Annotated in this window: 50 protein-coding genes and 1 riboswitch (1 of these 51 running past the window's edge); of the genes, 24 read left to right on the forward strand and 26 right to left on the reverse strand. The window is 40.2% G+C overall.

The features are described from left to right. Positions 1-122: 122 nt before the first annotated feature. The 3 genes from GQR54_RS13535 to GQR54_RS13545 all read right to left on the reverse strand — a co-directional run bounded on the left by GQR54_RS13535 (position 123) and on the right by GQR54_RS13545 (position 2,729). Entirely contained in the window at positions 123-851 is a 729-nt protein-coding gene (locus tag GQR54_RS13535; protein WP_024593452.1) for a CBM9 family sugar-binding protein, read from the reverse strand. 67 nt (positions 852-918) lie between these two features. Next, a complete protein-coding gene (locus GQR54_RS13540) occupies positions 919-1,998 on the reverse strand; it encodes an MBL fold metallo-hydrolase (RefSeq protein ID WP_166378265.1) in 1,080 nt (359 codons plus the stop codon). 74 nt (positions 1,999-2,072) lie between these two features. Then, positions 2,073-2,729 carry a DUF2959 domain-containing protein gene (locus GQR54_RS13545; RefSeq protein ID WP_007582161.1) on the reverse strand — a complete coding sequence of 219 codons (657 nt, stop codon included), beginning with the start codon at positions 2,727-2,729 and terminating at the stop codon, positions 2,073-2,075. Between the two features lie 87 nt (positions 2,730-2,816). Here GQR54_RS13545 and GQR54_RS13550 point away from each other — a divergent pair, with 87 nt between their 5' ends. Continuing rightward, positions 2,817-3,722: a virulence factor BrkB family protein gene (locus GQR54_RS13550; protein WP_024600023.1), complete on the forward strand. Its 906-nt coding sequence runs from the start codon at positions 2,817-2,819 to the stop codon at positions 3,720-3,722. Continuing rightward, positions 3,723-4,160, forward strand: coding sequence for a D-aminoacyl-tRNA deacylase (gene dtd / locus GQR54_RS13555; RefSeq protein WP_166378267.1), 438 nt, complete (start codon positions 3,723-3,725; stop codon positions 4,158-4,160). On the opposite strand, the gene GQR54_RS13560 is transcribed toward dtd, so the two are convergent. Next, entirely contained in the window at positions 4,149-4,862 is a 714-nt protein-coding gene (locus GQR54_RS13560; RefSeq protein WP_007376217.1) for a fused MFS/spermidine synthase, read from the reverse strand. The genes dtd and GQR54_RS13560 overlap by 12 nt on opposite strands. A 248-nt stretch (positions 4,863-5,110) precedes the next feature. Between GQR54_RS13560 and GQR54_RS13565 the strand changes: the two genes are divergently transcribed. Next, positions 5,111-6,004 (forward strand): bifunctional GNAT family N-acetyltransferase/hotdog fold thioesterase, encoded by an 894-nt coding sequence (locus tag GQR54_RS13565; RefSeq protein WP_024589539.1) that lies wholly within the window; start codon positions 5,111-5,113, stop codon positions 6,002-6,004. Positions 6,005-6,076: 72 nt separating this feature from the next. Here GQR54_RS13565 and GQR54_RS13570 read toward each other — a convergent pair whose 3' ends face one another. The 5 genes from GQR54_RS13570 to dapA all read right to left on the reverse strand — a co-directional run bounded on the left by GQR54_RS13570 (position 6,077) and on the right by dapA (position 11,291). Then, a complete protein-coding gene (locus GQR54_RS13570; protein WP_166378269.1) occupies positions 6,077-7,111 on the reverse strand; it encodes a phospholipase A in 1,035 nt (344 codons plus the stop codon). A gap of 207 nt (positions 7,112-7,318) precedes the next feature. Next, on the reverse strand, positions 7,319-8,440 hold the full coding sequence (locus GQR54_RS13575; RefSeq protein WP_166378271.1) for a succinylglutamate desuccinylase/aspartoacylase family protein: 1,122 nt from the start codon (positions 8,438-8,440) through the stop codon (positions 7,319-7,321). 5 nt (positions 8,441-8,445) lie between these two features. Beyond that, positions 8,446-9,651 carry a PLP-dependent decarboxylase gene (locus tag GQR54_RS13580; protein WP_166378273.1) on the reverse strand — a complete coding sequence of 402 codons (1,206 nt, stop codon included), beginning with the start codon at positions 9,649-9,651 and terminating at the stop codon, positions 8,446-8,448. Next, positions 9,651-10,391, reverse strand: coding sequence for a 2,3,4,5-tetrahydropyridine-2,6-dicarboxylate N-succinyltransferase (locus tag GQR54_RS13585; RefSeq protein WP_007376223.1), 741 nt, complete (start codon positions 10,389-10,391; stop codon positions 9,651-9,653). Before GQR54_RS13585 ends, GQR54_RS13580 begins: the two co-directional genes overlap by 1 nt. 15 nt (positions 10,392-10,406) lie before the next feature. Continuing rightward, on the reverse strand, positions 10,407-11,291 hold the full coding sequence (gene dapA, locus GQR54_RS13590) for a 4-hydroxy-tetrahydrodipicolinate synthase (RefSeq protein WP_166378275.1): 885 nt from the start codon (positions 11,289-11,291) through the stop codon (positions 10,407-10,409). 190 nt (positions 11,292-11,481) lie between these two features. Beyond that, positions 11,482-11,681: riboswitch (Lysine riboswitch) on the reverse strand. 188 nt (positions 11,682-11,869) lie between these two features. On the opposite strand from dapA, the gene GQR54_RS13595 reads away from it, so the two are divergent. The 6 genes from GQR54_RS13595 to GQR54_RS13620 all read left to right on the forward strand — a co-directional run bounded on the left by GQR54_RS13595 (position 11,870) and on the right by GQR54_RS13620 (position 20,402). Beyond that, entirely contained in the window at positions 11,870-12,565 is a 696-nt protein-coding gene (locus GQR54_RS13595) for a DNA-3-methyladenine glycosylase I (RefSeq protein WP_165725935.1), read from the forward strand. A gap of 11 nt (positions 12,566-12,576) precedes the next feature. Beyond that, on the forward strand, positions 12,577-13,986 hold the full coding sequence (locus GQR54_RS13600; protein ID WP_166378277.1) for a protein adenylyltransferase SelO family protein: 1,410 nt from the start codon (positions 12,577-12,579) through the stop codon (positions 13,984-13,986). 388 nt (positions 13,987-14,374) lie between these two features. Next, positions 14,375-15,433 carry an OmpA family protein gene (locus GQR54_RS13605; RefSeq protein ID WP_166378279.1) on the forward strand — a complete coding sequence of 353 codons (1,059 nt, stop codon included), beginning with the start codon at positions 14,375-14,377 and terminating at the stop codon, positions 15,431-15,433. 293 nt (positions 15,434-15,726) lie between these two features. Then, entirely contained in the window at positions 15,727-18,324 is a 2,598-nt protein-coding gene (gene acnB / locus GQR54_RS13610) for a bifunctional aconitate hydratase 2/2-methylisocitrate dehydratase (protein WP_007579986.1), read from the forward strand. A gap of 200 nt (positions 18,325-18,524) precedes the next feature. Continuing rightward, entirely contained in the window at positions 18,525-19,157 is a 633-nt protein-coding gene (locus tag GQR54_RS13615; protein WP_008167256.1) for a 2OG-Fe dioxygenase family protein, read from the forward strand. Between the two features lie 9 nt (positions 19,158-19,166). Further along, entirely contained in the window at positions 19,167-20,402 is a 1,236-nt protein-coding gene (locus GQR54_RS13620) for a cysteine desulfurase-like protein (RefSeq protein ID WP_166378281.1), read from the forward strand. 18 nt (positions 20,403-20,420) lie between these two features. Here GQR54_RS13620 and GQR54_RS13625 read toward each other — a convergent pair whose 3' ends face one another. After that, positions 20,421-21,125, reverse strand: a complete 705-nt coding sequence (locus GQR54_RS13625; RefSeq protein ID WP_166378283.1) for a 2OG-Fe(II) oxygenase — start codon at positions 21,123-21,125, stop codon at positions 20,421-20,423. Between the two features lie 33 nt (positions 21,126-21,158). Here GQR54_RS13625 and GQR54_RS13630 point away from each other — a divergent pair, with 33 nt between their 5' ends. After that, a complete protein-coding gene (locus GQR54_RS13630) occupies positions 21,159-21,557 on the forward strand; it encodes an acyl-CoA thioesterase (RefSeq protein WP_166378285.1) in 399 nt (132 codons plus the stop codon). 143 nt (positions 21,558-21,700) lie between these two features. Beyond that, positions 21,701-22,216 carry a sigma-70 family RNA polymerase sigma factor gene (locus GQR54_RS13635; RefSeq protein ID WP_166378287.1) on the forward strand — a complete coding sequence of 172 codons (516 nt, stop codon included), beginning with the start codon at positions 21,701-21,703 and terminating at the stop codon, positions 22,214-22,216. 79 nt (positions 22,217-22,295) lie between these two features. Here the strand turns inward: GQR54_RS13635 and GQR54_RS13640 are convergent, their stop codons facing one another. The 3 genes from GQR54_RS13640 to GQR54_RS13650 are packed head-to-tail and all read right to left on the reverse strand — an operon-like array spanning position 22,296 to position 27,087. After that, positions 22,296-23,180 carry a metallophosphoesterase gene (locus GQR54_RS13640; protein WP_166378289.1) on the reverse strand — a complete coding sequence of 295 codons (885 nt, stop codon included), beginning with the start codon at positions 23,178-23,180 and terminating at the stop codon, positions 22,296-22,298. Between the two features lie 59 nt (positions 23,181-23,239). Continuing rightward, positions 23,240-24,331, reverse strand: coding sequence for a hypothetical protein (locus tag GQR54_RS13645; RefSeq protein ID WP_166378291.1), 1,092 nt, complete (start codon positions 24,329-24,331; stop codon positions 23,240-23,242). Positions 24,332-24,390: 59 nt separating this feature from the next. After that, complete coding sequence (locus tag GQR54_RS13650) at positions 24,391-27,087, reverse strand: TonB-dependent receptor (RefSeq protein ID WP_166378293.1); 2,697 nt, start codon at positions 27,085-27,087, stop codon at positions 24,391-24,393. A gap of 433 nt (positions 27,088-27,520) precedes the next feature. Here GQR54_RS13650 and GQR54_RS13655 point away from each other — a divergent pair, with 433 nt between their 5' ends. From GQR54_RS13655 to GQR54_RS13680, 6 genes are all read left to right on the forward strand, one after another. Then, the gene (locus tag GQR54_RS13655; RefSeq protein WP_166378295.1) at positions 27,521-28,495 is read left to right on the forward strand and encodes an aldose epimerase family protein; all 975 of its coding nucleotides are present in this window, start codon (positions 27,521-27,523) and stop codon (positions 28,493-28,495) included. Between the two features lie 187 nt (positions 28,496-28,682). Then, positions 28,683-31,430 (forward strand): TonB-dependent receptor, encoded by a 2,748-nt coding sequence (locus tag GQR54_RS13660; RefSeq protein WP_166378297.1) that lies wholly within the window; start codon positions 28,683-28,685, stop codon positions 31,428-31,430. A gap of 194 nt (positions 31,431-31,624) precedes the next feature. Next, positions 31,625-33,151: a tryptophan halogenase family protein gene (locus GQR54_RS13665; RefSeq protein ID WP_166378299.1), complete on the forward strand. Its 1,527-nt coding sequence runs from the start codon at positions 31,625-31,627 to the stop codon at positions 33,149-33,151. A gap of 12 nt (positions 33,152-33,163) precedes the next feature. After that, on the forward strand, positions 33,164-33,925 hold the full coding sequence (locus GQR54_RS13670; RefSeq protein WP_166378301.1) for a SapC family protein: 762 nt from the start codon (positions 33,164-33,166) through the stop codon (positions 33,923-33,925). Positions 33,926-33,977: 52 nt separating this feature from the next. Further along, on the forward strand, positions 33,978-35,456 hold the full coding sequence (locus GQR54_RS13675) for an SLC5 family protein (RefSeq protein ID WP_007580003.1): 1,479 nt from the start codon (positions 33,978-33,980) through the stop codon (positions 35,454-35,456). A gap of 321 nt (positions 35,457-35,777) precedes the next feature. Then, positions 35,778-37,910 carry an alpha-galactosidase gene (locus tag GQR54_RS13680; protein ID WP_166378303.1) on the forward strand — a complete coding sequence of 711 codons (2,133 nt, stop codon included), beginning with the start codon at positions 35,778-35,780 and terminating at the stop codon, positions 37,908-37,910. Between the two features lie 160 nt (positions 37,911-38,070). On the opposite strand, the gene recG is transcribed toward GQR54_RS13680, so the two are convergent. Genes recG through asnC form a run of 3 tightly spaced genes read right to left on the reverse strand, consistent with a single transcriptional unit; the run spans position 38,071 to position 41,397 of the window. Further along, positions 38,071-40,152, reverse strand: coding sequence for an ATP-dependent DNA helicase RecG (recG, locus tag GQR54_RS13685; protein WP_166378305.1), 2,082 nt, complete (start codon positions 40,150-40,152; stop codon positions 38,071-38,073). Between the two features lie 58 nt (positions 40,153-40,210). After that, a complete protein-coding gene (gene trmH, locus GQR54_RS13690; RefSeq protein ID WP_166378307.1) occupies positions 40,211-40,897 on the reverse strand; it encodes a tRNA (guanosine(18)-2'-O)-methyltransferase TrmH in 687 nt (228 codons plus the stop codon). Positions 40,898-40,938: 41 nt separating this feature from the next. Beyond that, a complete protein-coding gene (asnC, locus tag GQR54_RS13695) occupies positions 40,939-41,397 on the reverse strand; it encodes a transcriptional regulator AsnC (RefSeq protein ID WP_002958822.1) in 459 nt (152 codons plus the stop codon). Positions 41,398-41,594: 197 nt separating this feature from the next. Here asnC and asnA point away from each other — a divergent pair, with 197 nt between their 5' ends. Continuing rightward, positions 41,595-42,590, forward strand: coding sequence for an aspartate--ammonia ligase (gene asnA, locus GQR54_RS13700; RefSeq protein ID WP_166378309.1), 996 nt, complete (start codon positions 41,595-41,597; stop codon positions 42,588-42,590). Between the two features lie 31 nt (positions 42,591-42,621). Here the strand turns inward: asnA and GQR54_RS13705 are convergent, their stop codons facing one another. From GQR54_RS13705 to gmk, 5 genes are all read right to left on the reverse strand, one after another. Then, positions 42,622-44,229 carry a FapA family protein gene (locus GQR54_RS13705; RefSeq protein WP_166378311.1) on the reverse strand — a complete coding sequence of 536 codons (1,608 nt, stop codon included), beginning with the start codon at positions 44,227-44,229 and terminating at the stop codon, positions 42,622-42,624. A gap of 150 nt (positions 44,230-44,379) precedes the next feature. Next, complete coding sequence (locus GQR54_RS13710; RefSeq protein ID WP_007580015.1) at positions 44,380-44,772, reverse strand: RidA family protein; 393 nt, start codon at positions 44,770-44,772, stop codon at positions 44,380-44,382. A gap of 12 nt (positions 44,773-44,784) precedes the next feature. Continuing rightward, positions 44,785-46,890, reverse strand: coding sequence for a bifunctional GTP diphosphokinase/guanosine-3',5'-bis pyrophosphate 3'-pyrophosphohydrolase (gene spoT, locus GQR54_RS13715; protein ID WP_166378313.1), 2,106 nt, complete (start codon positions 46,888-46,890; stop codon positions 44,785-44,787). A gap of 388 nt (positions 46,891-47,278) precedes the next feature. Then, positions 47,279-47,554, reverse strand: a complete 276-nt coding sequence (rpoZ, locus tag GQR54_RS13720; protein ID WP_007378835.1) for a DNA-directed RNA polymerase subunit omega — start codon at positions 47,552-47,554, stop codon at positions 47,279-47,281. A gap of 125 nt (positions 47,555-47,679) precedes the next feature. After that, positions 47,680-48,300, reverse strand: a complete 621-nt coding sequence (gene gmk / locus GQR54_RS13725; RefSeq protein ID WP_024593430.1) for a guanylate kinase — start codon at positions 48,298-48,300, stop codon at positions 47,680-47,682. 249 nt (positions 48,301-48,549) lie between these two features. Here gmk and GQR54_RS13730 point away from each other — a divergent pair, with 249 nt between their 5' ends. Then, entirely contained in the window at positions 48,550-50,025 is a 1,476-nt protein-coding gene (locus tag GQR54_RS13730) for an NAD(P)H-hydrate dehydratase (RefSeq protein ID WP_166378315.1), read from the forward strand. A 22-nt stretch (positions 50,026-50,047) separates the two neighbouring features. On the opposite strand, the gene GQR54_RS13735 is transcribed toward GQR54_RS13730, so the two are convergent. The 5 genes from GQR54_RS13735 to GQR54_RS13755 all read right to left on the reverse strand — a co-directional run bounded on the left by GQR54_RS13735 (position 50,048) and on the right by GQR54_RS13755 (position 54,040). Then, entirely contained in the window at positions 50,048-50,464 is a 417-nt protein-coding gene (locus tag GQR54_RS13735) for a VOC family protein (RefSeq protein WP_166378317.1), read from the reverse strand. A 399-nt stretch (positions 50,465-50,863) separates the two neighbouring features. Further along, the gene (gene rnk, locus GQR54_RS13740) at positions 50,864-51,277 is read right to left on the reverse strand and encodes a nucleoside diphosphate kinase regulator (RefSeq protein WP_024610813.1); all 414 of its coding nucleotides are present in this window, start codon (positions 51,275-51,277) and stop codon (positions 50,864-50,866) included. Between the two features lie 193 nt (positions 51,278-51,470). Continuing rightward, entirely contained in the window at positions 51,471-53,117 is a 1,647-nt protein-coding gene (gene groL, locus GQR54_RS13745; protein WP_007580030.1) for a chaperonin GroEL, read from the reverse strand. A gap of 48 nt (positions 53,118-53,165) precedes the next feature. Next, on the reverse strand, positions 53,166-53,453 hold the full coding sequence (locus tag GQR54_RS13750) for a co-chaperone GroES (protein ID WP_007580032.1): 288 nt from the start codon (positions 53,451-53,453) through the stop codon (positions 53,166-53,168). Positions 53,454-53,563: 110 nt separating this feature from the next. Then, complete coding sequence (locus GQR54_RS13755; protein WP_007580034.1) at positions 53,564-54,040, reverse strand: FxsA family protein; 477 nt, start codon at positions 54,038-54,040, stop codon at positions 53,564-53,566. A 178-nt stretch (positions 54,041-54,218) separates the two neighbouring features. Between GQR54_RS13755 and cutA the strand changes: the two genes are divergently transcribed. The 5 genes from cutA to accC all read left to right on the forward strand — a co-directional run. Then, positions 54,219-54,539 carry a divalent-cation tolerance protein CutA gene (cutA, locus tag GQR54_RS13760; protein WP_166378319.1) on the forward strand — a complete coding sequence of 107 codons (321 nt, stop codon included), beginning with the start codon at positions 54,219-54,221 and terminating at the stop codon, positions 54,537-54,539. After that, positions 54,539-56,374 (forward strand): protein-disulfide reductase DsbD, encoded by a 1,836-nt coding sequence (locus GQR54_RS13765; RefSeq protein WP_166378321.1) that lies wholly within the window; start codon positions 54,539-54,541, stop codon positions 56,372-56,374. Before cutA ends, GQR54_RS13765 begins: the two co-directional genes overlap by 1 nt. Before the next feature lie 227 nt (positions 56,375-56,601). After that, positions 56,602-57,054: a type II 3-dehydroquinate dehydratase gene (gene aroQ, locus GQR54_RS13770; RefSeq protein ID WP_166378323.1), complete on the forward strand. Its 453-nt coding sequence runs from the start codon at positions 56,602-56,604 to the stop codon at positions 57,052-57,054. 38 nt (positions 57,055-57,092) lie between these two features. Continuing rightward, positions 57,093-57,551, forward strand: a complete 459-nt coding sequence (gene accB / locus GQR54_RS13775) for an acetyl-CoA carboxylase biotin carboxyl carrier protein (RefSeq protein ID WP_166378325.1) — start codon at positions 57,093-57,095, stop codon at positions 57,549-57,551. Between the two features lie 26 nt (positions 57,552-57,577). Then, positions 57,578-57,671 carry the beginning of an acetyl-CoA carboxylase biotin carboxylase subunit gene (gene accC, locus GQR54_RS13780; protein WP_166378327.1) on the forward strand. Its footprint extends 1,247 nt past the window's final position, so the window shows 94 of its 1,341 coding nt (coding positions 1-94); it begins with the start codon at positions 57,578-57,580; its stop codon lies off the right edge, out of view.

The following is a 57,671-nucleotide window of genomic DNA, read 5'->3' on the forward strand; positions in this document are numbered from 1 at the left end:
CTGTTTTGGTGTTGTGAAGAATCAAACTGAATATCAGCCCCAAGCTATTTAAAGAAAGCTTGAGGCTGGTTAGAAGAGATGGTATCTACTTAATTATTTTGTTGGTGGTAGTTGGTAGTTACTTACTTTTTAGGGAGTAGGGTGATTTTGCCAAATACGTCAGCATCTATAAAACCACGGTTTCTGTCGCCATTTACTGGTTGTACTTCGTGTGAGCCCATAAAGTGCTCGCGCACGTCACTGCCGTCGTTATCGCAATACGCTAGCATAAATCCGATTACCTGCTTTTCGCTAAGTGTAATTGGGGTATTTTTAGCACCTTCTTTATAATCATTCGGGTAGAGTTTTATCGCTACTTCCCAGGTGATGTTAAAGGGCGCGGTGGTGTTGCGCTTCCAGTTGCTGACTAGGTGGTCGGTATACAAATGGGCTTTTTTATCAGGTCCGTAATCGGCGGCTTGGTTATCAAGGCCAATATGGTACGCCAAAGCGGTGTGATTAAATTGATGATTACCACCGGATGCATCGCTATCAATAAATACTTCAAGCGCGTCGTCATCCCAATATTTATAGGTTGGATCGGCGTGTGTATCTATTAAAACGTCATCCACAATATCGGCTTGTAGGTATAAATAGTTTTGATCCCACAGTAAGCGATAACGCCCTTTAAAGTCGGCATCGCTTGATGGCAGTGTGCCATCCATTAAATAAGGCATATCGTGCCAAGCGGCTTTATCCCACGCACTTTCTGATACGCCATCAATAGTAATTGGAGTTGATGTATGTTCAACATCAATAGCCATTGCAGGCGTGCTTAATAAAAAGCTTAAGGCGAGTGCTAATTTTTTCATTAATTTCTCAATTTTATTGTGTGCTTGTCTTAATGTAATAACAATCTTAAAACAGCTAAGTAAATAGTTACAGTGAAATACTTTCGCCTTCGTTTAAAATATACAGCGGTGTTTTAGCATCCATTTTTTTAACCATGTGTAATAAACGTAGCAAAGCAGAGTGGCTAGTATGGTCGCCCATTTTCCAACTTGAGTTACCATACCCCCACGGTATCATTACTTTACAGTTAAGCTCTTGTGCTGCGTTGAGCGCATCCTCTGGTGTAGTGTGAACGTAGCGGTAAAATTTGCCACTTTCTTTACTGTAGTAAGATGCGATTGGTATTAAGCACACATCTATATCGCCATATTTTTGCTGTATATCTTTAAAGTGTTTTGAGTAGCCCGTATCGCCTGCAAAAAATAAGGTACTGCCGTTTTGTTCAAGTAGCCAGCCATTCCATAAGTCTTTATTGTTATCTTCGTAAATAAAGGGCACCAATACTCGAGCGCTAAAATGATGAGCTGGCACGGCATTAATAACTAAGTCGTCAATGTTGGTTGTTGAGTACCATGGCATTTCGCTAATATTAAAACCGCCGGTGGGGAAGTTGTCGGCCATACCGAGTGGTGTTAAATAACGAGGTTTATTGCCAATGCTTTGTATGTCGGCTTTATTAAAGTGATCGTAATGAATATGTGAATACATTACCGCATCAATATTTTCCAGTTCTTGTTCACTAGGCCAAGCGCCTGCTTTACGATAAATACCACCGCCGAGTTTAAAGCCAAGTGCTACTGGAGAATCAAACTGATTTTTTACCGGATCAAACAGCACACTTTGACCATTTGGGGTGTTAATTACAAAACTAGCGTGGCCAAGCCAGCGTACGGTATAGCCGGTGCTAAGTTGTGGCTTAGTTTGCAGACCTTGGTACTGGCAGTTTTCGCTGCCGGTTTTGCATAGTAAGTCTGGGTGGGCTGGGTAGCAGTTTTCAGTACAGGTAGTGGGATATGTTTTTTCACCTGTGTATAAATTTTTATAACGACCGTTCTTATCATTAATAACAACAACTGAGTCGGGACTGGTAATACGATTAATATTATTAGGTGCACCGCAGGCCGTTAATATACATAAGAGCGTTGTTGCGATTAAAAAGCGTTTCATTGTAAATCCCTTTTAGCATTCCCTTTAACATAAAAAAGCCTGCAATTAAGCAGGCTTGTTAAAGTAACAAATAATTAGCCAGCGCTATTCATTTGTTCAATAAATTTGTTTGAATCGGCAATCGATTTGTTCATGTCGTTCATCAACAATTGAATATCGCGCTTAAGGTTAGTGAATTCACCTTTAATAGCCGATACCGCTTGTGCATTTAAGTTATGCTTTAGGTATAAAACGTTATCATGAAGCGAGGTTAATACTGGCTCCATTTTACTCTCTGCGCTGCGCATTGAGCGTAATAGCTGATCAAATTGACGCTTAGTCGCAGTTAGCTTTTTGCTGCTTTCACGCTTAAGTGATGCACTTTTGTACTGCTCTAACTCATCGGCCCACTCATCAAATAGCGCTTCTGCCACGTCTTCTACTTTATTGATGTTAGTTGATACTTCGTTAGCGGCATTTAAGCTCGACTCGTAATCGTCGTTTAATTGATTGTAAGTGTCTTGTAGTTCGCCACCATTAAAATCGATTAGAGTAGTTAAGCGCTCTAGTGCCGATTTAAATTCTTCTTGTGACTCTTGTTGCGAGTCTTTGGTTTCTTCTACGCGGTCAATAAGAATATCGCGTTTGTGAACACCGACTTTTTCCATTGCAGAATAATAAGCTGATTGGCAGCCAGTTAAAGTAAGTGTTACTACAAGCATTGAAACACTGAGTAATGTTTGTTTTTTCATTTGAATTCCTGTTTACGAGCGTTAGTGCTGTAAATTATGGCGCTGATTGTTATTATAATCAAAACTATATAAGCACAAGTCAATTGTATGAATGATAAGCTCTCACATTACAAACAGCAAGTTAAGTCCTTTATACGCCAGCAGCCTGGTTGGTGGATGCAGTATTTTAATCGGTGTATAGACGATCAAATAACGGTTAATGCAGGTTACCTTGCTTACGTAACCCTTCTGTCGTTAGTGCCATTAATTGCGGTGGGTGTTGCTATATTTTCAGCTTTTCCGGGCTTTGAATCTACTCGCATGGAAATTGAGAGCTTTTTGTTTACCAACTTTGTCCCTACCTCTACCGATGTTATTAGAGAGCACATTAGCTCCTTTGCGGGCAATGCCAACCAAATGACGGCGGTAGGTATTGGCTTTTTAGCTGCAATAGCCTTGCTGTTAATACGTAATGTAGATGCCACATTGAACCGAATTTGGCGCATAAAGAAAAAGCGCCCAATGATGATCTCATTTGCTGTGTACTGGATGGTTTTGAGCTTAGGGCCTATGTTGCTCGGTGCCAGTATTGGTGTTACCTCTTATATTGTATCTTTGGTGTCGTTTGCTGATCAGGGAATTCCGGGGTTTAGCGGGTTTTTGTTAAAGTTATTGCCGTATGGGATTTCGATGGTGGGCTTTATTATGCTCTACACCTTAGTGCCTAATACGCGGGTGTCGTTCAGAGCGGCAATACCTGGCGCTTTTTTTGCGGCACTTTTATTTGAGCTGACTAAAAAAGGGTTTGCACTTTATATTAGCCATTTTCCGTCATACGAAGTTATTTACGGCGCAGTAGCAACCATTCCTATTTTGTTTGTATGGGTGTATTTGTCGTGGGTCGTTGTTTTGCTTGGTGCTGAATTTACTGCGTGCATTAGCCCAAATGATATTCCAGAAACACCAGAGCTTGAACTAGAAGATGATGAACCAGCAATAAAGGACACAGTTTAAATGCAAGGTTTAATACAACGTGTAAAGCATGCCAAAGTAGAAATTAACAACCAAGTGGTAGGCGAAATTAGCCAAGGTATACTGTTGTTGCTGGGCGTTGAAAAACACGACGACAAACAAACGGCCGATAAGCTTTTACACAAGGTAAGTAATTATCGTATTTTTACTGACGAAAACGACAAAATGAACTTAAGCCTTAAAGATATTAAAGGTGAGTTACTGGTGGTTTCGCAATTTACGCTAGCGGCTGATACTAGAAAGGGTATGCGCCCTAGTTTTTCATCTGCGGCAACGCCAAGCCAAGCTAACGAGCTTTACGAATACTTTGTAGCTCAAGCTAAAGAGTTGGGGCTTACAATAGCCACAGGTGAGTTTGGTGCCGATATGCAAGTAAGCTTGTGTAACGATGGGCCCGTTACGTTTAACTTATCTGTTTAAGTTTTTGGTTACCACGACAATATGATTTACATAGCCCGTAATTTTTTGCGGGCTAACATTACAACCAAATACATCGAGTAATAGCTGCTGAAGTTGCTTTAATTGCGACTCATGCTGCGATAAAAAGTTAATAAATAGCACGCCGTTGTTATTTAAAGCCGAGTAGATTTTTTTATAAAATGCCTCTTCAAATAAAAATCGAGGTGCATCTATCTGGCTAAACAAATCTAAAATAATCCAATCAATATTTTGCACACTTTCTAAAATCTGTTGCGCATCGGCGCACAGCAGTTGCTCATTCTTATTTGACGAAAAAAACTGGGTATAGCAATCAATAATATCGGCGTTTTTTTCAACCGATGTTATTTGTGCTTTAGGGTATTTGTGTTGTAAATAGTTACGAATTGCACCGCCGCCAAGGCCGAGTTCTAACACTTTTTGTGGCGCGCTAAGAGCTTGCCAGTGCTTATCTAGGTACAATAAGTGTGGAAAAAGTAATAAATCCGGGTTATTTAAATCAATAACAGATTGAAGAGTGTCGTTAATAAGTAACCAGCGTAACTGCTCGTGCTCACGTACTTGAATGTGATCGCCACTGCATTTATGCCAATAGATTAACTGACCAATGCTGTGGCTATTTTCAATAAATTGATCGCTCAGCAAACCCGTCAGTGAATTTATATAATTGATTTTTTCAGTCATATTCTCAGCATAAACTAGCAACGTTAAAGCGCAATGGCCTTTGTCATTATTTTTTTACGTTATTTTACAGCCATCACCAAAGTCGTATTTGCAGTTTTTTTAAGATGGAGTATGGTATTTGCCATAATAATGCCAATCAATTTAATTATTTTATTTTTTTAGCTTGGTAGATAACCAATACTATTAGTATAGCGCCGTAGCCTTTTTTTTGACTTTTATTTACGGCTTATATAACAACAGGAGTATGTATGTTTCAGGTAAGCACCCCACAAAGTAGCGAAGATTGGCAAGCGTATTACCAATTGCGTTGGCAGGTATTACGCGCGCCTTGGGGCGAGCCTCGTGGCTCTGAACAAGACGATATGGAACAAGACTCTGAGCACCGCTTTATAAAAAATAAAGAAGGCGAAGTGCTAGGTGTAGCACGTTTGCACTTTAACAGTCATGAGCAAGCACAAGTGCGCTACATGGCAGTTGCAGAGGGGAACCGTAATCAGCATATTGGTAGTCGTTTGCTTCATGAGCTTGAAAAAATAGCATGGACACAAAATGCCGATGAACTGGTTTTGTTTGCACGCGAACGAGCGCTTGAGTTTTATAAACGCCACGGTTACGAATTAAAAGAAAAAGCGCACTTAGCGTATGGCGATGTACAACACTTTAAAATGGTAAAGCAAAAACCGTGTGAGCCAGGCTGGTTCCGTCATCCAAATTGGACGCAAGTACTACAAAATACGTGGCGTGAGTCTATTCCAATTAGTGACGCGATGGGTATTAAGGTAGAAAGCTATACCGATTGGCAATTTACAACCAGCGCCGACCTAGACGCTAACTTAAACCTACATAACACCATGTTTGCAGGCTCTATTTATAGCTTGGCCACGCTAACAGGTTGGGGCGCTACGTACTTAGCACTTAAAGAAGCTGGGCTTGAAGGTAATATTGTATTAGCCGATGCTAACATTAAGTACTTAAAGCCGCTTACTACCGACCCACGTGGTTGTGTTGATATACAAACCTGTAAGGGCAAGTTAAGCGATTTAGAAACCGACGGTAAAGCAAGTTACGTAGTGCCTGTAACTATTTACGATGGTGATAACGTGGTTGCAGAATTTGAAGGGCAGTTTGTAGTAAAAAAATAACTGTTTAGCTGTTCAAAACACAAAAAAGCCAAGCGATGCTTGGCTTTTTTGTGCGTAAAACTTAGAGAAGTATCACAGCAGGTCGGTTAATAATATACCTACACCAATACGTTCTACATCCGCGTTGTAATCAATTAAGCTTTCGCCATAACCGTTAAAGTATTGTGCATAACCACGAACTCGGCCCCATAAAGGAAACGACCAGTCGAGTTGAATTGCACCACGATTATCTGAATTTAAATTGTTACGTGTCATAAAGCTAAATTCATGGTCATGAAAACGATACGCGCCGCTAAATTCAAAGTAACCCATGTATTTGTATATGTCTGGGTTGTCATCGCCCTTAGCTTCTAAAATATCTTCTTTTTCGTCCTCAGCTATTCGGTACCAAGGTTTAAAGCTAAAAACAAAGCCTCTGTTTTCCCAGATAAAATCTGCATAAATACGGTTCCACGAACGTGAGTTTGGTTGGCTTCGACCATTTGACTGATGCGAAATACCTAAAGCAATTGCCATTTCGTCGCCCCATAATACGTTTTCTGGGTCGAGGTAATTTATCCAAAATATCTCTGGTTCGTAGTTGGTCTCACGAAATGGAGAAGAAATTTCTGAGTTATAAAGCTGCCAATACGATTGCAGTGTAAAGCCAAAAAATATAGCTTGGTCTTTATCCGAAAAATCATCGTAAAGAGGCACTTTTATCGATAGCTGGTATTTTGCTTCTAAGTTGTCGAGCGGTTCACCGTCGTTATCGTCTGTTAGTGCATCAAAGCCATCAAATGGGCGATCGTTTGGGTGTGATACGTACGAAAGCGGTAAAATATAGTTACGCTTATGTGGCGTAATTACATTTCTATTTTTTTTACCTACTTCTTCACGAGCTTGGCGTTTATCAAGCGCGGTAAGTTGTTTGTTTTCTTCAAGAGCTGAACACTTTTTACGAAGATCGTCTAATGTTTGTTTACCATCTCCGCCAATTACCTCATTTAAAATACACTGCTTTACAAGTTCGATGTCGTTGTCTTGCTCATTTGTAGCAACTTCTTCTTGTGCGAAGGTAGCTGTACTTATTAAGGCAGAAAGTGTGATCCAGTGGCGCCAGCTCATTGTAATTCCTTGTGGGTTCGGGTTGTGTTGTATGCGTTAATTTAATTATAACGTCTTTTTACATATGTAACGGTGAACTTTTACTGAATTTGTATTTATAACAAAGTCTATACGTATACAAAGTAAATATAGATCAGAAAAAAAGCGGCCTAGGCCGCTTTTTTAATGCACATTAACTATGTGCTCTCACGCAATGAGAAGGGTGAGCTAAAGCTCAAATATGTTAGTAAAAAACTTATAAAGTTCGGTGCCTTGGTTAACACTCGCCGAGGCAAAGTGCAAAATGGCAATTGCATCGCAATCGAGAGTAAGTGTTTGCAGTGGTTGCTCGCTTAAGTAGCGCTCCATGCGTAAAATATTAGCAATAGGCTCACCGGCTTTAATGTGCCCACCAAGTGGGGCTAAGTATTCAACCATGCCGCCAATAGGGGCGTAATAAGCAAAGTAGTCATCTAAATTACATGCATAGCGAGTCATATTGGCTGGCGTATGCGGTGCGTTTTGTAATACGCCTTTGTGATTTAAGTAACTTAAAATGCTGTTAGCATCGTTTAGTGCTTCTTTTAAGTCTATTTTTTCTTGGCTGCCTAGCTCTACAGTAAATGCTTCTACAGGTATTGATAATTCACGACCTTGCTCGCTAAGTGCATCACTCAAATGCCACCATGGGCAAAAGTTAGCTTCATCCATAGCACCGTCAAAATCACTAGGAATAAGCAATACATGCTCAATATTAAAGTAACGTGCGCTGTCGGTTGCATAAGTTGGGCAGTACAAATGCTTGCTTGAAATAGGACCTGTGTGCAAATCGAGTACTATATCAGCCTGATGAGCGAGCTTTTGTAAGTTAAGCGCAATGCGTTTACCTGTATTAAGTAAATAAGCAGGGCCGTTAAGTTTGCTGTCTACTTCGTCAATAAGCGCCTGTTTGAAGTTACTTTTTAATGTAGCGTCGTCATACAGGGTATGATTTTGTGCAAACTGTGTCACTAAATTTTTATTGTAGTGATACATGCGATTCCAATTAGTACCCGTAATCGGATCGAACCTGCCAAGGGTAAACTCGCCAGATTTTTGATTACAACCAATTGGGTTAGCGTAGGGCACAAGGGTAATATCGCCATTAAGGTTTAAGTTTTTTAACTGCTCAAGCAGCTGAAAAATAACCGCGTTACCTTGCACTTCAGCGCCATGCATATTGGCCTGAACATAAACACTAGGCCCTGTGCCATCACCTTTTAAACGATACACCGGAATTGTAAGTGGTAAGCCGTTTGCAACTTCCCCTACTACAATGTTCTCTTGGCTGATGTGTGTTGTATTACTCATGCTTATTACCTTAAGTAGTGGCTGGCATTTTCGGCTTGGCGAACACAGGTAAGTTCACCGTTTTGCAATGTGTACTCGCCGGCGAGCTCGTGGCATAAAAAATACGGCATACTTTCGGTAAAGCCGTAAGCACCGCATTGGCTAAACACTAGCCAGTCGTGCTCATTTAAATCGCTTGGCAGGTTATGCTCACCTAAGCAATCAAGCGCTGTACAAAGCGGGCCGTATAAAGTGACCGCTTGAGTTTTAGCACTGGATTCACGCAGTAACGCAGCAGGAAAATCTTGGCTGGTAACAGCAGGGCGTAATAAGTGGTTTATACCGCCGCTTAAAATGACTTGCTGTTGATTATAGTTTTGTTTGCGCTCTATTACTGGGTTTGCGTAATGACCACATTCGCCAACGGCATAACGACCAAGTTCCATCCATAACTCTTCTACGCCCGCATCATTTTTAATTTTAGCGAGTGCAGCTATTAAGTCATCCCAATCAAGTGTTGTTTCGCTTTGTGTATAAGGAATACCTAAGCCGCCACCTAAATCGAGAATTTTAAGGCTAATATTTAAATCGCTGGCAAGTTGGCTAAGTGGTGCAATCATTTGTGACCACAATTCGCTTAGCTTTTGCGTGCTAAGCATGTTGCCCCACTGAAAAATATGTAAGCCGTCAAACTTAAGTGCAGGGTAGTCGGTTACATTGAGTGCTTGCCACTCATCACAACCTAAACCAAACGGCGTAAGGCTGTCGCCGCCCAGTGGGTTTTTTTCACCTTCAGGCCAGCGTAATTGCACTCGCAGTAACACTTGCAACTGCGTATTTTGCAGTTGCGCTTGTTGGTTTAACCAACGTACTTGATTGAGGCTTTCGGCTACGAATATACGTACTCCGCGCTCAATAAAGTGTTTAATTTGTTTAGGGCTTTTTGCAGGCCCTGTGTTGAGCACGCGCTGTGAGCTAATACCTTGTGCTAGCACTTGCTCAAGCTCACCTTTACTTGCTACGTCAAAATTAAAGCCAGCACTGTCTAAGCTTTGAATAATTTTAGACAGTGGATTTGCTTTTACCGCGTACCACAGTTTTACATCGGTTTGCGCAACTAAACGTGCAAGATGCGTGTTTAGTTGATCTAGGTCGTAAACAAAAAAAGGTGTATCAAGTTGTTGTGTAATTGTATTTACAGCGGTTTTGATAGGCGTGCTCAAAAAGCTCATTATCGTAAAACCTCTTCTAGCAATAACGATGCATCGCTTTTCTCGTCGCGGTATTTAACAATTAACGCACACGACATGCTTAAGCCTTGCTCGCGCGCCCACTCGTTTGACGCAGGGCGAGAGCCTGGTATTACAATCGCGTATTCTGGGATTGGCTCGCCTTTATCTAGTTGGCGCTCGTTTACGCAGTCGTATACCGGAATAGTTGCTGATAAACGCACGCCTGGGGCAAGTACTGCACCTTTTTTAATAACTACACCTTCAACAATAATACAGCCAGCGCCAATAAAGGCGTCGTCTTCTACAACTACTGGGCTTGCACCAATTGGCTCAAGTACACCACCAAGCTGCACTGCAGCACTTAAATGTACGTTTTTACCTACTTGTGCACACGAGCCAACTAATGCGTGGCTATCTACCATTGTGCCTTCGTCGATATATGCACCAATGTTTACATACGCTGGTGGCATAATAATCGTGCCTTTAGCAACATAAGCACCACGGCGAACACTTGAGCCACCTGGTACCATACGAACGCCATCGTCAGTACTAAACTCTTGTGGAGCTAGGTTATGTTTATCAACAAAGCCGCCTGCAAACTCAGTATTAGTGCCATTTTTAAAGGCATCCAAAATGCCTTGTTTTACTTCTACGTTAGCTTGCCATTGGCCGCTTTCGTTTTGTGATGCTGCGCGTACTGCGCCCGATTCTAAATTATTTAATAGTTCTAACCAGCTCATTATAAAAACCTGTATTTAATGCCAAGATAAAATGGTGTTGTTTGCAGTTGTGATGCAATCGGTTTGAGTTAACTCAAGGTGTGTTAAAGGTGGACGAAGTTGCGGGCTGCTTAAGCGACCTTGCAAATGCATCAATACCTTTACGGGAATAGGGTTTGCGACAGCAAATAGGCTATTAATAGCGCTTGACCACTGGGCAAATAAATTAGGGTGTTGACCACTTAAGCTGCGTTTAACAAACTCGTGAGTTTGTGCGGGCCATGCATTTGCAGCTACCGACACCAAACCTTTTGCGCCAGCTTGAGCAAAATAAGGCATTAGCGCATCGTCGCCACTAAAAATAGCTAAATTAGGCGCAGCTTGGCGATAAGCTTCAAACTGAGCAATGCTGCCGCTCGCTTCTTTTAACGCCCATAAATTTTTATTATTTTGTAAGTTTTGAATTGTTGCCGTTGGAATGCTAACAGCACTTCGACCCGGTACGTTATAAAGCATACACGGGTGAGCGCTTGCATTAAGTAGGCTTTCAAACCAATGAGTTTGACCTATAGCGCCGGGCTTTGCATAAAGCGGTGAGCCAAGTAAAAAGCTATGAATTGGGAGTGTATTACAGTAGTTAACCCACTTAATTTGTTGCTTTAAGTTACTACCGCCCACAGCAACCATGAGTGGTACTGCTGGTTTTAGCTGGCATACGTGTTCAACAATGGCTTGTTGCTCTTTTAGCGTTAGTGCTAAACCTTCGCCCGTACTGCCAAGTAGTAAAATACCGTTATGTGCCGCTTCTTGATCGCTAACCAGTTTAGTTAACGTGTTGTAGTCAACATCGCCGTGTTGATCAAATGGCGTAACGAGCGCGGTCCACAATGAGTAGTCGTTTAAATTGAAGTTGTTGATCATCTCTCACGAACTTATAATTTGTACCAATTTTATTAAAAACGTGATCATTTTAGCGATAACTAATTTAATGCAATTGGTATTATTCGAAGAGTTAAAAAGCTTTATGGAAGGAGCCGCATTAACGTCGTTCGAACTAATAATTCGAAGAGCGAATGGGCTTAAAATAATAGGGCGCACGGCCTTAATATTTAAGACCAGAAGCTCTCCACCAAACTAATAAGCTGCTTTTATAAGCAGCTATTGGTGACAGTCGCTAGGGTTCAACCTAGTCGCCCGAAATAAACACCTCGCAAAAGTGATTACTTCTCGGCGTTAATTCCCCTCACGTATGCTCACTGGAGTTTGCGCTCCTAACATACGCTACCTGAATAACGCACCTCTTCTAGCCCTTTACACCTGTTTGTAGAGTAAAAACTTACAAACCTGTGCAATTTAAATAGGGTAATTACGGCGATTAAAGCATTTTAGCCGTCTAGGTGTCAAGCGACTAAATGCATATTCATTCATAATGGGAGTGGTTACGTATTGGGTGCTTTTCTCGTACACTAGCAATATAAGTAGTGAGGTATTTAATTAGTATGGAAAAATTTAGCGATATTTATAAGCGAGCGGTAGAGCGAAAAGGCTCCGAAAAAATGCTTAAGTTATTACTTGCAAAACCGCTATCTAAAAAACAACTAAGCACGTTAAGTGACGACGATTGGCTTGAGGAATTTACTCGAAAAGTATTTCAAAGCGGCTTTTATTGGTCAGTAATTAATAATAAGTGGCCGGGCTTTAGAGAGGTTTTTTGGGGTTTTAGCGTTGATAAGTTATTAATGATGCCACCTGATATGCTGGAACAAAAAGCAACGGATGAGCGAATTGTTCGTAACTATAAAAAAGTAAAAACAATTACCGAAAATGCTTACATGATCCACGAAATAGCAGGGGAACATGGCAGTTTTAGTCAGTTCATCGCTAATTGGCCAACAGACGATATTATTGGTTTATGGGCGTATTTAAAAAAACATGGTTCGCGTTTAGGCGGAAATACAGGACCTTATGCGCTACGAGCACTTGGTAAAGATACTTTTTTACTATCACGCGATGTAGAGAATTACTTACGTGCTCATAAAATTATAGACGGTGGCTTACAAACTAAAAAATCACTGAGTGCAGCCCAAGCTTTTTTTAATGAAATGCAAAAGCAAAGCGGCTTAAGTATGCAAGAGTTAAGTTTAATTGTTGCTTATGGCGTTGGTGACAACCGTGTTGGTATAAGTCAGCAATAATAGGAATTACCATGAAATTAGTGCCAAGATACACAGACATTACGGAAAACTTTGCGATAGAAGATTTTCCTGCAAGTGTTGCCTCTCCTCAGTTATTGCTGTGGAACGAGAGCTTAGCAAAAGAGTTTAATATTAACGTTGCAGCTGATTTGCGTGCTAGCACTTTTAGCGGTAACGAGAAACAGGCGATTCCTGCGGTAGCACTTGGTTACTCTGGGCACCAATTTGGGCATTTTTCACCACGTTTAGGCGATGGGCGAGCGCATTTGCTGGGCGCTATTAATGATGATAAAAACCAGTTGTGGGATATTCAATTAAAAGGCTCTGGTGCTACTCCTTACTCAAGAGGGGGAGATGGGCGTTGTGCTCTTGGTCCTGCTATTCGTGAATACGTAATGAGCGAGGCAATGCATGCACTAGGCATTAAAACCACACGCTGCTTAGCTGTTGTTGGTAGTGGTGAAACGGTTTATCGCAATCCGCCACAAGCAGGCGCAATAGTGACTCGTTTAGCAACGAGCCATATTCGTGTTGGCTCGTTTCAATATTTAGCAACGCAAGGCGATGTTGAAGGGCTTAAAAAATTAGCCGATTTAGCCATTGATCGACACTACCCAGAAATAACCGATACAGGATCGCAGCGTTATTTAGCATTTTTAGGCGCTGTGATTAAAAACCAAGTTAAGCTAGTTGTGAGCTGGATGCGTGTTGGCTTTATTCACGGAGTAATGAATACCGATAATACGCTAGTAAACGGAGAAACCATTGATTACGGCCCGTGTGCCATGATGAATAGCTTTGACTTTGATACCGTATTTAGCTCTATCGACAAACAAGGTCGGTATGCATTTGGTAATCAACCTAATATAGCTAACTGGAACTGTGCTCGCTTAGCTGAGAGTTTAATACCACTTATTAGCGATGATGACGAGCAAGCGGTTTCATTAATGACGCCATTTATTAATAGTTTTGCTGAGCAGTTTAATACTGAGTTTACGGCTATGTGGGCACAAAAACTGGGTTTAAATGAATCTTGTAATAGTAGCGGCGAGTTAATCGCAGAGTTGTTAACACTATTAAAAGATAACCAGCTCGACTACACCAATACTTTCGATGCGCTTACTGAATCCTTAAAAGAAGAAGTAGTAATACCAGAGTCGCTAATTGAATGGAGAGCTAAGTGGGTAAGCTTAACCGACGATAATAGTTATGAAGTAATGAGAGCGGCAAATCCTCGTGTAATACCGCGTAATCATGTGATCGAAAAAATAATTGCAGAGTATAATGCTGCAGGGTCTAGTGAGTTACTACAACGTTTTATAAAAATAGCGGGTAATCCGTATTCTGACAGTGAGCAACTACCGGAATTTCAAGCTACACCGATAAATGATAATGACTACCAGACTTTTTGTGGTACTTAATTATTATATTGTGATGTAACCATATGATTAAAAAGAGTCATTTTTAATCATATGTGAGCACACATGTTGGGGAATATAAACACTGGTGTTATTATGCGCCGAATTAAGATCCAACAATCTTCTATGATTTATGAGTATTTTTAATTTAATTGCTCTACATCTCTTACTGAGTACTAATTTACAATAGCTACTATACTTATTTTTATATCAAGACTTTAATTTCGTCTATAGTAAGTGATCATGTGTTGTTACTACGTATTGAAGAAAGTTATAAACTTTATTTTTCGTTAAGTATCGATTAACAAAAGCTCAGGTAATCTGTACAAAACTGGTTGAGCTAGAGTTCATTAGCTACAATTTATTAGTTGTTAAAAATGGGAAGAAAACAATGAAATTAAAATCACTTACAATCGCAATCGCGTTGGCTGCAACTAGCGCATCTACATTTGCTGCAGATAAAGAAGAAGGTTTCTACATTGGTGTGTTTGGTGATTACTACGACGCATCTTGGAAAAATTTAAACATGTACCAAGACCTAGAAGTTAATGAGTCTGCAAGTTGGGGTGCTGAAGTTGGTTACCGTTTCAGTGATTACTGGAGCGCACGCCTTGAGTATGCTGATATGGATTTTAACGCATTTTTAGCAGCTCCGATCCCAAATGGTAATCGTGACGATGTTGATGGTGAACGTTACGGTATTGATGCTCTTTACCACTTTGGCGGTGGCCCTTTCTACGGTTTATTCGGTGTTAAGGAAATGCAAGTAGCTACAGATAATACGTTCTTAAATGCAGGTATTGGTTACCAACATTTCATTACAGATGGCTTATTTGTTAACGCTGAAACATCTGTATACCAAGGTCTTGACCGTGGTTACACTGACGTAGGTGCTAAATTAGGTATTAACTACTTATTTGGTCAGAACTCTTCGCCAGCAGAGCCAGTTCAGGCTGCTCCAGAACCTGTTGCTGCAGCTCCGTTAGACAGTGATAACGATGGTGTTATTGACGCTAACGACGAGTGTGCTAACACACCAATGGTAGATGCTGTTGATGCTAAAGGTTGTACTGTATACGAAGATAAAGAAGTAACTGTAAAGTTATTAGTAACTTTCCCTCATGACGCTGCTAATGTACCAAATGAATTTTTTGGTGATATTAAGCAAGTTGCTGATTTCATGAAAGAGAACAGTGAAGTAACTGTAGTATTAGAAGGCCATGCTTCTGCTCCTGGTGATGCAACTTATAATCAATCGCTTTCTGAAAAGCGTGCTAAAGATGTAGCTTCTGAATTAACGAAAGACGGTATTGAGAAATCACGTATTTCTACTGTGGGTTACGGCGAAACACGCCTTAAAAACTCAGCCAACACACGCGCTGCAAACGCAGAAAATCGTCGTGTTGAAGCGCAATTAACTACAGTAGAGAAAGTAAAAGTTAAGCGTTAATAGTTATTTATATGTAAAAACCCAGCTTAGGCTGGGTTTTTTTATGCGTGTATTAAAGTGGTTATGCTTATAAATAGTAATGATTCTTACTTAACAAGTATTCATGAAAATAGTTTTTACTACAACCACTATTCATAGTATTTATAATCGGTATAATCAGTTGCGTAACTGGATGGATTTTCATCTATCCATAAAAGCTTTATAATTACGCGTTAGAATACTATGAGTATTGGGTAACTTATTTGCGCTTGAAGCGCTACCGGATACTTTCACGTCACCAAGAGGGCAATATTGTGCTACAAGAATATCGTAAACACGTAGAAGAACGTGCCGCGTTAGGTATCGTACCAGCGCCATTAGATGCTCAGCAAACTGCTGATCTTATTGAATTAATCAAAACTCCACCTGCAGGTGAAGAAGAATTCATTTTAGATTTGTTCATTCAGCGTATACCAGCAGGTGTTGATGATGCTGCTTATATTAAAGCGGGCTTCTTAGCAGCTGTAGCTAAAGGTGAAACTAATTCTCCACTTGTTTCTAAAGAAAAAGCGGCAGAATTATTAGGTACAATGTTGGGCGGTTACAATATCGCACCAATGATTGACCTACTTGATGACGAAACACTTGCACCAATCGTAGTTAAAGGCCTTTCAAATACATTACTTATGTTTGATGCGTTCTACGATGTAGAAGAAAAAGCAAAAGCAGGTAATACATTCGCTAAGCAAATTATTGAGTCTTGGGCAAATGCAGAATGGTTTACTAATAAGCCAGCTGTTGCTGAAAAGATCTCAGTTACTGTATTCAAAGTAACTGGCGAAACAAATACTGATGACTTGTCTCCTGCACCAGATGCATGGTCTCGTCCAGATATCCCACTTCATGCTTTAGCAATGCTAAAAATTGAACGCGATGGTATTACACCTGATAAAGCGGGCGAAGTTGGTCCAATTACTCAGATTGAAGAATTAAAAACTAAAGGTTTACCACTTGCTTACGTAGGTGATGTTGTTGGTACGGGTTCTTCTCGTAAGTCTGCAACTAACTCTGTACTTTGGTTTATGGGCGATGATATCCCGTTTGTACCAAACAAGCGTGTTGGCGGTGTATGTTTAGGTAATAAAATTGCTCCAATCTTCTTCAATACAATGGAAGATTCAGGCGCATTACCAATCGAATTAAATGTTGATGAACTCAACATGGGCGAGCAAATCGACATTTATCCGTACGAAGGTGTTGTTAAGCAACATGGTACTGATAAAGTGATTTCTACTTTTGAGCTTAAATCTGATGTGATTTTAGATGAAGTTCGTGCTGGTGGTCGTATTCCACTAATTATCGGTCGTGGTTTAACTGATAAAGCGCGTACATCTCTTGGCTTAGGTGCAACTGATACATTTAAAGTACCAACAGCAACAGAAGTTTCTGATAAAGGCTTCACACTAGCGCAAAAAATGGTTGGTAAAGCATGTAACGTTGCAGGTATTCGCCCAGGTCAGTACTGTGAGCCTAAAATGACAACTGTTGGTTCGCAAGATACAACAGGTCCTATGACACGTGATGAACTTAAAGATCTAGCATGTTTAGGTTTCTCTGCAGATTTAACAATGCAGTCATTCTGTCATACATCAGCTTATCCTAAGCCTATCGATGTAAGCACTCACCATACGCTTCCTGATTTCATCATGAACCGTGGCGGTGTTTCACTTCGTCCAGGTGATGGTATTATTCACTCGTGGTTAAACCGTATGTTATTACCAGATACCGTAGGTACTGGTGGTGATTCACATACACGTTTCCCATTAGGTATTTCATTCCCAGCAGGTTCGGGTGCAGTAGCATTCGCAGCAGCAACTGGTGTTATGCCGCTTGATATGCCTGAATCTATTTTGGTTCGTTTTAAAGGCGAAATGCAACCAGGTATCACTCTACGTGACCTTGTTCATGCAATCCCTTACTACGGTATCAAACAAGGTTTATTAACAGTTGAGAAAAAAGGTAAAATTAACGAATTCTCTGGTCGCGTACTAGAAATTGAAGGCGTTGAACACCTAACTGTTGAGCAAGCGTTTGAATTATCAGATGCATCTGCAGAGCGTTCGGCAGCAGGTTGTACTGTTAAGTTATCTAAAGAGTCTATCTCTGAATACCTAGAATCAAACATTGTTATGCTTAAGTGGATGATTTCTGAAGGTTACGGTGATGTACGTACGATTGAACGTCGTATTACTGCAATGCAAGATTGGTTAGCTAACCCAGAACTAATGGAAGCTGACGCTGATGCAGAGTACAAGCATATCGTTGAAATTGATTTAGCTGAGATTAAAGAACCTGTTCTTTGTGCTCCAAATGACCCTGATGATGCGCGTCTTCTTTCTGATGTTGCTGGCGAGAAAATTGATGAAGTATTCATCGGTTCTTGTATGACTAACATTGGTCACTTCCGTGCTGCTGGTAAGTTGCTTGATGGCTTTAAAGGTCAACTTCCGACTCAGCTTTGGGTTGCTCCACCTACTAAGATGGACAAAGACCAACTTACAGAAGAAGGTTACTATGGTATTTTTGGTCGTGTTGGCGCACGTATCGAAACTCCAGGTTGTTCACTATGTATGGGTAACCAAGCACGTGTTGCAGATAAAGCAACGGTTGTGTCTACCTCTACACGTAACTTCCCTAACCGTTTAGGTAATGGCGCAAACGTATTCTTAGCATCATCTGAGCTTGCTGCAATTGCTGCAATCATTGGTAAATTACCAACAGTCGCTGAGTACCAAGAATATGCTGCGAAGATCAATGCAACGGCGTCAGATACATACCGTTACTTGAACTTCCACCGCATGCCTGCTTACACTAAAAAAGCAGACAACGTGATTATTCAACAAGCTGTATAATTTTTAGAGTTTGTTTAAAAACCCGCTTAGGCGGGTTTTTTATTGGCTAAAATAAATATTAGATAGTTCATGCTTCTTTTTTTATATTATTGTATTAAATCTAGTCTTAAGTTGCTTTTAAAGTAAGTAATCGCGCAAAAAATCCTATCAAAATGCATTAAAATCCTCATCAATATTCTCATTATTTTAGGCGAGATTTTATGACAGCATTAAACAACCAGAATTTACTGCAACTACGTTTTGTTAACCAAGCAAATATTGATTTGGTTAAGCCTTCTTTTGATAACCTGCCTGCAAATCCTTATGCAGATGGCGCCTTTCGTAAACGTCGTTACTCAGTAGTTAAAATGCAAGATGGTGAAATAAAGCTACAGCAAGCCAAAGCATTTGTTCAAGACGATTCAATTAATACTTTTCAAGGTAATGTAGAGCGTACTTACGAAAACTTAGAGCAAAGTTTACTTGAGTCAGAAGGCATGAAAAGCATTGTAAATGAGTTTCGCCAACTTACCGGTATTGATGAGCAGCGTGATATTGAAATACATCAGTTCCGTATGCTTGCAATTAACAGCGATACGCCGGCAGCGCCAGAAGGCGTGCATCAAGATGGTTTTGACCATGTATGTATATGCGGCGTTTCTCACGAGAACTTAGAAGGCGGCGAGCTACTTGTATACGAAAACAAGCAAGCTGAGCCTTGTTTTAAAATGGAAATAAAAGACGGCATGTTTGCATTAATAAACGACCGTCAAGTGTGGCACAACGCAACACCTATGAACAAAATTGATGCTAGCAAACCAGGTTACCTGGATTGTTTTGTATTAACGTCTTAAGGAATAAGCATGAACATAACGCAATTACGTGAGCAGTTTCCTGCATTAATGCAAAACGTTGATGGTAAATCGCCAATATTCTTAGATGGACCGGGTGGCTCGCAGGTACCAACATCGGTGCTTAATGCGATGACAGCTTATTTAGGTCGTTATAATTCGAACCTAGGTGGCGCGTTTTTTTCTAGTGATAAAACGGTTGAGTTGATGGCTAATGCGCGCCAAGCCGCCGCTGACTTACTTAATGCACCTAGCTCACAACAAATTGTGTTTGGTCCAAACATGACCAGCCTAACATTTAGCTTTAGCCGTGCAATTTCACGTGACTGGCAGGCTGGCGATGAAATAATTGTAACCAATGCCGATCATTTCTCAAATGTATCGTCGTGGCAACAAGCCGCAGAAGATAAAGGCGTAAAGGTAAATACAGCGCTTATTAACGAAGCAGATTGCAGCTTAGATATGGCGCAGTTTGAAAGCTTATTAAACAGCAACACTAAGCTTGTAGCGGTAACTTACGCTTCAAATACCACAGGTTCAATTAATAATATTAAACGTATTGTAGAGCTTGCTCACGCTGTAGGCGCACTTGTTTATGTTGATGCCGTACATTACGCACCGCACGAACTTGTAGACGTGCAAGCGCTTGATTGCGACTTTTTAGCCTGCTCTGCATATAAGTTTTTTGGCCCGCATTTAGGTATGGTTTACGGTAAAAAAGAACATTTAGACGGGTTTACACCTTATAAAGTTGAGCCAGCTAAAGACGTAGCACCAGGCCGCTGGGAAACCGGCACACAAAGCTTTGAAGCCATGGCGGGTTTTATCGCAGCTGTTGATTACATTGCAGCAATTAGCGAACTTGACGATAGCCATTCACGCCGCGAAAAGCTAAGCATAGCTTTTGCTAAAACTAAACAACACGAAATGGCGCTTAGTGAGCACTTTTTAACGCGCTTGGTAAACTACCCACGCATTAAGTTGTTTGGTATTGATGACTTTGATCGCTTAAATGAGCGTACACCTACTTTTGCTTTAATTTTTGAAGGGCTTGAGCCACGCGCCGTTTCAGAATTTTTAGGTAAGCAGCATATTTGTGTGTGGGATGGTAATTTTTACGCGCAAGGTTTGTGCAAGCAATTAGATGTGCTTGATAAAGGCGGTGTAGTGCGCATTGGTTGTATGCACTACAACACCATTGAAGAACTAGATCAGTTGTTTAATTTATTTGATGAACTGCTAGGTTAATCATATCGTTTTGGTGCGCTAACTCTTTGGCGCACCATATATTTGTTCTGCACGATTAAACAACACCCACGATGTTAAAATATACTTATCGTTTGATACTGGCTTATTGCCTCTATGAGTATGCGTAAAGTAGCCAGGCGCTATTACCATAGTGCCTTTTTTAGGGCTGATTTTACGGTTTTGATAATAAAACTCCGTTTCACCGCCTTCATCAACATCGTTTAAGTAAAACATAAATAACAACACGCGATGCAAAGCTTCGTTGTGCTGTAGCTGCGGATAAACTTCACTGTGCCAGTAAGGGTAGCCACCTTTGTTTACTTCGTATTTTTGCGCTTGAATGTTACCGAGTCTAAAAATTTGCTGAACTAAAACGGGTAATTGCGGTTTACCCACTTCTTCGAAATTCTCTTGGGTTAAATCGACTACTTCACCTGTTTTTGGATGATAAACCTTTAAGCCAAATGCCCCAATCATCATAAAAATATGCTCTTCAACATACTTAAAAACATGCTGTGCAGTCGTTTGTTGTATATGTTTTAATTGTTGTGCATATTCAGGGTGACTATTTAAGTGTAGGTCGTGGCTGTCTTTTTTCTTTAAGTCGACACCGCCCGATGTTACCCCTTGTTTTACATGCGGGCTTTGCGCGAATGTGGTAATAAATTCATCGCAAAACTCATCGCTTAATGCGTTATCAACAACGCGTATAAAGTCCGTCATGGTTTACCTTTATATAATTATTATTGGATTTTTATGTTTATTGAAAAAGTGATGCCGCGCTTTAGCGAAACAGATGCACTCGGACACATTAACAATACCGTACTCCCTGTATGGTTTGAAGTCGCACGTGGACCTATTTTTAAGTTTTTTACACCGGACTTAAACCCGCATGATTGGAAATTGATTATTGCCAAAGTTGAAGTGTCGTTTGTAGGCGAATTATTTTATGGCCACGAAGTGACAGTTAAAACCTCTGTAGAGTATATAGGCACTAGCTCTTTCACACTTCGACAAGAAGCATGGCAACATGATAAATGCTGTGCGATAGGTAAGGCCGTTATGGTGAGGTATGATTTTATTGCTAAATCAAAACAAGCGCTTAGCATTGACGAAAAAGCAGCGCTTAACGAGCACATTACTGCTGAGTCATAACTTAGCTAATAAATGACCTTTTAGTGACAAACGCTTGGTTTGTCATATTCTTAGCATAATTGAATGCTAGATTAATCCTCTTAAATACAACAACTAATACAGTTGTTTTTACTTTTTAATTAAGAGGTTGTTAAAGCCATTTTATGATTGTCGAATCATTTTTTGAAAAATTATATACCGAGCACAACAGTGAACTAAACCGTAGAGTCCGTGATTTTTTTGGGGCAAGCCTTAGCGACCATGAGGATTTAGTGCAGGAGGCATTTAGTAATATGTTGTCGCACCAGCATATTGATAAAATAGAGTTTCCGAAAGCTTATCTGCTTCGTTCAGCTATTAACATTGGTTTAAATTATCGTTCTCGTTTTAAAAATACCCAATATTTGTCAGACGACACCCTCGATAATATTGATGAACTACTATGTACACAAGGTAGCCCTGAGGATCTATGTAGCATGAATTTACGAATTGAATATATTTCCGATGCGATGAATACGCTTACAGATAAGCAGCGAGACCTTATAGTACGTAGTCGTATTCATGGTGAAACATATCAACAAATTAAAGTGGCAACAGGGTTTAGCCTAGGTGATATAAGCCGCCAAATGCAAAGTGCTATTGAGCAATTGCATAGCTACATAAGTGCCAAAAATGCGTGACTAAGTTCCCTAGTCACGCTAATCCTCTCCTTGTACGCGTTATTATATAGAGCCATAGGTTATCTTAGTTTTATTGCGGTTATTTAATGGGAAGAACCATTGAAGGCTGCCTCCCTTGACCATTAATTTTAAGTTGGGTTGGCGAAAATTCAAGAGTGCTAAATGCAGTTGTATCGGTATCAAGCATCGCATGAAAAGTTACAAAGTGAATGCCGTCTTTTTTTGCGTAATTACCTACATGGTTATGACCATTAAACCATGCTTTTACGGTTGAATACTGGCTAATAAGGGTTAGCACTTCTTGCGCGTTCCATAGGTTATGGTTGTTCTCAGGAAAAATAGGGAAGTGACTCAGTAGTACAACAGGTTGTTCTTTTACTTGCGCTACTTTTAGCTTTTCTTCTAACCACTTAAGCTGTTTTATACCAATTGCGCCATTCCAATCTTCGTGCCCTTTATATTGAGAGTTAAACAAGGTCATATTTTGTTGATGTTTTTCACTATTTTTAGGCCATGCGTAAGTGCTCACATCGTTGCCATCTAATGCGATAAAGAGCCAGTTGTTTATTTCAAAACTGTAGTAGCGCGATGGCATATTTAAAGTGTTAGTTATGCGCATTTTAAACTTATCATCTACCGAGAATTCATGGTTTCCTAATACATGATAAAGGGGAGCGTTAAGCGATGACGATATTGTATTTAACGGAGTAAAACTTTTAAATTCACGGTCGATAAAGTCGCCTAAATGTAATACACCCGATAAAGGCAGTTGATTAAATTGCTCAACGGCAGTGCTGAACTTTTGAGGGCAAGATGTGTAGTGTCGAGTACCTTTATTGGCTTGTTCTGCATATTGGCAATCGGCAATAACACCTAAAGTAAATGTGTCATTTGCAGCAATTGATGGGCAGCAAACTAAAAGCAATAATAAATTAATGAGGAATGAAACAGTGTATTTTTGCATAACTTTTATCTTTTTATTTAAGTGGCTAGGCAACTAAAGATAGTGACCTAGCTGTTAATTTATTTACTTGAGCGACATTCACGCAAAGCAGATTTCCAATTAAAAAGAGACGAATAAGCATATTGCGCACCTAGATATGCAATTAACTGCCCGCCCTCATTTACTCTAAATCCGCTCGCACCATCAGCGCCAGGATCTGTTGGACCATTGGCACGGCCTAATATGGTTTTCACAGCAGGAGCTGACGTAGATACGCTGAAAGCTGTGTTGTTATTAAAACTTACCGGATAAGCATTCACATGATTATCGCCAATGTTAGCGCCGCAAACAGTACCACCGGTATAAGAATGAACGACAAACCAATTATTGTTACTGTCTTGGACTAGCTGTGCATTTTGACCAACACTGTTACAGTAAGTATTTTTTGCTGTGTTATAGGTGTTTACTCGCTCAAAAGCAGTTATATCTATAATGCCCTCTTGTGGCGTGTTGTATTGAAACAAGCGCTCAGAATCAGCTTTATAAGCGACCCCTTTAGCTTCTCCCATATGATGGAGTATTAACCATGTTGTGTTATCTATTTGAGCAAGCCATACATCGGTAATTTTATTTAACTCTGTTTGTTGTAATTCAGCGGCTTGCCCTAAATCAGTTGTCGCATTAAATTTTCTGACACGTACTTTTATTTCGTTTTCAGAGGCAATAAATAAATAGCCCTCATCTTCATTGTTTGGAGCGGGAAGCCAGGCTATACCAGATGGATGTTGCTCAGAAATACGTATTTTATCGCGTAGAGCTAATGTGCTATTGCTACTAATCTCATCATTGCTGTTGAATGCATTACTGCTTGCATTAAATGTTAATATTTGACCTAAATCACCACTACTTGTTTCTGAATGTGCAATAAAAGCAGTATGGGAGCCATTACTCCATTTATGAGATAGTTCGAATGCTTGGTGATGATCACTAATTTCAAATACGTGATCACTTTGTGTATCTACTTTAAAATCTTGGCAATTACTACCCAAAGAATTAAGCACTTGTGAAATGGGGTTATTTAGCTTCGGTTGCGTATGAAAATCATTGGCTACACAGTATTTTGCAGTTGTTAAGCTGCATATTATTGACACCGCTATAATTGTTTTATTCATCGTTATACCTTTCCTTATGGAATTACTGGCTGCAAAAGCAGCCAGTTTAGAGGTGAGAGCTAAAATTTATACGACATACCTAACGCAAAATTACGGCCACTTTGTGAGTAGGATTGGGTTCTGTGATCGAGGAATTGTCGAATCGCTTCGTCGGTTAAGTTCGTTGCTTCAAAGGTTATTTTTACTTGTTCTGTAATATTCATGAACGATTTAAAATCAACAAACGTTGTTTCATCGTATCCTGCAACAATGTTTTGCTCTGAGCCTTCGCCTGTAATGTACTCATCACGATAAGAGCTCGATACACGCATGCCCCAACGCGGTGTTTCATAATAAAGGGTAAAATTGTGAGACAATTCAGATAAGCCAGGAGGAGTAACGCTGATGCGCTCACCTTCGTTAAATAAAATAGTTTCGCCATCAGCAATGGTTACATTACCGAGCATTCCTAAGTAATTAAATGGTTCTGGTAAAAAATAAAAGTCCATTTGAAACGCAATTTCTAAACCAGTGACATCTGTAGAATCACCATTTATAGGTTGTGAAACGGTAAACTCAGATTGCGCATTTACGCGCGGGTCAAAATCTAAAAACTCTAGAGGGTAACCCGTTTGCTCATAAGGTAGGGTCACTGATTGCTGGACAATAAATGACTCCATATCTTTATGGAATAATGCAATAGCCAAGCTTGACGAATCACCATAAAACTCAAATGATGTTTCGAATGAATCAGCGACAAAACGCTCTAAATTAGGGTTACCAGCACTGATAAATTGATCTGCAACACCCACTTGTCCTGCGGCTTTTAGTTGATCTAAGTTTGGTCGAGAAATATTGCGATTTGCACCAAAGCGTACTAACCAATTATCAGAAATATCAGTAACAACATTTAAGCTTGGTAGTAAATCGGAATAGGTTTTACTAAATTCAATTTGCTCAAAACCTACTCCAGTATTAACTTCCCCGCTCGATGTTTGTTCGGTTTCGTACCAACGTAAGCCTAAGTTACCTCTAATTGGGAAGTTACTTATTTCGGTGTTCCATAAATACTGTGCATAAACCCCAATAGTATCTTCTTCAATTTGATATACAGTACCAGGGCGATTATGAGAGGCATCTAACTCGCGAGAAATTAAACCTGTTGCAACAACACGCTCAAAAGTTGCTTGGTTATTTGCAATAACATAGTCATGTAAAATTGGGATATTTGTTATTTGAAAAACAGCTTCAGGTGAATTTGGGTCATTTTCCCAATCAACACGGTCTCTGCGTTCAAAGCCATCTGATTGATAGTTTTTAGACTGAAGACCAAACTTAAATGAATGAACATCACTAAGTTCGTAATTAAAATCAACTTGATACGTGTTGTATTCATTGCTTATTTCATCTTCACGGACATCAGTTCGCATTAATGCCCACTGGTCAATGTCGGTAATATCGAAGTCGTAAGTATTTTGACCATATTTAGCATTGCGCCAATCAACAGAAAACGCATGGTCGACAGATTCACTAAAAACTTTATCGTTTATAGGTTGCTCAAAAGTAGATTTTGATAAACCAAACATGGTTGTCATGTATAGTTTATCGGTTAGTTCAAAATTACCACTGAGTGATATTTGGTGAAAATCAGTTTCGCCAAAACTTACTTTTGACTCGGTACGTAAATCAAGACCTTCAAATGAGGCGTATACTAAATCGTCACCTTCAATAGCTGCATCAACGAGTAACTGATTTGCCGTCACATCGCCAGTAAATGCGTGTGTGCCCGCTGTTGATAATTGGTTTTCAATGCGATCGTTAGATAGCTTTCCGTATAAAATATCTAAATCAAAAGACATTGCATCAGAAGGTTGCCACTGAAATGCAGCGGTAATACCGGTACGTTTACGTGTATTAGCCCAAGATGCAATGTTATTAGCGCGAGATACAAACACACGGTCATTACCCGTGGCATTGACCAAACGGTTTTTGATATCGGCATCAACTGAATCTGCAACATTATCATCACCAAAGCTCGCTTGTTTCCAAGACCACACATGATAGCCTTCTTCAATTGTATCTACTTCAGAATAAGCAACCGATACGAGCGCACCAAAATTCCCCCAAGTATTTGATAACAAACCAGCAAAGCGAGGGTCTGAATGCTCTGTTCTATCATTATAAATACCTTTTACACTTACAGCACCTTGTAGCCCTTCTTCAGAATTATCAAAAGGTTTTGCAGTATGTAAATCAACAGTACCGGCAATACCCCCTTCATCTAGTGACGCATCATACGATTTATAAACATCTACGCGATTAAATAGTTCTGAGGCAAAAATACTGAAATCAAAATCTCGAGAGCGAGATGCACCACCACGTTGGTCAATACCTGAATCGCTTGTAAAAAGTGCTTCCATGCCATTTAAGCGTGTGCGTGTAAAATTAGGGCCTAAGCCACGTAGCGATATTTGACGACCTTCACCTGAGTCACGCGAAATAGATACACCCGGTACACGCTGTAATGACTCTGCTAAGTTGGCATCAGGGAATTCGCCAATGTCTTCAGCTAATATGCTGTCTTGCGAGCCAATTGCATTTTTTTTGAGTTCCTTACTACGGGCTAGGTTAGAACGGTAGCCTGTTACCGTGATCGCTTCCATTTCCTGCTGAACTTTATCACTTTGAGCTGCATGTATAGGGCTGCTTGCTAATATGAATGTGCCAGATACAGCGCCAACTAATATACTCAGTTTATTAAGTCTAAATGGGATCATAATTCCTTTCTTCTCTCAGTTAATGTTTATAAATACTAAAAACAAAGTGCACACGCAGCGATTAAGCTGGATTAAATGGTGCAGACATCAACTAAACAAAGTAAGGCTGAAAATTTTCCAAATAAAAGAGTGGTTTAATAAAACTTTAACATATGTCGATTGGTTGGATTTTCTTAAGATTATGATTGTATTTATCTTTTTATTTATTTTGATGTGTTAGTTAATTAGGTGTGATTTTTTGGGGGGGGTAAAAACAATAAGTATTTAATTTACTCGCCTTATGTAAATAATAATGGCAGCTGTAAATTTTTGTCGTGATTTTTTAACGCATTTAGATTGAGTTACAAGCGCTAGTTATATACTATTTATATTATATATTGTTGCGCCGTTATAACAGGAAATGTTAATTCGGTAATTTGATTGGAGAATGCGTGTGACATCTATTGCCAATAACCAACCTTTACAAGTTATTCAGCTCAGTGATGGTCAAAATTTAACAGCTGAAATTTTGCCATTTGGCGCGATAATAAAAAGCATTAAATTTAAAGAACAAGAAATGACGCTTAGCGTCGATGATCCTCAATACTATCTTGAAAACCCATTTTATCTTGGCGCTACAGTAGGTCGATACGCTAATCGCATTGCAAAGGGGCGTTTTAACTTATCTGGTACGCAGTATCAACTAGAAGCAAATAACGGCCCTAATAGCCTGCACGGCGGCGTTAAAGGCTTTAATAAAGTACTTTGGCAAGTAACCAAACAAACTGAAAGTGAAGTTGAACTTTATTATTGCTCGCCCGACGGCGAACAAGGTTTCCCCGGTGAGTTGCAGGTTTGGCAAACGATTAGCGCTAAAAACGGCGAGCTTACTCTGCACTTTAAAGCGCTAACTAATAAAGAAACGCTCGTTAACTTTACTAACCATTGCTATTTTAATCTTGATGGTAGCGAATCAATTAATGAACACCTTGTTCAAGTTAATGCCAATTACTATCTTCCTATTGATACAACTAGTATTCCACTTAATGAATCTGCATCAGTCACCGGTACCTGCTTTGACTTTACTAAGCCAGCTCAAGTTGGTGAGGCCTTAAGCGCCGTTCATCCTCAACTAGAAGCTGGAAATGGCTTTGATCACTGCTATATTTTTAATGATGACAGCAGTTTAAAGACGATGGCTACATTAACTTCGCCACACACGAACGTTAGTTTAACCCTTAAAAGTACGCAGCCAGGCATGCAGCTTTATACCGCAAACTTTGTTGGTTCGCCTTTTAAAGCACGGCAAGCTTTGTGTTTTGAAGCGCAAAATTGGCCAGATGCGCCAAATCGTGAAAATTTTCCAAAAGCTAATTTATTACCGGAAGAGGATTATGAACAGGTTATTATTTACTCTTTTTCTGAGTGAATACAGCATTGAAATGTTAATTTAAAGAAAATTAAAAGCAAAAATACGGTGATTAAATGCTATCCATAATTCAGGAAAAGGTTGCACTTTTTGCTGGTTTAAAGTATTTATAATATAAATAGTATTTGAAACTATATGCACTACCACAACGACACAACGACTACACACAATCAGGAGTTTTTAAAAAATGATAATTAACAATAAGTTATCGTTCAACAAGAAAACCGCGATCAGTATTGCTATTACTGGCATATTGGCAAGCGGAAACGTTGCAGCTCAAGGCGCTGAAGGCAATACGCCTACAGTAGTAAATGAAGATGTTGAAGTTATCGCAGTAACGGGTATCCGCAGCAGCTTACGTTCATCAATGTTAGATAAAAAAGCATCTAATGTTGTTACAGACGGGATTAAAGCAGAAGATCTTGGTAAATTTCCTGATTTAAACGTAGCAGAATCTCTGCAACGTATTACAGGTGTAGCAATTGACCGTAGTGGTGGTGAAGGCCAAGCGGTAACTATTCGTGGTTTTGGTCCACAATTTAATACTGTACTTGTTAATGGTCGTCAAATTGCGACAGACAGTGCAGGGCGTGAATTCAACTTTGATGTATTAGCTGCAGATCAAATCACCGGTGCTGATATTTATAAAAGTAATACAGCAACGCTTCAAGAAGGCGGCATTGGTGGTACGGTTAACGTAACTACAGCACGTCCTTTTGATTTTGGCGGTTTACATATTTTAGGTTCAGTTAAAGGTATGTACGAAAGCCTTTCTGAAGAAGTATCTCCATCAACATCATTCTTAATAAGTAATACGTTTAACGATGACAAGCTAGGTGTGCTTTTTGCCATCACTAATCAACAACGTAAACTTCAGAATAACCAAATTTTAACGGCTGGTTGGCGCGGTGGCCAAACAATCTCTAATCCAACGGATGGTGTATTGTTTGAAAATGCCTACATTCCACGTAACTGGGATCAAGTTGTTGATGAGCAAGACCGTGAGCGAACAAACGCAAGTTTAGTACTACAATATGCACCGTCTGACGATGTTACGATTACTGTTGATGGCATGATTTCAAAATTTGAAGTTGATTCAACAGTACGCGATTTAGCATCGTGGTTTGAACCAGACCGCGTAGGTAGCGCAACAATTGATCCTGAAACAGGCACGCTTTTAACTTTCTCCCAAGAAGTGGGTTTGGGCGCACCAAGTGGCGATCCGGCAAGTGACTTTGTATCTCACACACGTAACTCACGTGATGTAACTAATAAAGCATTTGGTATTAACGTTGACTGGCAAGTCAACGAGTCATTAAAAGCAAAATTTGACGTATCTCGCTCAACAGCCGAAAACGACCGTGCGGGTAGAGATCGCTTTAACGTTGTAGGTGTTATCAATAGCTATACTTTTGACGGTACAGGCAGCATTCCTACTGTACAGCATGATGGTTTTGAAAATGGTTCGTTGCCAGCTCCAAGCCTAGCGCGACTTCATTACAACGAAATTGGTAATCAATTTACAGATGAAGATGAAATTACTGAAGTAAAAGCCGATTTTGAATATGTGCCAGATAAAGGCCCCGTTGATCGCATTAACTTTGGTGCTTATCGCCAAGAACGTGAAAAATCAAGCTTTCAAATCTTTGGTAGTCAATGTCAGTTCTGTGGTTATGGTACACAAGCACCACTTGATGCAATTGATTTTGAAGCTTATACAGCGAGTAACTACTTCCCTGGTTTAATCGATACATTTTATAGCTACGATGGCGATAAAATGCTTGATTACTTAGCCGATCAAGGTTTCCCAGTAGAGCCAACACTACAAAATAACCGTTACACAATTAACGAAGACATCACTAGCTTATACATGGACTTTACGCTTGGTTTTGACCTTTCAGATATGCCTGTAACAGTTAACTTTGGCGCGCGTTACTCAGAAACTGATATTGAAGTTGCTGCAATACAAAGCTTTATTAGCGATGTAATACCAACATCTGACGCAACATTGTTTCAGAATGTTTTTGGGCCTGCAACGAACATCGAGCAAGGCACTAGCTACTCAAACTTATTACCGTCTTTCAATGTTAAGTTAGAGCTGCAAGACAACATGATTTTACGCTTTGCAGCGTACGACAGTATCACTCGCCCAACTATGTCTCAGCTATCTCCTGCGACAAACTTTAACGAGCCACGTCGTCAAAATTTAACGGCAAGTGGTGGTAACCCAGCTCTTAAACCATTCCAGTCTGAAAACTGGGATATTTCTTACGAGTGGTACTACAACGATGCTAACTTATTTAGCTTTGCAGTATTTAGTAAAGAAGTAGATGACTTTATTGTTACCCTAACAGGTGCAGAAACATACGAAATGTCTGACCGTTCAGGTCCTGATTTTGCGTGTACTACATGTACAGACCAAACAGATGACGAACTTATTGGTAGCTCAGAAGTTTACACTGCAAGTCGTCCTCAAAATGGTGAGTCTGCAACTGTAACCGGTTTTGAAGTCGGTGTTACTCACATGTTTGAAAATGGCTTTGGTTTTATTGCCAATGCAACTGTTGTGAATAGCGACATTAGTGTGGGTGACGATACTACACAAACATTTGCACTTGAAGGTTTAGGGGATTCACAAAACTTAATATTTTTCTATGAGCAAGAAAACTGGCAAGCACGTGTTGCATTTAACAACCGTGAAGGCTTTTTACGCTTAGTTGATAACGGCTTTAACGGTGAACCAGTTAACGTAGAAACTTACGGTCAGTGGGATATTAGTGCAAGTTACGATATTAACGAAAACTTCACTATTTTTGCGGAAGGCATCAATATTACTGAAGAAGAGCTAGTACAAACAGGTCGTTTTGCTAACCAAATCTATTCAGTAGAAGATAATGGCTCACGTTACGCGTTTGGTATTCGCGGATCGTTTTAATTAATGATGGAGGCGTATTTTTCGCCTATTAGTTTTCATTACAGCACCAAGGTGCTAATACCAATTAGGTTAATTTAGCAGTAATGTATATTAGTTAACCTAATTGGCTAAAATGAATACACATTAAATCAAAATGCCCTAACGGGCATTTGTTGTATAAAACGTTATCAAAAATACTCAAAGAGTAGTCCATTATGAATAAAGCAATAAAAACAGTAGCGGTAGTTGGCGGTGGTACAGCAGGATGGCTGAGCGCTGCAATTATAGCTTCGTATCACCAAGGTCAAAATGGTGACGGCTTAAAAGTGATGTTGGTTGAATCGTCAGACATTCCAACTATTGGCGTAGGTGAAGGTACCTGGCCCACGATGAAAAACACACTTCAGCAAATAGGCTTGCGTGAAGTCGATGTGTTTAAAGCCTGTAATGCTACCTTCAAACAAGGCGGGAAGTTTGTAAATTGGACTCATGGCAATAATGACTTTTACTACCATCCATTTACTGTACCGCTAGGCTACGGCCGTATAGATTTAGCCCCATATTTAGATAATGTTGCAGACTTTGCACAGCAAACTAATTTTCAACATGATATTTGCGAAGCAAGCTTAGCCCCAAGAGGTATAGCGCAAGGTGAATATCAAGGTAATTGTAATTACGCTTATCACTTAGATGCCGGCGCTTTTGCAGAAATGCTTAAACAGCATTGTAAAAGTAAGCTTGGCGTAGAGCATATTATTGGTACTGTTGATCAAGTAAAGCTTGATGACGAGGGTGCAATAAATGAGCTTACTCTAAAAGATCAAACCCGCACTATAAACGCCGACTTATTTATAGACTGTACTGGTTTTTCATCATTGTTATTAGGCCAAGCGCTCAACGTACCGTTTAAAAAAATGGACCACGTGCTATTTAACGACAGCGCATTGGCTATGCAAGTCCCTTACAATGAAAACGAGCAGCTTCTTGCCAGCCATACCATAGCAACAGCGCAAAACGCTGGATGGATTTGGGATATAGGTTTAACGCACCGCCGAGGTGTAGGGCATGTTTATTCAAGCAAATTTTTATCAGACGATGAAGCAGAGCAAAACCTAAGAGACTATTTAGGCGATGCAGCAAACGGTTTAACTGCCCGTAAAATTAGTTTTGAATCAGGATACCGTGAGAAGTTTTGGCATAAAAATTGTGTTGCCATTGGTATGTCGGCAGGGTTTGTAGAGCCGCTTGAAGCAACCGCTATTATGCTTGTTGAAATTTCAGCACGCTTTGTAGCAGAGCACATGCCAGCAGACACACAAGTAATGCCTATTGTAGCTAAACGCTTTAACGAGCAGATGGATTACCGCTGGCAGCGTATTATCGACTTTTTAAAGCTGCATTACATGCTAACCAAGCGCCCAGAACCTTACTGGCAAGCACATGTACAGCCCGATACTATCCCACAAACCCTGCAAGAAGATTTACTTCTTTGGGGAAGCCGTGGCCCGCTTATTCAAGATTTTCATGGCGCATTAGAGTTATTCCCTGCCGCCAGTTATCAGTATGTTTTGTACGGTATGGGCTTTAAGCCTGACTTTACTAAACAAGCATATTTGTATTCACAGCATGTGCAAGCCAAACAAATAATTGAACGTAACAGCCAGCTTACACAGCAGATGTTGCAAACTTTGCCGCCTCACCGTGCTTTTATAGAGCAGTGGTTAGCAGCTAACCCAGTTTAAGGATGTGTAACTATGGCTATTAGTGGACTAGTAAACACCAAACACCAAACATTAAAAATTAACCCCAATGCAGCCGTTGAATATGCAAAAACGCAGCATTTAGTTAATTTAAGAGCAAATGAAATAGCAAAAGCAGCCTGCGACTTACCTATTTTTTTAGCACGTAATACACAAAATGGTAGTTATACCGTATCAGCGTTAACCAGCTTTAGTGCAGGTCAAAGTTTATTGGTTAATAACAACCAATGGCAGGCACTTTACACGCCGGTATGTATGCAAACCCAGCCTCTTTATTTAATGACCCGAGAAGCAAATAGTAGCGATTATTTTATCGCGATTGATGATCAAAGCTCAGCCGTAAACACGCAGCAAGGTGAGGCACTATTTGATGCTAAAGGTAACCCGAGTTTATTTTTAAGTGCACAGCAAAAACTGTTAGAAAGCGACTTAAAAAATGACTATCAAACGTATCAATTTACCCAAGAAATTACTCGGTTAGGGCTCATTAAAAACATAGATATTGTATTGCAGTTTGAACAAGGCGAAACCCAAACTATTCAAGGTTTGAGCACCGTTGATGAAGACAAACTGCAAACATTAAATAGCAATACCGTTGCAGAACTACAAAAGCAGGGTTACTTGAGTGTGCTTAACAGCATGCTTATTTCACTGTTTCAGTTAAATGCATTGGTAAAGCTGCATAACCAACGTCCCGAACTTATGCCTTTAAAGCAGATTAAGTTAGAACTAAGTCGAGATGCGCACGCGCTGTAGCGTGCATTTTTTATTACACAGACATTGCGCATAACGCGCAGGAGACACACACATGTCAGATAACATTTTACAGCTGGTGGTTTTTGTTTTTGTCACCGCTTTAATTGGTGGCCTTACTTATTGGAAATGCCGAGGCCAAAATCGCAATAACGGACAAAGCCAAACCAAAGAGTATTTTTTAGCAGGCGGTGGTCTTACTTGGATGTTTGTTGCAGGTTCAATAACACTTACTAATTTAAGTACTGATCAGCTTGTAGGCATGAATGGTAACCAAATGGCTTTACTGGTTTGGTGGGAGCTTGCAGCAATTATAGGTTTGATTATTTTAGCCAAAGTGTTCATTCCTGTTTATTACAAATACAACTGTACAACGACCACAGAGCTTTTAGAAAAACGCTATAACAACAAACATATTCGCGCTGTTATTGGTGGTTTATTCTTTTTAGGTAATGCACTTATTTATATGCCAGCGGTTATTTATTCTGGCGCGCTATTTATGCAAACCATGTTTAAGGTTGATATTCCGCTAATGTATATCGCCACCGCATTTGCTATTATTGGTGCTGTTTATGCGTTTTTTGGCGGTCTGCGAGCAGTTGCTGTATCGGATACCTACAATGGCATACTTGTACTAGGCATGGCTGTTTTAGTCGTATTTTTAGCACTTAATGCTATTGATTATGACTTTACGGGTATTCCTGAGGAGCGCTTAACACTCATAGGCGATGCTGACTCACCTATTCCGTGGCCGACACTTTTAACCGGTATGATCTTTATTCAAATGTATTACTGGGGTACTAACCAAACAATCACACAGCGAGCAATGGCAGCACCTAATGTTAAAGAAGCGCAAAAAGGTATATTTGCAGCTGCGGGTATTCGTTTTTTAATCGTCCCTGCAATTGTGGTATTACCGGGTATTATTTCGTTTAAACTTTATGGCGATATTGGCGACGCGGCTTATGGTCGAATTGTGGGTGATGTAATGCCAGCATGGTTAACCGGTGTGTTCGCAGCGGCAATGGCAGCAGCTGTACTCTCAACTTACAACAGCTTATTAAATTCAGCTACAGCACTATATGTGTGTGACATTCACGAAGCGTACTTTAATAAAGAGCCAAGTGTTGTAAAGCTAAGTGGTTACGTAACATTGCTACTAACAAGCTTAACACTGGTACTTGTACCAATTTACCAGCAAGCAGACAGTATTATTAACTTACTACAGCAATTAAATGGCTTATTAAGTATGCCTATATTCTCAATTTTTGTAGTGGGCTTATTATTTAAAAATGTTGATGCACGAGCGGGTATTGCAGCAGTAATTTTAGGTGTTGTAATGTACGGCATGCTTACATTTGCAAACTCACCACTGCATACTGACATTCATTACATTCACTTAATGCCAATTACACTGATTGTATGTGTCGCTTTTGCATTGATAGTAAATAAAGTGGTATTTGGTTTAAATGCACAGTGGGCAGGTAAAACACCAGCACTTGATGACGCAGGCCAAGCACAAGTACAAAAATAACGTATAAATAGTTTAAGCTGACAAAATCGGTCATGGGGGAACTCTGGCCGATTTTTTATATGTATTAAAAGCAACATGAGAACTTCAAAGCGAAGGTTAGTTTAATACTTTTTATTACAGTGGTACTTCCAGTGAGTTTATCTGACTATTTGCGATGTAAAGACTATCAAAACCTAATTTATATGATATATACTATTATTATTGAATGTCACTGTCTGATAGATTGTGGCTCAAGCAAAGAGATACATTTAGTACATAGTGTAGCTTACTAATTTTCGTTATATTTATAACTCACACAATGAACAAGAGGATAGGAAAATCATGGCCGACACTAAATCATTTTATCGATTAGACAGTGTAAACAGCACCGTTATTTTCGACTGCCAGAGCAAAACACCGGCGTTACTGTACTTTGGTAAACGCCTATCTGAGCAAACAACAGAAACAATGCTAACTCAGCTTGCTACGCGTCAAGAAGTAAAATGTGCCGTGGTTGAAGAAGCGCCTATTTCTCTATCTCCGTTATTAGGCGAAGGCTTTACTGGTGCGCCAGGGCTTGAGCTAGTAAATGATTCAATCGCATGGTCAGTAGGGCCACAACTTCAAGAAGTTCGTCAGCCTTCAGCCGCAACACTTGAATTTGTAAGCGTAGATAAGCTTCGTGGTATTGAAGTCGTGCACAGCATTACACTTGATAAAAGCACTGACGTACTTAGTGCACATACTGTATTAACTAATTTAGGCGGCTCACCACTGGGCGTTAATTTTTGCGCCGCGCCAACATTTCAATTGCCAGATAGCGTAAGCAAAATAGTGAGCTTTGAAGGTCGTTGGTCAAACGAATTCCAGCGTCAATCGGTTGATTTAGTCTTAGGCAGTTTTGTTCGTGAAAACCGTAAAGGCAAAACATCACACGATGTATTTCCTGGTTTATTAGTGCATAACGAAAATGCAGGCGAGCAGCACGGCGAATGTTACGGCTTTCATTTAGGTTGGAGCGGCAACAATAAACTACGCGCAGAGCTTCTAGCTGAAGGTCGTCGTTACGTGCAAATGGGTGAGCTATTACTTCCTGGTGAGCTTACGCTTGCTAAAGGTCAAACGTATCAAAGCCCGAGCATTTATGGCTCGTTTTCGAGTGAAGGCTTTAGTGCGCTTTCTCGTAATTTTCATCGTTTTGTTAAAGCTAATTTACTTAGCCAAGCACAGCGTGAAAAAACGCGTCCTGTGCATTACAACACATGGGAAGGCATTTACTTTGATCACGACGTAGACACGCTTAAGCAGCTAGCCGACAAAGTAGCGCCGTTAGGTATTGAACGTTTTGTACTTGATGATGGTTGGTTTAAAGGCCGCCGTGGCGATAACGCTGGTTTAGGTGATTGGACAGTAGATTACAAAATTTACCCCGATGGTTTATCACCAGTTATTGATCATGTGAATAGCTTAGGTATGGAGTTTGGTATTTGGTTTGAACCAGAAATGGTCAACCCTGATAGCGATTTATACCGTGCGCATCCTGATTGGGTTTTAGGATCTGAAAACAACGAACAGTTAAGCTTTAGAAATCAGCTAGTACTTGATTTAACCCGCTCTGAGGTTGTTGAGTACCTATACAAAGCGATTGACGATATTTTAGTTGAATACCCAACTATTAAGTACATTAAATGGGATATGAACCGCGATATTAACCATGCGGGTAATTTTGATGGTAAGCCTGCTGTGCACCAGCAAACATTGGCACTTTATCGTTTAATTGATCGTATTAAAGCGGCGCATCCAGGGCTTGAAATAGAAAGCTGTTCGTCAGGTGGTGCACGTGTAGATTACGGCGTACTTGCACACACAGACCGTGTATGGACGTCAGATTCAAACGATGCGCTTGATCGCCTTGAAATACAGCGTGGATGTTCGTTCTTTTTCCCATCGTCGGTTATGGGGGCACACGTAGGCCCACGTGATTGTCATATCACAGGGCGTAATGTAAGTATTGAAATGCGTGCTGCGGTATCAATGTTTGGCCACATGGGAATCGAAATGGACCCACGTGAACTGAACGATCACGAATACAATGCACTTAAAGCGGCAATAGCACTACACAAAGAGCATCGTGAGTTTATTCATAGCGCCGATTTATACCGCCTAGATAGCGACGATTTATCAATTAACTTTGGTTTAATCGATGAGCAAAAAACAAAAGCGTTATTTGCCTATAACAGCGTTCGCGAAACACCGCGTACAGCGCCTAATAAGCTTCGTTTTGTTGGCCTAGATGCCGATGCGCAGTACACACTTAATTTAGTGTGGCCGGTAAAATTTGACGAGTATCGCCCATCTTCTATTGCTGCGGTAAATGGTCAAACATTTACAGGTGAAGCGCTAATGCAGTTTGGTTTACAAATGCCAATATCATTCCCGCAAACATCGCTTATTTTTGAGCTTAACAAAGCTTAAATTTAACTAAGAGCAGTAAAAGGCGCTAATCGCTTTTATGCTGCTTAGCTTAGATATCAGTAGTCAGCTCTATATTGTTTAGGGCTAGCTTTTTTATATCCTTTGTAAGCTAATTTAGTAAATTAACTTAGTAAACTCAAAAGTATCGAAAATAGAGTGGTTACGCTTGCGCGTAATTTTGCTTGTTACCCAACCAGCGTTGAATTAGTGGGTCAACAACCTCTGGGTGTTGCTTAAGCATTTGCTGTGCAATCGGTCTTACTTGATTAAGTATGTGCTTATCACGGGTAAGATCGGCAATTTTAAACTCGGCTAACCCTGTTTGTTTTGTACCGAGCACTTCACCAGGGCCACGAATTTCTAAATCGCGCTCTGCTATTACAAAACCATCGTTACTATCGCGTAGTACGCCTAATCGCTTTTGAGCGGTATGAGACAGCGGCGCATGGTATAAAAGCACGCAATGCGATGCAGTAGCGCCACGGCCAACTCGCCCACGTAACTGATGCAGCTGTGCTAAGCCTAAGCGCTCAGGGTTTTCTATAATGATTAAGCTCGCATTAGGGACATCTACACCAACTTCAATAACCGTAGTGGCAACCAAAACATGTATATTACCTGCTTTAAACTCGCTCATAATGGCTTGTTTTTCAGCTGATTTCATTCGCCCATGTACTAAACCTACGTTTAGCTCTGGTAGCGCTTCTTTTAACTGTAGTGCACTGTCTTCGGCGGCTTGGCATTGCAGTACTTCAGATTCATCAATAAGTGTACACACCCAATAAACTTGGCGGCCTTGCTCGTTACACGCTAATTTAACGCGAGCAATAATATCGTCCCTGCGAGTATCAGGAAGTGCCACTGTTGTAATTGGCGTACGCCCAGGAGGTAGCTCGTCAATCACAGAGGTTTCTAAGTCGGCATAGGCGGTCATAGCGAGCGTACGTGGGATAGGTGTTGCGGTCATAACTAGTTGATGAGGGTAACAATCACCAAACTTACCCTTTTCGCGCAGTGATAAACGCTGGTGGACACCAAAGCGGTGTTGTTCATCAATAACGATAAGCACTAAGTTATTAAACTTAACTTCATCTTGAAATAAAGCGTGAGTACCTACAATCATTTGCGCCTCACCGGAGGCTATTTTTTCAAGTGTTGCTACGCGCTCTTTGCCTTTTGTTTTACCGCCAAGCCAAGCAACGGTTATACCTAGTTGATTAAACCACGTTGTAAAATTAACGCCATGTTGCTCTGATAAAATTTCAGTAGGAGCCATTAAAGCTACTTGAAAGCCCTGCGCAATGGCTGTTAGTGCACTAAGTGCTGCTACTAGGGTTTTACCTGAGCCTACATCGCCTTGTACTAAACGCATCATTGGATACGCGTGTTGCATGTCACCTTTAATTTCAGCAACTACGCGGCTTTGCGCATTTGTGGGTGCAAAAGGAAGTTGCTCTAAAAATTGGCTTTCTAATGTGTTTACCGGATTTAATGCGACGGCCTTAACTTGTTGCCCTTGCTCTCGTACTTTTAATAAGCTGAGGTTTTGAGCAAGTAACTCCTCAAATACAAGGCGCTGTTGGGCAGGGTGAGTACCTTGCTCTAATGCAGTCACATCAACATCATTTGGTGGGCGGTGCAGTAATAATAAGGCGTCACTTAGCGGTATATTTGATGGCTGCCACTGTGAAGGCAGTAGTTCTTCTACTGAGTATTTATGTAGTAAATCAATAGCCTGCTCGCTTAAAGCCCTAATCGATAGTTGCTTTAAACCTTCGGTTGTTGAATAAACGGGCGTTAATGTGGTCGCTACTGGTTGCTCGTTAGAGGTATCGCTGATGCTGTATTCAGGATGGTTCATTTCAAAGCCAACACGGCCACGGCGCACTTCACCAAAACAACGTATTATTTTACCTGCACTAAATGCGTTTTTTTGTGCGGCGGTAAAATTAAAAAATCGTAGTGTTAGCCTGCCAGTACCGTCATTGATTTGGCAAACAAGCATGCGCCTTTTACCAAACGTAATTTGGCTTGTTTCAATTGTTGCTTCAACACTTACGTGGCTGTGAAGTGACAACTCGCTAATCGCGTATAAGCGAGTGCGATCTTCATAGCGAAGTGGCAAATGAAAAAGCATATCTTGCACAGTTAAAATACCTAGCTTTAACAAACGCTCAGCCATTTTTGGGCCGACCCCTTTGAGCTCTGTAATTGGGTATTGATTTAAGCTAGGTTTAGACAAAGTGTATCAATCTTATTATTTGTGAGTAGGCTAAGTGTACTTACAGAACTTTAGCCCATCAAGTATGTTTTAAAGCTTGCCAAAATTGCTCGTCAGCGACTATTTCGCCGTTTGCATCAAGTGCGGGGTAGGGTAATTTTTTTTGTTTACACTGCCTCGCGATAATAGGATGGCAGCCTTCAAAGTAAAGTGGGTGCTTAACTTCGGCGCTCAGCATATCTCTATTATATAAACCAGCCAGCTCGCGTTGGCGCTGTGCTTCAAACAATATTAGCGCAGCAGCAACCGAAACATTTAGTGATTGCACCATGCCTTGCATTGGAATAATAATATTTTGATCGGCATATTCTAGGGCTTTTTCTGATATCCCCGTTTTTTCTTGTCCAACAATAATAGCCGTTGGCTTGGTGTAATCTACTTCTCTAAAATCAACGGCATCTTCTGATAGATGAGTCGCGAGTATTTGTATTTCTGGATTGCGTTCACGCATTGCAGTAACGGCATCATCAATATTTCTATGTAAGTGCGTCTCTAGCCAGTTTTTACTGCCACCTGAGGTATTATTTGTTAGCCATTTTTGCTTTTCAGGCCATACAGCATGTACGTGATGGCAACCAACCGCATCAGCACTTCGTACTATTGCAGATAAGTTATGGTGTTTGTGCACGTCTTCTAAACACACGGTTAGGTCTGTTTGACGGCGCGAAAGTACGTCTTCGATTCTTTGATAGCGAGTTTGCTGCATGGTTATCCTCTTTTTTCGGCAATTATACGAGATTTTTGTAGTTAAGGCATTACCGTACGGCTAATTGGGTTTTGTAGAGAAATGAGTGTCTCTGTTGACTGAATGGCTTCTATTGCCTGTATTTTATTAATCAGCACATCTTGTAAGTGATCAATGGACTTTGTCATTACCTTTATAAATATACTGTAGTTACCTGTTGTGTAATAAGCCTCTACCACTTCCTCCAATGCTTCTAGCTTTATAAGCGTTTGCGGGTAATCACGTGCGTTATTTAAATTAATACCTATAAAGCAGCATACATCGTAGCCTAGCTGTTTAGTATTAATCGTTAATTGGGTGCCTGTAATGATCCCTGCTTGCTTCATTTTTTCAATTCTTACGTGAATTGTCCCTGCGCTTACATTAAATCTTTTTGCTAATTCGGCGTACGCAGTACGGGCATTTGCCATTAACGCATGAAGTATCTGTTTATCGAGATTATCGATTAAATAATTTTCCATTATATTTTTCTCATGAAATTATCGAATGTATGCTTTTTATACCATTTAATTGATGGTTTTTATATATTAAAGCTATTTTTGTTATGGGATGTTGAATTAATCCTTTAAATCGTTACATTAACTTCATTAAGGGCGTTAATTAGATCGCTTTTTATCAATTAAGCAAGTAGCAATAACTGGGAATGAGGCCAATTATTATGAGTTCACACTATGTGCAGCAACAGCAGCAAATAAGTAAAGTTAAGCAATTTTTTTCACAACAACTAGAAACCCAACTTGGGCTGGTTGAGGTTCAAGCCCCAATTTTGGCTAAGGTTGGCGACGGTACGCAAGATAACTTAAGCGGCCATGAAAACGCAGTTGCTGTAAATGTGAAAGCGATTACAGATAGCCGCTACGAAGTGGTGCATTCACTGGCTAAGTGGAAACGTAAAACATTGGCAACTTATGGCTTTAGTGTTGGTGAGGGTATTTACACTCAAATGAAGGCTTTGCGCCCAGATGAAGATTCATTAAGTCCTATTCATTCTGTATATGTTGATCAGTGGGATTGGGAAAAAGTAATTAACGAAACGACAGAACGTTCGCTGGCAACACTAAAGCAAACTGTTCAATCTATTTATAAAGGAATAAAAGAGACGGAAGCTTTTGTAAGCGAGTCTTATGGTTTAACGCCATTTTTACCGGACGATATTAAGTTTGTGCACAGTGAAGAGCTACGTATAATGTATCCTGATTTTAGTGCTAAGCAACGCGAAAAAGCCATTGCACAAGAATATGGTGCTGTATTTTTAATTGGTATTGGTGGCGCACTCGGAGATGGCAAAATTCACGATGTAAGAGCCCCAGATTACGATGATTGGTCTACGCCAACATGCGATCAATACATGGGCTTAAATGGCGATATTTTGGTATGGAACCCAGTGCTTGAAAATGCATTTGAAATATCATCAATGGGTATACGTGTAAGTCCGGAGGTTTTAAAAGCGCAGTTAAGTACTACTGGAGATGAAGACCGCTTAGAGTTTGATTGGCATAAAGCGCTACTACAAAGTAAATTTCCGCAAACAATTGGCGGTGGAATAGGGCAGTCGCGACTAGCGATGCTATTGCTGCAAAAGCAGCATATTGGCCAAGTGCAAGTGGGTGTATGGCCGCAGCATACACATGCTGAGGTAAGTGACTTACTATAGTAATAAAACCAAAGTGCTTCTAGCACTTTGGTTATGACGTTTTAAATTCAATTGCTATTTTATTATTTTCTAATTTAACGGTACATGGTGGATAATTACGGGTTGTTTTAAAAACTTTGTTAAATATGTGAATTTCTACGCCAGAATGTAGAATATAGTTCGCAGTAAAACGTGCGTCGTTAAGTAGGTTATGTAAGTCATGCTCTAAATTAGAAAGTTGTTTTTCTAATTGCTCGGATTGTTGGCAATAATGCTGCTGGGTTGCGCCAATTTTATTAATCAGTAAATTCTTTTTTTCTATGTCGGCGACTAAACTTGTTTTTTCTAGTGCGGCTTGAAGCGTATCTAATTGCTCATCTGTTTTAGCTAAATCTTTAAAACAACTATCGGTCTTTGCCGTTATTTCAGTAGCTGATACTGCCAAGTTAATTATCATTTTGGCCCCAGATTCATTACCTATTTCACCAGCAATGAGCATAGTTGCATCAAGTATTTCACCACCGAAAATCTTCCCCTTGGGCAGCTCAGATTGACCAACTTGCAATAAACGCTTGGCTTTCATTACACAGTGGCTTGTTTGGCGCTCAATAAATATATTATTCGCCTCTAGGTAGCTATATTGTGAATGAGAGACATGAATATCACCTTGTGCAACTAGTTTACAAGAAAGTGATTGTTCATCAGCTTTTTGATGGCCAATAATACCCTGCTTAACTGTTATATCTCCACTCGCGGTAAGCTCGCCTGATTCTACGGTACCAAATATAGTAATATCGCCTTTGGCGTTTACTTTCATACCTGGTTCTATATTGCGAGTGACGATAACACTGCCCTCAAAATCAATATGGCCGCTTTTTACGTTCACGTCTGAAATGGTAAAAATATCATCTACACGCATACCATTATTTATTTCAACGGGGACACCTGCAATAGTTGAGACTAACTCAAGCGGATTCATTTTTGATATTTCAGTGCCTTCGCCTGCTACTAATTGTTTATTTTCTCCAGGCTTTGCGGGCAGTATGTCACCTATTACGGTAAAGCCTTCTTTGCCGGGAGTTGCTGGTTGTTGACGAATAAGCACAGAGCCAGGCTCTACGCTTGCAAGTTTACCAAAGTCACGCATATCCACACTGCCATCTTCTTGGAGCTTGGGTGTTTTTAAACGATCTTTTAAAGTTTTTACTGTTGCAATTAATTTGCTAGCTAAACCGTCACTTGGGAGCCTACCCTTAGCTAATACGCCTTTAACTACAGTACCTGCAGAATGCTCAAATTGCTTTTGCAGTAATTGTTCTAAAAATGCCTGTTTATAGCCACGAACAATCCCGGCTTTAACAAGCTGTTTTTTTGCATCCTCTAAATTTAATAACTTTCCACCTTGGGCAAGCGTTAGTTCACCAATAGCCAGCATTTTATCGTCGCTGATGGTTACATTTAATGCAGCATCATGTTTACTTGCCACAACAAGTATTTGTTCAGAGGTTTCATTTTTAAAAAAATCGTTTATGGATTCATGATCGATTTTACACTCACAAAAACTAGACTTTTCAAGAGCCCCTAAAATAAATGCAGCGCTGGGAGGAGTATGCTCTTTTACATTAAGTACAACATTTCCATTATGGGAAAGCTTAAACACGAGTTAATCCTTTTTCACTACTTTAGTTGAGTTTATTTATAAAAATACAACTATAGATTGCTAGAAATTTACTTTTGAGTCAAGAAGTCAGAAAAAGCGAAGTACAAAGAAAAAATAAAGGCTATAGAGAAGCTCTATAGCCTGCAATACTTAATTGGTAGAAGGTAATTCCATTATCCCGTCTATTTCAACTTGTGCACCTTTTGGTAGTGCACGAACACCTAATGCAGCTCTCGCTGGGTAAGGTTGTTTAAAGTATTGGCTCATCACTTCATTTACAGTGGCGAAGTTAGATAGATCAGTTAGGTAAATATTGATTTTAACTAAATCGTGAATTTTTCCGCCTGCTTCTTCACATACCGCAGCAATATTTTTAAATACCTGATGCGTTTGCTCGCTAAAATCTTCTGAAATCATTTCCATCGTTTCTGGAACTAGTGGAATTTGACCAGATAAATAAACAGCGGTACCTACTTTAACTGCTTGGCTATAAGTGCCAATAGCTGCGGGTGCTTTGTCGGTAGAGATAAATGCTTTATTCATGTGCTTCCTATTTTATTTTTTACGATAGACTTTTTGTACATCAGGCATAACGCGAATGCGGCGCATAATGTTAGCAACGTGGATACGGTTTTTAACGGTAACCCCTAAATCTATCACGTATAAATTACTTTCTTTTTCATCGGTGGTAATTTCGACAATATTGGCTTGGGTTGTAGTAACAACATTGGTTAATTTAGCCAGAGCTCCTTGATGATTAATAATTTCAACTCTCAGAGCTGCAATATATTCTTTCTCTGGGTTATCGTCCCATTTTACAACTAAGTATTTAGAGCGCTCATTTTCCCAGCCACGGATGTTTTTACATTCTTGGCGGTGAACGGTCAGACCTTTACCTTGGCTTATATGAGCCGTAATAGCATCGCCTGGTACAGGTCGGCAACACTTAGAGTAATTCACTAACATGCCTTCAGTACCAATAATGGTCGCTTTAGCTTGGCTTGTTATATCAGTTAAATCGTCATTGTCATTTTGCAATAAGCGCTTGGCAATTAACATACTCATTAAGTTACCAGAGCCAATTTCTACAAGTAATTCAAGAAGCGTAGTTAGTTCGTGCTCTTCAAGTACTCTCGCTATATTTTCATCAGCAATGCTATCTAATTTGTTTTCGCCTAATGCTGAATCAAGTAAACGACGTCCTAAAAGCATAGCCTCTTCATGATGCTGGCTTCTAAGGTAATTACGAACACCTAAGCGTGCTTTACCAGTAACAATAAAGTTTAGCCATGTTGCATTAGGGTGGGCACCTGAGCTTGTTATTATCTCTATGGTTTGCCCTGTATCTAATGGCCTACTTAAAGGATGTGGCTTGCGATTAACGCGAGCGCCTACACAAGTGTTGCCTACATCAGTATGAACAGCATACGCAAAATCGACTGCGGTAGCGCCCATTGGTAGCTCAACAATACGACCATCAGGTGTAAATACGTAAATTTCTTCTGGGAATAGCTCGGTTTTTACGTTTTCAATAAATTCAAACGATGAACCCGCACTTTGCTGAAGCTCTAATAAGCTTTGCATCCATTGGCGAGCACGTTGCTGCGAAGTATTACCTGCACCATCACCTGATTTTTTATACATCCAGTGCGCCGCTACACCTTTGTCGGCCATCTGATCCATATCGTGAGTACGAATCTGAATCTCAACAGGTATTCCGTGTGGGCCAACTAATGAAGTATGAAGCGATTGGTAACCATTAGTTTTTGGTACAGCAATATAATCTTTAAAGCGTGTTTCTATAGGCTTATAAAGACTATGAGCCACACCTAATACGCGATAACACGTATCCATAGAATCAACTGCAATTCTAAACGCGTAAATATCCATAACTTCGTTAAATAGCAGTTCTTTATTAAGCATTTTTTTATAAATACTATATAAATGTTTCTCACGGCCTGACACAGTCGCTTTAATGCCTGACTCTTCAAGACGTGCTTCTATTTCATGTTGGATATTAGTGATAACTTCTTTGCGATTACCACGTGCTTTAGCTACTTCAGATTTAAGTGCGCGATGACGCATTGGATATAAAGCTTGAAAACCTAAGTCTTCAAGCTCATTTTTAATATCGTGAATACCTAAGCGGTTTGCTATTGGCGCATAAATCTCAAGCGTTTCACGTGCTATTCTGCGGCGCTTATCTGGGCGCAGTGCCCCTAAAGTACGCATATTGTGCGTTCTATCAGCAAGCTTGATTAAAATAACTCGAATATCTTGAGTCATTGCCATAATCATTTTGCGGTAGTTTTCAGCTTGGAATTCTTTTTTATCTTTAAAGCTGAGCTTATCGAGCTTACTTACACCTTCAACGAGTTCTGCCACAGTTTCGCCAAAAATTTCGGCTAAATCTTGTTGGCTAAAATCAGTATCTTCAATTACATCATGCATTAGCGCGGCCATGAGCGTTTCGTGATCAAGATGCATGCCTGCAAGAATTTGAGTTACTTCGACTGGATGAGTTATGTAAGGTTCGCCACTTGAGCGAGTTTGTCCTTCATGGGCCTCTCGGGCTACCACGTAAGATTTTTGAACCAGCTCTACATCAGCAGCGGGCAAGTATTCTGAAATTTTCTTTTTAAGACCTTCAAAAAGATACATTCACACTCCAATGTTCTAGGGCCTGTTGACCTTTCAGGATTAAAATTTGTTCAATCTAGGGGCGATTTAATCGCGGCGCGAGGCTTTTAGCCTAGCGGGCTAAGTAAAAATCGAGCAACAAAGAGTAAATTGCCCCTAGGCAGAACCCTTTGGGCAGCACATGTTTGGCATTTATGCTGCGTTATCGCCTATTTATGGGAAATAACCACACTACATAGGCTCTGCCTTGCCTAAATACCAAGCATACTGCTGCAAATTTAACCTCGAAAGGTCAACAGGCCCTAGTGAAGCAAATTAGGTAAGCTACGAATATACGATGAAATGAAAGGATTGCCAACGGCTATAGTAGAAATACTGCGCCGTTGGCTAAATCAGACCGGGAGGTCGATTATTGGTTGCCACCAACAATGGCAGCAACAGCAGCTAATTCTGCTGCTTCTTGGTGTTGTTGTTCTTCACGGTCAATTAAGTCCATTGAAGCGCTATCAACTAAACCTAATTCAATTTCACGTAAAGCAACTACCGTTGGCTTATCGTTTTCAGGGTCTACTAGTGGAGTTTTACCACCAACAGCAATTTGGCGGGCACGACGAGCCGCAACTAAAATTAAGTCAAAACGATTACCAACTGCATCTACTGCATCTTCAACTGTTACGCGGGCCATCACAGCACTCCAAAAATAATTTAAAAGCAAAGACGTAGTTTACTCCAAGGAGCCACTTTCGCCAATAGCCAGTGTTCAATTTTTATCAGTTTTACTTGCCTAAGTCTAATTTAAGTAAGCTTAAATTATTTAAGCAGACTATTTAGTAAAACTTGATGACGATCTTCTTGCGCTTTTAGTGTTAAGCGCTGAGCCATTACAATCATTTCTATGTCGGCAAGTGCGTCCTCAAAGTCATCATTAACAATTACAAAGTCGTATTCATTATAATGTGATGTTTCAGATTGTGCTTTTGCCATACGAGAGGCAATAACCTCAGCCGAATCTTGGCCACGGTTATTTAAGCGTTGTTCTAATTCTTCTTTTGAAGGAGGTAGAATAAAAATAGTTTGTACGCTTGGCATAATTTTGCGCACTTGCTGAGCGCCTTGCCAATCAATATCTAAAAACACATCAATACCGGCATCAAGTTGCGACTCAATAGCCTGCTTTGATGTGCCGTAGTAATTATCGAATACTTGAGCCCATTCAAAAAAGTCATCTTTGGCAATAAGCGCTTTAAATTCGTCTGTAGATACAAAGTGATAATGCACGCCATTTTCTTCACCTGGGCGAGGGGCGCGAGTTGTATGTGATACAGATACTTTCATGTCAGCGTGTTTTTTTAATAACGCATTGATTAAGCTTGATTTACCAGCACCAGAAGGGGCTGACAAAATAAATAAGTTACCGCGAGTTTGTGCCATGTTTTTCTCTACCTAAAAATAAACAGGCTTGGGTTACAAGTAAGCCAAGCCTTTAATTAACTGCATTGTACTTTAATTAGCTCACCTTGCTCAAGTTAGTCGTGCTCATGTTGGTCATGCCCAAATTGGCTTGGGAGTATTTTGCTAAGTTAGAGTTTAAATAAAATTGCAGTTTAAAATTGTCAACGGAACTAGCCGCTAGATATAAGTATTTGATAAGGTGAAGTATCACCTAGTAAAGGAGCCTTTATGCTTAATAAAACCTTATTTACCGCACAACAAGTAAGAGACAACGAAGCTTTAGCTGCTAAAAATAGTCATTGTGATTTATTTACCCTAATGCAGCGTGCAGGCGAGGCTGTATATAAGCAATGGCAGTTATTTGATGCACAGCATACATTAGTCATTGTTGGCCATGGTAACAACGCTGGAGACGGTTACGTTGTAGCTAGGCTTATTATGCAATCAGGTAAAAAGGTAACAGTATGCGCAGCTGAGCCTAATAAAGTATTAACTGGTGATGCAGCAAAAGCGCAGCAGCTATGGATAGAAGCGGGTGGGGTGGTTTCTCATTTTACAAAAGACACTCTTAATAAGTGCGATATAGTTATTGATGCGCTCCTTGGTACTGGGCTTAATAGCGCCGTACGCGATAATTTTGCGAATATAATTAACGCTGTAAATAACAGTGGTAAGCCCGTAATAAGCATTGATATTCCATCAGGCATTGAAGCAAATACAGGACAGCCTTTAGGGTGCGCAGTACAAGCTACTTCAACCGTTACTTTTGTAGGTATAAAGCAAGGGCTCACAACGACGGCAGGTAAACAATATAGCGGTAAGTTAGTATTTGATGATTTAGCAATTGGTGATGCGTTTACTTGTATCGCTCAATCATCAGGAACCTTGATAAATATTAATAGCTTTAAAGGAATAGCCACGCGGGCAATCAATAGTCACAAAGGCAGCCATGGCAAGCTTTTATGTGTTGGAGGCAATCAAGGTACTGCAGGTGCAATTAGGTTAAGTAGTGAAGCAGCTCTTAGAACGGGTGCTGGCATGGTAAGAGTGTATACACACGAAAGCTCAATAACGCCTATTAGCATTGGCAGACCAGAACTTATGGTAAGCAGTAATAATTTACATCAAGCGCTAGAGTGGGCAAGCTGCGTTGTTATTGGTCCAGGGCTTGGGCAAGACGAATGGGCACAACAAACATTCGATGAAGTAATGCAATATTGCCAAAACAATAAAATGCCATTGGTTATAGATGCAGATGCCCTTAATTTACTGGCTAAGCAAGCTTCATCATACACATTAGAGCAATGCGTACTTACTCCACATCCCGGCGAAGCCTCTCGACTCCTGAGTGTTAGCACCAGCGAAATCGAATCTGATCGTTTTAATTATGCTCGCCTTTGCGCCAAGCGCTATACCGCGGCTTGTGTATTAAAAGGCGCAGGAACATTAATAGATAATGCCCAGCACACGTGGGTGTGTGAGGATGGCAACCCAGGACTGGCCGTTGGCGGCAGTGGCGATGTACTCTCTGGTATTATTGGGGCATTACTTGCTCAAGGTTTAACTATTGATGAAGCAGCGCGTTATGGTGTAACACTGCACGCTAAAGCCGGTGATATCGCAAGTGAGCGAGACGGGCAAAGAGGAATGCTACCCAGTGATCTATTCCCAATCGTAAGAGAGTTAGTTAATAAAGTGACGTGAGTTTAAGCGTCACTTTATCTTGCTAATTATTAAGCTGTAGTAGATCCCATTTTGTACCATATAAATCTTCAAAAACCACTACGGTGCCATAGGGTTCTACTCTAGGTTCTTCGTTAAATGTAACGCCTTTAGAAAGCATTAAATTATAATCTCGCCAAAAGTCATTGGTATGCAAAAATAAAAACACACGACCACCTGTTTGGTTACCAATAGCACTGATTTGTTCGGGTGTTGTGGCTTTAGCAAGCAGTAGATTAGTCCTGCTCGAACAAGCCCCGTTTGAATTTGGAGGTGAAATTAACACCCAGCGTTTACCATCTTCTAAATCAGTATCTTCGACTAACTCAAAGTTAAGCTTTTGAGTATAAAACTCAATGGCATCGTCGTAGTCCTTAACAACTAATGCAATGCTGCCGATATGCTGTTGAACGTTAGTCATGTTTAGCTCACTCCGTACTATTAAATAAATGTGCTTTTTATCATATTTAACCTGAACTCTGGTTAAGAGATTTACCAATGTATTGAATTATAGTGATATTTAAATTTATTTTCTCTAGCCAGAAATTTTCAGTGAAAACAAGGCGAACTTACGCGTCAATAGCTGGCCTATTGCAAGTAAACTCAACGCAGTGAGCGCTGAAAATAGCTGCTTGAGATAGATTTATTATCCAGAGTTCAGGTTGTTTAGTAAACGATTACGCAGGGTATATGCCCCCAATATGTAACTTAGTTATAGGTATAAATTAAACAGTATCAATCTGCTTTATAATAAAAAGCAAAACCCAGCCGAAGCTAGGTCTACTTTAAATCGATTTTTAGTGCTAAGTGCATAAAGTGTTTACCTGTGTAATTCACCAGCACGTTCCGGTTGATAGGTTACTTCTTTTATTTTTACCTTTATTAAGCCGCCATTAGGTTTAGGCCACTCAATTTCGTCACCTTGTGACAGTCCAAGTAATGCGCTACCAACGGGTGATAATATCGATATTTTATCGCCGCTAGAGTCACTGTTCTTTGGGTACACCAAGGTTAACGTAAATTCTTCTTTAGAAGACTCAACAATAAAGTTTACAGTTGAGTTCATCGTTACAACTGACGATGGCATATCTTTAGGCTCGACTATTGTTGCTCGTGCCAATTCAGCTTCCAATTCTTCTTTATTAGCAAAGCTACCTGCAGGCAATGATTCCATTAAATCATACAATCTATCTGCATCGAGTGATGAAATGATTAGTTCAGGTTTTTTATTCATCTTAATATCCTTAATAATTTTTAATAAATAAAATTAACTCTGAGTATGGCTTGGCATGCATTTAAGAAGCAAAGGGATACGCGAAGTCATTTTATTAATTAGCCACACCTGTGGCTTTTACTTTATTTGTGCCCAATAGCTAAAAACCCAGCCGAAGCTGGGTTTTTATTTGAGCTAGGTGTTTAGGGGATGATTACATCATCCCGCCCATACCACCCATTCCGCCCATGCCACCCATATCAGCGCCACCAGCTTCATCTTTTGGGATTTCAGCTACCATTGCTTCAGTAGTGATCATTAGACCCGCAATAGACCCTGCAAACTGTAATGCAGAGCGTGTTACTTTAGTTGGATCTAGGATACCCATTTCAATCATGTCGTTGTATTCACCAGTTGCTGCGTTGTAACCAAAGTTACCGTCGCCGCCTTTAACTGCGTTAATTACAACTGATGCTTCTTCGCCAGCGTTAGTTACGATTTGACGAAGTGGCGCTTCCATCGCACGAAGTGCAACTTTAATACCGTGGTTTTGATCTTCGTTGTCGCCAACTAAATCTACCAGCTTGCTAGCTGCACGTACAAGTGCAACGCCGCCGCCAGGTACTACGCCTTCTTCAACCGCTGCACGAGTTGCATTTAATGCATCTTCAACGCGGTCTTTTTTCTCTTTCATTTCCATTTCAGTAGCAGCACCTACTTTGATTACTGCAACACCGCCAGCTAGTTTAGCCATGCGCTCTTGTAGTTTCTCTTTATCGTAGTCTGATGTTGCTTCTTCGATTTGTGCTTTAATTTGTGAAACACGACCGCTAATACCCGCTTCTTCACCAGCACCATCAATGATTGTTGTATCATCTTTAGTGATAATTACGCGCTTAGCTGTACCTAGGTCTTCAACTGTTGCTTTTTCAAGCTCTAAGCCGATTTCTTCAGAAATTACAGTACCGCCAGTTAATACAGCGATATCTTGTAGCATTGCTTTACGACGGTCGCCAAAACCAGGTGCTTTAACTGCTGATACTTTAACAATACCGCGCATGTTATTAACTACTAATGTAGCTAGTGCTTCGCCTTCAAGGTCTTCTGCGATGATTAGTAGTGGTTTGCTTGCTTTAGCAACCGCTTCTAATGTTGGTAATAATTCGCGGATGTTAGATATTTTTTTATCTACAAGTAGAATAAATGGGTTATCTAGTTCAACAGTACCTTTTTCTGGGCTGTTGATAAAGTAAGGAGATAAGTAACCACGGTCAAACTGCATGCCTTCAACAACATCTAGTTCGTTTTCAAGTGATTGACCTTCTTCTACAGTAATAACACCACTGTTACGGCCTACTTTTTCCATTGCTTGTGCAATGATGTCGCCAATCTCTTTATCAGAGTTAGCTGAAATAGTACCTACTTGTGCAATTGCTTTAGTATCAGAACAAGGAACAGATAACGCTTTAAGCTCTGCAACAGCAGCAATAACTGCTTTATCGATGCCGCGCTTAAGATCCATTGGGTTCATGCCCGCTGCAACAGCTTTAAGGCCTTCATTAACAATAGACTGTGCAAGTACTGTAGCGGTAGTTGTACCATCGCCGGCTGCATCGTTTGCTTTAGATGCAACTTCTTTAACCATTTGTGCGCCCATGTTCTCAAACTTGTCTTCAAGTTCGATTTCTTTTGCTACAGATACACCATCTTTAGTGATAACTGGTGAGCCAAATGATTTATCTAGTACAACGTTACGGCCTTTAGGACCTAATGTAACTTTTACTGCGTTTGCCAGGATGTTTACGCCAGTTAGCATTTTAGCGCGTGCGTCACCTGCAAAAAGTACTTCTTTTGCTGCCATGTTTTAAATTCCTCTAAATTCTTAAATGTTTATAAACGAAAAGTAGGTTTAGCCTACAATGCCTAAAATATTATCTTCACGCATGATCAGGTACTCTTGACCTTCGATCTTTTCAACTTTTTCAACATATGAGCCAAATAACACAGTGTCACCGGCTTTAACTTCTAACGCTCTCACGTCACCGTTTTCTAAAACGCGACCATTACCTACGGCTACAACTTCTCCGCGAGTTGATTTTTCAGCTGCAGAGCCAGTTAATACAATACCGCCAGCAGATTTTGTTTCTTCTTCTAGACGTTTAACGATTACGCGATCTTGTAAAGGACGAATGTTCATGTTTTTTAGTTCTCCTAACAGTTTCTGAACAGTACAGAAAAAAGCTTTTCTAATTTGCATTCATTAATGGGGGTAGAGTGAAAAATTCCAAGAGAAAAAACGATAAATTTTTAATCTTTTCTCTCATATTCACCATCAATAGTAGTTGGTCGTTCCATTTGCCCTTGCTCTCGTTCAGCATGTTGCTGCCCAGCAAACGGCGATGGCCCTTGTTGCATGCCTGCGCTCATTCTAACAGTTGCTTGGCTAGCAAGGCCTGCAGCCAATTTGTTACGAATTGCAGGGGTTAATAATAGTAGCCCAAATACGTCAGTCATAATGCCAGGAGTAAGGAGTAATACACCTGCAATTACAACGCATATTCCGGTAAATAATTCTTTGGCTGGCATTTGCCCTTGCGCCATTTGCGCTTGTACGTTTTGCAGCGCCCCCATACCTTGTGTTTTAACCATTTTGGCACCTAAAATCGCCGTAATAACAACAAGTGCAATTGTTGCAAATCCACCAATCACGTCGCTTACTTGAATCAGCAAAGCGATTTCGATAATAGGGATGATAATAAACAACACAAATAAAAATCTAAACATAGCGCTCTCTAAATAATGACACTCAAAAGAGTTGATGAAATATAAATGAGGGTGACGAGGTCTCTTTTCAAGGTTAGGGCATAGGTATCGTCATTTTACTGATATTTTAGCGTCTACACATTGTATCGGCTATCAGATACTATGATGATAGACACTGTCCAATAAGTATAGGTTCATAATGACTACGCATTTTAAAATGATTTTTACGACCTGCAAAGACGAAGCAGAAGCACGCATACTTGCAAGGGCGTTGGTAGAAAAAAAACTAGCTGCTTGTGTAAATATTTTACCTAACATGGGCTCTATTTATATGTGGGAAGGCGAAGTTGCAGAAGCAACTGAGGCTAAGCTACTTATAAAAACGAAATCAGATAAAATGAACGATGTGTTTCTAACAATAAAAGAGTTACATAGCTACGAAGTGCCAGAGATTCAGGTTTTAGAAGTTTCTACGGGAAATTTGGCGTATTTTAATTGGATGGACGAGGTACTGAATTAATGCGTTTTTTCTTTTTATTGTTGGTTACATTATTAACCGTACCTGTAAAGGCTGCGACTAATAATGTGCTTGGTGATCTACTTGGGCCTCCTCAACACACTTTTTTACCTGTAGACCAAGCGTTTGTATTTGACTTTGATCAGCAAGGCAGCACCTTGTTTGTAGGTTGGGATATAGCGCCAGACTATTATTTATATAAAAAGAAAATAGAAATCATTGCCAAGGGCGCAAACATCCAAGTAGGTGACTCTGGTGGTGGCGAAATTATTGAAGATGAATTTTTTGGTAAAACAGAAGTCTTTTTTAATACCGCGAGCGTTGTTAGTAAGTTAAGTAATATCACTGAGGGAGCGGTTGTTAAAGTTCGCTATCAGGGCTGTGCAAAAGCAGGGCTTTGTTATCCACCAGAAGTGATTAGCATTCCACTTAGTGTAATTAGTGGCGCACAAATTAAAAATGTAGATCAAAATAGCGCTACCGATGAAGCGGCAACAGCGCAAAGTACGTTTGCAGTACTTAATGAGCCAACTACTGAACCTACAACAAATTCGGATGATACCGAAAAAGAACTGACTTTTACTGAGCAATTAGCAAGTCAGAGCTTAATAACTAATTTACTCATATTTTTTGCTGTTGGTGTAGGCCTTGCTTTTACGCCATGCGTATTCCCTATGTTTCCTATTTTGTCGAGCTTAATTGCAGGGCAAAAAAATCTTTCTACTAAAAAAGCGTTTGCGTTGTCGTTTGTATATATACAAGGTATGGCAGTTACCTATGCAGCGCTTGGCTTAGTTGTTGCTGCGCTTGGTGGGCAAGTGCAGGGGTATTTACAGCATCCATTTGTGTTAATCAGCTTTAGTTTATTATTTGTATTGCTCGCTATGTCGATGTTTGGTTGGTACGAAATTAAACTGCCAAGCAGTATGATGAGCAAGCTAACCCAAGTAAGTAACAACCAAAAAGGCGGCAACTACGTTGGCGTATTTTTAATGGGTGTACTTTCGGGCTTAATAGCATCACCTTGTACTACTGCGCCACTGTCGGCGGCGCTCTTATTTGTAGCGCAAAGTGGTGATTACTTAGTAGGTGGTTTAACTCTGTACGTGCTCAGTTTGGGTATGGGATTGCCATTGTTATTACTTGGTACATCTGGCGGTAAATTGCTGCCTAAAGCGGGTGGTTGGATGGAGCAAGTTAAAACCTTGTTTGGTTTTGTGATGCTCGTTGTGCCGCTTATATTACTTGAGCGACTAGTAAGCGCCGACATTATATTATTAATGGCAGGTGTGCTTGCATTAGCAACAGCACTGTACTTACATCATTGGCAAAGTAGCCAAACACAAAGCAAGTTAAAAACTGCATTATGGTTTGCTGCAACTCTATTAGTTATTACAGGCTTTACGTTAACTAAAAACTACTTTTGGCCAGTTCAAGTACAAACAGTACAGGTAAGCTCACAAAATAATGAGTTTAAACAGGTTGCTGATTTAGCAGAACTAAAAGAAGCAGTTGCACAAGCAAACGACGAAGGTCGAATGGTTATGGTCGATTTATATGCCGACTGGTGTGTGGCGTGTAAAGAGTTTGAACATTACACCTTTCCTGATGCCAAAGTGCAAAGTGAGTTTAGCCACTATCAGCTTATTCAAATTGACTTAACTGAGAGTGATAATAAAACAATTGAGCTGATGGAAGAGTACACGGTGTTTGGTTTACCGAGTATTTTGTTTTTTAATACTCAAGGTCAAGAGCTTAGCACGCAACGAGTGACAGGCTTTTTAAACGCTGATGATTTTGCTAAACACCTAGCTATAGTGCGCACCAGCGCACAATAATAGTGCAATAGTGCCACTTAATTTAGAGAGTGGCACCTTCTTAACTCTTCTTTTATTTGTACCTCCAACACTGATAAGACCAGTATTTTGCTGCTATTTACGTCGAAATCACTATAATAGTTGGTTAACGTGAGAAATTGTTGCTACATTGCTTTTTCTGCTTACTTAAAAGTGAAAAATTAGTTAGTAACTGCTTAACTCATTACTTATAGGATATATCGCGTATTATGGCTGCAAAATTTAACCTTTTAGTTATAAATGGTCCAAATTTAAACATGCTGGGCAAACGTGAACCGGATAAATACGGTTTTCAGACGCTCAGTGAGATTATGGAAGAGCTAACCAGTGCCGCTAATAGTCTAGATGTTGAGTTAACGCATTTTCAAAGTAATAGTGAGCAAGCACTCATTGAACGAATTCATGATGCTTGGCAAGCGGTTGATTACATAATTATCAATCCTGCTGCATTTACGCATACGAGCGTCGCATTACGTGATGCACTGCTGAGTGTTGATATTCCGTTTTTTGAGGTGCACTTAAGTAATGTGCACGCGCGTGAAGCGTTTCGCCATCATTCGTATTTTTCTGATGTGGCACAAGGCGTGATATGTGGATTAGGCGCAATGGGCTATCACGCAGCATTAAATGCCGCTGTAAGCCGGTTGCAAAACGCAATTTAATTTTAAATTAACACACAAACAAATAGGCGGGTCGTGTAATGGATATTCGCAAGATAAAGAAGCTTATCGAATTAGTAGAAGAATCAGGTATTGCTGAGCTAGAAATCACTGAAGGTGAAGAATCAGTACGTATTAACCGTAACAACATGAGCGCAGGCCCAGGTTACCCACAATTTGCTCCTCAACAATATGCACCAGCGCCAGCAGCACCAGTTGCAGCGGCTCCTGTAGCCGTTGAAGCAGTAGCACCAGCTGAACCTACGGGTCATCAAGTTAAATCACCAATGGTTGGTTCTTTTTACTCTGCTGCGTCTCCTGAAGCTCCAGCATATGTAGAAGTTGGTCAGCAAGTTAAAGTTGGCGATACACTTTGTATTATCGAAGCTATGAAAATGATGAACCAAATTGAATCAGATAAAGCCGGTACAGTAAGAGCTATCTTAGCTGAAAATGGCGAGCCAATAGAATTTGATCAACCTCTATTCATCATTGAATAATAGCGTAACCTAAAAGGCCAACTCTAATGTTAGATAAAGTAGTCATTGCAAACCGAGGTGAAATTGCACTTCGTATATTGCGCGCCTGCAAAGAGCTTGGGATCAAAACGGTTGCTGTGC

The sequence above is a fragment of the Pseudoalteromonas sp. Z9A4 genome, assembly GCF_011378845.1.
Lineage (GTDB): Bacteria > Pseudomonadota > Gammaproteobacteria > Enterobacterales > Alteromonadaceae > Pseudoalteromonas > Pseudoalteromonas arctica.

Excerpts from the sequence above, each read along its gene's own strand:
- GQR54_RS13625 (WP_166378283.1), bottom strand. The coding sequence starts at position 21,125 with ATGACGGACTTTATACGCGTTGTTGATAACGCATTAAGCGATGAGTTT.
- GQR54_RS13570 (WP_166378269.1), bottom strand. The coding sequence starts at position 7,111 with ATGAGCTGGCGCCACTGGATCACACTTTCTGCCTTAATAAGTACAGCT.
- GQR54_RS13665 (WP_166378299.1), top strand. The coding sequence starts at position 31,625 with ATGAATAAAGCAATAAAAACAGTAGCGGTAGTTGGCGGTGGTACAGCA.
- GQR54_RS13565 (WP_024589539.1), top strand. The coding sequence starts at position 5,111 with ATGTTTCAGGTAAGCACCCCACAAAGTAGCGAAGATTGGCAAGCGTAT.
- trmH (WP_166378307.1), bottom strand. The coding sequence starts at position 40,897 with ATGCAGCAAACTCGCTATCAAAGAATCGAAGACGTACTTTCGCGCCGT.
- GQR54_RS13630 (WP_166378285.1), top strand. The coding sequence starts at position 21,159 with ATGTTTATTGAAAAAGTGATGCCGCGCTTTAGCGAAACAGATGCACTC.
- accB (WP_166378325.1), top strand. The coding sequence starts at position 57,093 with ATGGATATTCGCAAGATAAAGAAGCTTATCGAATTAGTAGAAGAATCA.
- GQR54_RS13540 (WP_166378265.1), bottom strand. The coding sequence starts at position 1,998 with ATGAAACGCTTTTTAATCGCAACAACGCTCTTATGTATATTAACGGCC.
- GQR54_RS13645 (WP_166378291.1), bottom strand. The coding sequence starts at position 24,331 with ATGAATAAAACAATTATAGCGGTGTCAATAATATGCAGCTTAACAACT.
- GQR54_RS13680 (WP_166378303.1), top strand. The coding sequence starts at position 35,778 with ATGGCCGACACTAAATCATTTTATCGATTAGACAGTGTAAACAGCACC.
- GQR54_RS13600 (WP_166378277.1), top strand. The coding sequence starts at position 12,577 with ATGAAATTAGTGCCAAGATACACAGACATTACGGAAAACTTTGCGATA.
- GQR54_RS13730 (WP_166378315.1), top strand. The coding sequence starts at position 48,550 with ATGCTTAATAAAACCTTATTTACCGCACAACAAGTAAGAGACAACGAA.
- cutA (WP_166378319.1), top strand. The coding sequence starts at position 54,219 with ATGACTACGCATTTTAAAATGATTTTTACGACCTGCAAAGACGAAGCA.
- GQR54_RS13660 (WP_166378297.1), top strand. The coding sequence starts at position 28,683 with ATGATAATTAACAATAAGTTATCGTTCAACAAGAAAACCGCGATCAGT.
- GQR54_RS13615 (WP_008167256.1), top strand. The coding sequence starts at position 18,525 with ATGACAGCATTAAACAACCAGAATTTACTGCAACTACGTTTTGTTAAC.
- GQR54_RS13595 (WP_165725935.1), top strand. The coding sequence starts at position 11,870 with ATGGAAAAATTTAGCGATATTTATAAGCGAGCGGTAGAGCGAAAAGGC.
- spoT (WP_166378313.1), bottom strand. The coding sequence starts at position 46,890 with ATGTATCTTTTTGAAGGTCTTAAAAAGAAAATTTCAGAATACTTGCCC.
- GQR54_RS13710 (WP_007580015.1), bottom strand. The coding sequence starts at position 44,772 with ATGAATAAAGCATTTATCTCTACCGACAAAGCACCCGCAGCTATTGGC.
- GQR54_RS13535 (WP_024593452.1), bottom strand. The coding sequence starts at position 851 with ATGAAAAAATTAGCACTCGCCTTAAGCTTTTTATTAAGCACGCCTGCA.
- rpoZ (WP_007378835.1), bottom strand. The coding sequence starts at position 47,554 with ATGGCCCGCGTAACAGTTGAAGATGCAGTAGATGCAGTTGGTAATCGT.
- dapA (WP_166378275.1), bottom strand. The coding sequence starts at position 11,291 with ATGATCAACAACTTCAATTTAAACGACTACTCATTGTGGACCGCGCTC.
- GQR54_RS13560 (WP_007376217.1), bottom strand. The coding sequence starts at position 4,862 with ATGACTGAAAAAATCAATTATATAAATTCACTGACGGGTTTGCTGAGC.
- GQR54_RS13635 (WP_166378287.1), top strand. The coding sequence starts at position 21,701 with ATGATTGTCGAATCATTTTTTGAAAAATTATATACCGAGCACAACAGT.
- GQR54_RS13620 (WP_166378281.1), top strand. The coding sequence starts at position 19,167 with ATGAACATAACGCAATTACGTGAGCAGTTTCCTGCATTAATGCAAAAC.
- GQR54_RS13755 (WP_007580034.1), bottom strand. The coding sequence starts at position 54,040 with ATGTTTAGATTTTTATTTGTGTTGTTTATTATCATCCCTATTATCGAA.
- asnC (WP_002958822.1), bottom strand. The coding sequence starts at position 41,397 with ATGGAAAATTATTTAATCGATAATCTCGATAAACAGATACTTCATGCG.
- GQR54_RS13675 (WP_007580003.1), top strand. The coding sequence starts at position 33,978 with ATGTCAGATAACATTTTACAGCTGGTGGTTTTTGTTTTTGTCACCGCT.
- GQR54_RS13605 (WP_166378279.1), top strand. The coding sequence starts at position 14,375 with ATGAAATTAAAATCACTTACAATCGCAATCGCGTTGGCTGCAACTAGC.
- asnA (WP_166378309.1), top strand. The coding sequence starts at position 41,595 with ATGAGTTCACACTATGTGCAGCAACAGCAGCAAATAAGTAAAGTTAAG.
- GQR54_RS13585 (WP_007376223.1), bottom strand. The coding sequence starts at position 10,391 with ATGAGCTGGTTAGAACTATTAAATAATTTAGAATCGGGCGCAGTACGC.
- rnk (WP_024610813.1), bottom strand. The coding sequence starts at position 51,277 with ATGAATAAAAAACCTGAACTAATCATTTCATCACTCGATGCAGATAGA.
- aroQ (WP_166378323.1), top strand. The coding sequence starts at position 56,602 with ATGGCTGCAAAATTTAACCTTTTAGTTATAAATGGTCCAAATTTAAAC.
- GQR54_RS13670 (WP_166378301.1), top strand. The coding sequence starts at position 33,164 with ATGGCTATTAGTGGACTAGTAAACACCAAACACCAAACATTAAAAATT.
- GQR54_RS13575 (WP_166378271.1), bottom strand. The coding sequence starts at position 8,440 with ATGAGTAATACAACACACATCAGCCAAGAGAACATTGTAGTAGGGGAA.
- GQR54_RS13580 (WP_166378273.1), bottom strand. The coding sequence starts at position 9,651 with ATGAGCTTTTTGAGCACGCCTATCAAAACCGCTGTAAATACAATTACA.
- GQR54_RS13750 (WP_007580032.1), bottom strand. The coding sequence starts at position 53,453 with ATGAACATTCGTCCTTTACAAGATCGCGTAATCGTTAAACGTCTAGAA.
- GQR54_RS13550 (WP_024600023.1), top strand. The coding sequence starts at position 2,817 with ATGAATGATAAGCTCTCACATTACAAACAGCAAGTTAAGTCCTTTATA.
- groL (WP_007580030.1), bottom strand. The coding sequence starts at position 53,117 with ATGGCAGCAAAAGAAGTACTTTTTGCAGGTGACGCACGCGCTAAAATG.
- GQR54_RS13650 (WP_166378293.1), bottom strand. The coding sequence starts at position 27,087 with ATGATCCCATTTAGACTTAATAAACTGAGTATATTAGTTGGCGCTGTA.
- GQR54_RS13545 (WP_007582161.1), bottom strand. The coding sequence starts at position 2,729 with ATGAAAAAACAAACATTACTCAGTGTTTCAATGCTTGTAGTAACACTT.
- dtd (WP_166378267.1), top strand. The coding sequence starts at position 3,723 with ATGCAAGGTTTAATACAACGTGTAAAGCATGCCAAAGTAGAAATTAAC.
- gmk (WP_024593430.1), bottom strand. The coding sequence starts at position 48,300 with ATGGCACAAACTCGCGGTAACTTATTTATTTTGTCAGCCCCTTCTGGT.
- GQR54_RS13735 (WP_166378317.1), bottom strand. The coding sequence starts at position 50,464 with ATGACTAACGTTCAACAGCATATCGGCAGCATTGCATTAGTTGTTAAG.
- GQR54_RS13765 (WP_166378321.1), top strand. The coding sequence starts at position 54,539 with ATGCGTTTTTTCTTTTTATTGTTGGTTACATTATTAACCGTACCTGTA.
- GQR54_RS13640 (WP_166378289.1), bottom strand. The coding sequence starts at position 23,180 with ATGCAAAAATACACTGTTTCATTCCTCATTAATTTATTATTGCTTTTA.